This window comes from Velazquezella soli, assembly GCF_977018685.1.
This window is the reverse complement of record NZ_CDRNXF010000004.1, coordinates 3314245-3371612: the sequence shown is the minus strand read 5'-3', so window position 1 is coordinate 3371612 and position 57368 is coordinate 3314245. Positions and strand designations below refer to the sequence as shown.

55 protein-coding genes (2 of these 55 only partly in view) are annotated in these 57368 nt (G+C 60.1%); 46 read left to right on the top strand and 9 right to left on the bottom strand.

The window, feature by feature from the left end; all coding sequences use genetic code 11:
* From flgC to fliP, 9 genes are all read left to right on the top strand, one after another.
* On the top strand, positions 1–390 hold the 3' portion of the coding sequence (gene flgC, locus AC0JZ8_RS19975; protein ID WP_062453811.1) for a flagellar basal body rod protein FlgC. 24 nt of this gene lie to the left of the window's left edge; the window shows 390 of its 414 coding nt (coding positions 25–414); its start codon lies beyond the left edge, outside the window; it ends in the stop codon at positions 388–390.
* 2 nt (positions 391–392) lie between these two features.
* Positions 393–731, top strand: coding sequence for a flagellar hook-basal body complex protein FliE (fliE, locus tag AC0JZ8_RS19970; protein WP_062453810.1), 339 nt, complete (start codon positions 393–395; stop codon positions 729–731).
* A 17-nt stretch (positions 732–748) separates the two neighbouring features.
* Entirely contained in the window at positions 749–1537 is a 789-nt protein-coding gene (flgG, locus tag AC0JZ8_RS19965) for a flagellar basal-body rod protein FlgG (RefSeq protein WP_062453809.1), read from the top strand.
* A gap of 84 nt (positions 1538–1621) precedes the next feature.
* Positions 1622–2074 (top strand): flagellar basal body P-ring formation chaperone FlgA, encoded by a 453-nt coding sequence (gene flgA / locus AC0JZ8_RS19960; protein ID WP_244473995.1) that lies wholly within the window; start codon positions 1622–1624, stop codon positions 2072–2074.
* A 17-nt stretch (positions 2075–2091) separates the two neighbouring features.
* On the top strand, positions 2092–3189 hold the full coding sequence (locus AC0JZ8_RS19955) for a flagellar basal body P-ring protein FlgI (protein WP_371816134.1): 1098 nt from the start codon (positions 2092–2094) through the stop codon (positions 3187–3189).
* On the top strand, positions 3186–3743 hold the full coding sequence (locus AC0JZ8_RS19950) for a MotE family protein (RefSeq protein ID WP_471893274.1): 558 nt from the start codon (positions 3186–3188) through the stop codon (positions 3741–3743). The genes AC0JZ8_RS19955 and AC0JZ8_RS19950 overlap by 4 nt, the downstream gene beginning before the upstream one ends.
* Positions 3740–4462 carry a flagellar basal body L-ring protein FlgH gene (gene flgH, locus AC0JZ8_RS19945; RefSeq protein WP_062453806.1) on the top strand — a complete coding sequence of 241 codons (723 nt, stop codon included), beginning with the start codon at positions 3740–3742 and terminating at the stop codon, positions 4460–4462. The genes AC0JZ8_RS19950 and flgH overlap by 4 nt, the downstream gene beginning before the upstream one ends.
* 46 nt (positions 4463–4508) lie before the next feature.
* A complete protein-coding gene (locus tag AC0JZ8_RS19940; RefSeq protein WP_062453805.1) occupies positions 4509–5015 on the top strand; it encodes a flagellar basal body-associated FliL family protein in 507 nt (168 codons plus the stop codon).
* Positions 5012–5749, top strand: a complete 738-nt coding sequence (gene fliP, locus AC0JZ8_RS19935) for a flagellar type III secretion system pore protein FliP (RefSeq protein ID WP_062453804.1) — start codon at positions 5012–5014, stop codon at positions 5747–5749. The genes AC0JZ8_RS19940 and fliP overlap by 4 nt, the downstream gene beginning before the upstream one ends.
* 105 nt (positions 5750–5854) lie before the next feature.
* Here fliP and AC0JZ8_RS19930 read toward each other — a convergent pair whose 3' ends face one another.
* A complete protein-coding gene (locus tag AC0JZ8_RS19930) occupies positions 5855–6733 on the bottom strand; it encodes a flagellin N-terminal helical domain-containing protein (protein WP_471893273.1) in 879 nt (292 codons plus the stop codon).
* A gap of 279 nt (positions 6734–7012) precedes the next feature.
* Positions 7013–7891, bottom strand: a complete 879-nt coding sequence (locus AC0JZ8_RS19925) for a flagellin N-terminal helical domain-containing protein (protein ID WP_113109495.1) — start codon at positions 7889–7891, stop codon at positions 7013–7015.
* A 585-nt stretch (positions 7892–8476) separates the two neighbouring features.
* Between AC0JZ8_RS19925 and AC0JZ8_RS19920 the strand changes: the two genes are divergently transcribed.
* From AC0JZ8_RS19920 to AC0JZ8_RS19780, 29 genes are all read left to right on the top strand, one after another.
* Positions 8477–9361, top strand: coding sequence for a flagellin N-terminal helical domain-containing protein (locus AC0JZ8_RS19920; protein WP_092661188.1), 885 nt, complete (start codon positions 8477–8479; stop codon positions 9359–9361).
* Between the two features lie 304 nt (positions 9362–9665).
* Positions 9666–10313 carry a hypothetical protein gene (locus AC0JZ8_RS19915; protein ID WP_062579103.1) on the top strand — a complete coding sequence of 216 codons (648 nt, stop codon included), beginning with the start codon at positions 9666–9668 and terminating at the stop codon, positions 10311–10313.
* Entirely contained in the window at positions 10310–11518 is a 1209-nt protein-coding gene (locus tag AC0JZ8_RS19910) for a MotB family protein (protein ID WP_430255972.1), read from the top strand. Before AC0JZ8_RS19915 ends, AC0JZ8_RS19910 begins: the two co-directional genes overlap by 4 nt.
* A gap of 6 nt (positions 11519–11524) precedes the next feature.
* Complete coding sequence (locus AC0JZ8_RS19905; RefSeq protein ID WP_062453798.1) at positions 11525–12802, top strand: chemotaxis protein; 1278 nt, start codon at positions 11525–11527, stop codon at positions 12800–12802.
* Entirely contained in the window at positions 12799–14406 is a 1608-nt protein-coding gene (gene fliK / locus AC0JZ8_RS19900; protein ID WP_471893272.1) for a flagellar hook-length control protein FliK, read from the top strand. Before AC0JZ8_RS19905 ends, fliK begins: the two co-directional genes overlap by 4 nt.
* A 169-nt stretch (positions 14407–14575) precedes the next feature.
* Entirely contained in the window at positions 14576–15091 is a 516-nt protein-coding gene (locus tag AC0JZ8_RS19895) for a transglycosylase SLT domain-containing protein (RefSeq protein ID WP_062454870.1), read from the top strand.
* A gap of 271 nt (positions 15092–15362) precedes the next feature.
* Positions 15363–16034 (top strand): response regulator transcription factor, encoded by a 672-nt coding sequence (locus tag AC0JZ8_RS19890; RefSeq protein WP_062579110.1) that lies wholly within the window; start codon positions 15363–15365, stop codon positions 16032–16034.
* A gap of 179 nt (positions 16035–16213) precedes the next feature.
* On the top strand, positions 16214–17482 hold the full coding sequence (locus AC0JZ8_RS19885; RefSeq protein WP_062579112.1) for a flagellar hook protein FlgE: 1269 nt from the start codon (positions 16214–16216) through the stop codon (positions 17480–17482).
* 16 nt (positions 17483–17498) lie between these two features.
* Positions 17499–18938 carry a flagellar hook-associated protein FlgK gene (gene flgK / locus AC0JZ8_RS19880; protein WP_471893271.1) on the top strand — a complete coding sequence of 480 codons (1440 nt, stop codon included), beginning with the start codon at positions 17499–17501 and terminating at the stop codon, positions 18936–18938.
* A gap of 3 nt (positions 18939–18941) precedes the next feature.
* Complete coding sequence (locus AC0JZ8_RS19875) at positions 18942–19970, top strand: flagellar hook-associated family protein (protein ID WP_471893270.1); 1029 nt, start codon at positions 18942–18944, stop codon at positions 19968–19970.
* Between the two features lie 48 nt (positions 19971–20018).
* Positions 20019–20366: a flagellar biosynthesis regulator FlaF gene (gene flaF, locus AC0JZ8_RS19870; RefSeq protein WP_062453792.1), complete on the top strand. Its 348-nt coding sequence runs from the start codon at positions 20019–20021 to the stop codon at positions 20364–20366.
* Positions 20363–20812, top strand: coding sequence for a flagellar biosynthesis repressor FlbT (gene flbT, locus AC0JZ8_RS19865; protein WP_062453791.1), 450 nt, complete (start codon positions 20363–20365; stop codon positions 20810–20812). The genes flaF and flbT overlap by 4 nt, the downstream gene beginning before the upstream one ends.
* Complete coding sequence (gene flgD, locus AC0JZ8_RS19860) at positions 20803–21234, top strand: flagellar hook assembly protein FlgD (protein WP_092661202.1); 432 nt, start codon at positions 20803–20805, stop codon at positions 21232–21234. The genes flbT and flgD overlap by 10 nt, the downstream gene beginning before the upstream one ends.
* Before the next feature lie 156 nt (positions 21235–21390).
* Entirely contained in the window at positions 21391–21657 is a 267-nt protein-coding gene (gene fliQ, locus AC0JZ8_RS19855; RefSeq protein WP_062454868.1) for a flagellar biosynthesis protein FliQ, read from the top strand.
* Between the two features lie 193 nt (positions 21658–21850).
* Positions 21851–23935 carry a flagellar biosynthesis protein FlhA gene (flhA, locus tag AC0JZ8_RS19850; RefSeq protein ID WP_062454866.1) on the top strand — a complete coding sequence of 695 codons (2085 nt, stop codon included), beginning with the start codon at positions 21851–21853 and terminating at the stop codon, positions 23933–23935.
* Positions 23932–24684 carry a flagellar biosynthetic protein FliR gene (gene fliR, locus AC0JZ8_RS19845; RefSeq protein WP_062453789.1) on the top strand — a complete coding sequence of 251 codons (753 nt, stop codon included), beginning with the start codon at positions 23932–23934 and terminating at the stop codon, positions 24682–24684. The genes flhA and fliR overlap by 4 nt, the downstream gene beginning before the upstream one ends.
* 24 nt (positions 24685–24708) lie before the next feature.
* On the top strand, positions 24709–25128 hold the full coding sequence (locus AC0JZ8_RS19840) for a hypothetical protein (protein WP_062453788.1): 420 nt from the start codon (positions 24709–24711) through the stop codon (positions 25126–25128).
* Between the two features lie 30 nt (positions 25129–25158).
* Positions 25159–25731 (top strand): rod-binding protein, encoded by a 573-nt coding sequence (locus tag AC0JZ8_RS19835; protein ID WP_062579116.1) that lies wholly within the window; start codon positions 25159–25161, stop codon positions 25729–25731.
* Positions 25732–25750: 19 nt separating this feature from the next.
* Positions 25751–26116 (top strand): hypothetical protein, encoded by a 366-nt coding sequence (locus AC0JZ8_RS19830; protein ID WP_062453786.1) that lies wholly within the window; start codon positions 25751–25753, stop codon positions 26114–26116.
* Positions 26116–26652 carry a hypothetical protein gene (locus AC0JZ8_RS19825; protein WP_471893269.1) on the top strand — a complete coding sequence of 179 codons (537 nt, stop codon included), beginning with the start codon at positions 26116–26118 and terminating at the stop codon, positions 26650–26652. The genes AC0JZ8_RS19830 and AC0JZ8_RS19825 overlap by 1 nt, the downstream gene beginning before the upstream one ends.
* A gap of 145 nt (positions 26653–26797) precedes the next feature.
* Positions 26798–27391 (top strand): hypothetical protein, encoded by a 594-nt coding sequence (locus tag AC0JZ8_RS19820; protein WP_471893268.1) that lies wholly within the window; start codon positions 26798–26800, stop codon positions 27389–27391.
* An 83-nt stretch (positions 27392–27474) separates the two neighbouring features.
* On the top strand, positions 27475–29307 hold the full coding sequence (locus AC0JZ8_RS19815; RefSeq protein WP_471893267.1) for a GumC domain-containing protein: 1833 nt from the start codon (positions 27475–27477) through the stop codon (positions 29305–29307).
* A 129-nt stretch (positions 29308–29436) separates the two neighbouring features.
* Positions 29437–30336: a bifunctional methylenetetrahydrofolate dehydrogenase/methenyltetrahydrofolate cyclohydrolase FolD gene (gene folD, locus AC0JZ8_RS19810; protein WP_174195632.1), complete on the top strand. Its 900-nt coding sequence runs from the start codon at positions 29437–29439 to the stop codon at positions 30334–30336.
* A 112-nt stretch (positions 30337–30448) separates the two neighbouring features.
* Positions 30449–31810, top strand: coding sequence for an ABC transporter substrate-binding protein (locus tag AC0JZ8_RS19805; RefSeq protein ID WP_430255983.1), 1362 nt, complete (start codon positions 30449–30451; stop codon positions 31808–31810).
* A 153-nt stretch (positions 31811–31963) separates the two neighbouring features.
* Positions 31964–32977: a carbohydrate ABC transporter permease gene (locus tag AC0JZ8_RS19800; protein WP_062453780.1), complete on the top strand. Its 1014-nt coding sequence runs from the start codon at positions 31964–31966 to the stop codon at positions 32975–32977.
* A 1-nt stretch (position 32978) separates the two neighbouring features.
* On the top strand, positions 32979–34145 hold the full coding sequence (locus AC0JZ8_RS19795) for a carbohydrate ABC transporter permease (RefSeq protein ID WP_113469279.1): 1167 nt from the start codon (positions 32979–32981) through the stop codon (positions 34143–34145).
* A 26-nt stretch (positions 34146–34171) separates the two neighbouring features.
* Positions 34172–35839: a beta-galactosidase BglA gene (gene bglA / locus AC0JZ8_RS19790; RefSeq protein WP_471893266.1), complete on the top strand. Its 1668-nt coding sequence runs from the start codon at positions 34172–34174 to the stop codon at positions 35837–35839.
* Between the two features lie 33 nt (positions 35840–35872).
* Complete coding sequence (locus AC0JZ8_RS19785; protein ID WP_062579131.1) at positions 35873–36961, top strand: ABC transporter ATP-binding protein; 1089 nt, start codon at positions 35873–35875, stop codon at positions 36959–36961.
* Between the two features lie 183 nt (positions 36962–37144).
* A complete protein-coding gene (locus tag AC0JZ8_RS19780) occupies positions 37145–37501 on the top strand; it encodes a hypothetical protein (RefSeq protein WP_325261843.1) in 357 nt (118 codons plus the stop codon).
* Between the two features lie 71 nt (positions 37502–37572).
* Here AC0JZ8_RS19780 and edd read toward each other — a convergent pair whose 3' ends face one another.
* From edd to AC0JZ8_RS19755, 5 genes are all read right to left on the bottom strand, one after another.
* Entirely contained in the window at positions 37573–39390 is a 1818-nt protein-coding gene (gene edd, locus AC0JZ8_RS19775; RefSeq protein WP_471893265.1) for a phosphogluconate dehydratase, read from the bottom strand.
* A gap of 99 nt (positions 39391–39489) precedes the next feature.
* Positions 39490–40188 carry a 6-phosphogluconolactonase gene (gene pgl / locus AC0JZ8_RS19770; protein WP_471893264.1) on the bottom strand — a complete coding sequence of 233 codons (699 nt, stop codon included), beginning with the start codon at positions 40186–40188 and terminating at the stop codon, positions 39490–39492.
* Between the two features lie 7 nt (positions 40189–40195).
* Entirely contained in the window at positions 40196–41668 is a 1473-nt protein-coding gene (gene zwf / locus AC0JZ8_RS19765) for a glucose-6-phosphate dehydrogenase (RefSeq protein WP_062453773.1), read from the bottom strand.
* A 96-nt stretch (positions 41669–41764) separates the two neighbouring features.
* A complete protein-coding gene (locus AC0JZ8_RS19760; RefSeq protein ID WP_471893263.1) occupies positions 41765–43054 on the bottom strand; it encodes an NAD(P)/FAD-dependent oxidoreductase in 1290 nt (429 codons plus the stop codon).
* 13 nt (positions 43055–43067) lie between these two features.
* On the bottom strand, positions 43068–44507 hold the full coding sequence (locus AC0JZ8_RS19755; RefSeq protein WP_062453771.1) for a glutamine synthetase family protein: 1440 nt from the start codon (positions 44505–44507) through the stop codon (positions 43068–43070).
* Positions 44508–44691: 184 nt separating this feature from the next.
* Between AC0JZ8_RS19755 and AC0JZ8_RS19750 the strand changes: the two genes are divergently transcribed.
* The 7 genes from AC0JZ8_RS19750 (at position 44692) to AC0JZ8_RS19720 (ending at position 52502) form a co-directional block, all read left to right on the top strand.
* On the top strand, positions 44692–45873 hold the full coding sequence (locus tag AC0JZ8_RS19750; protein WP_471893262.1) for a BaiN/RdsA family NAD(P)/FAD-dependent oxidoreductase: 1182 nt from the start codon (positions 44692–44694) through the stop codon (positions 45871–45873).
* A gap of 144 nt (positions 45874–46017) precedes the next feature.
* The gene (locus tag AC0JZ8_RS19745) at positions 46018–46152 is read left to right on the top strand and encodes a hypothetical protein (protein WP_471893261.1); all 135 of its coding nucleotides are present in this window, start codon (positions 46018–46020) and stop codon (positions 46150–46152) included.
* A 296-nt stretch (positions 46153–46448) separates the two neighbouring features.
* A complete protein-coding gene (locus AC0JZ8_RS19740) occupies positions 46449–48170 on the top strand; it encodes a methyl-accepting chemotaxis protein (RefSeq protein ID WP_249407537.1) in 1722 nt (573 codons plus the stop codon).
* Positions 48171–48427: 257 nt separating this feature from the next.
* Positions 48428–49525: a polyamine ABC transporter substrate-binding protein gene (locus AC0JZ8_RS19735; protein ID WP_471893260.1), complete on the top strand. Its 1098-nt coding sequence runs from the start codon at positions 48428–48430 to the stop codon at positions 49523–49525.
* A gap of 76 nt (positions 49526–49601) precedes the next feature.
* Positions 49602–50759: an ABC transporter ATP-binding protein gene (locus tag AC0JZ8_RS19730; RefSeq protein ID WP_062579145.1), complete on the top strand. Its 1158-nt coding sequence runs from the start codon at positions 49602–49604 to the stop codon at positions 50757–50759.
* 11 nt (positions 50760–50770) lie between these two features.
* Positions 50771–51682 (top strand): ABC transporter permease subunit, encoded by a 912-nt coding sequence (locus tag AC0JZ8_RS19725; protein ID WP_471893259.1) that lies wholly within the window; start codon positions 50771–50773, stop codon positions 51680–51682.
* A gap of 1 nt (position 51683) precedes the next feature.
* Positions 51684–52502: an ABC transporter permease gene (locus AC0JZ8_RS19720; RefSeq protein ID WP_062453767.1), complete on the top strand. Its 819-nt coding sequence runs from the start codon at positions 51684–51686 to the stop codon at positions 52500–52502.
* Positions 52503–52518: 16 nt separating this feature from the next.
* Here AC0JZ8_RS19720 and AC0JZ8_RS19715 read toward each other — a convergent pair whose 3' ends face one another.
* Positions 52519–54402: an AsmA family protein gene (locus AC0JZ8_RS19715; protein ID WP_471893258.1), complete on the bottom strand. Its 1884-nt coding sequence runs from the start codon at positions 54400–54402 to the stop codon at positions 52519–52521.
* A gap of 134 nt (positions 54403–54536) precedes the next feature.
* Between AC0JZ8_RS19715 and AC0JZ8_RS19710 the strand changes: the two genes are divergently transcribed.
* Positions 54537–56513: an acetoacetate--CoA ligase gene (locus tag AC0JZ8_RS19710; RefSeq protein WP_471893257.1), complete on the top strand. Its 1977-nt coding sequence runs from the start codon at positions 54537–54539 to the stop codon at positions 56511–56513.
* A 230-nt stretch (positions 56514–56743) separates the two neighbouring features.
* Here the strand turns inward: AC0JZ8_RS19710 and AC0JZ8_RS19705 are convergent, their stop codons facing one another.
* Positions 56744–57368, bottom strand: the 3' portion of a protein-coding gene (locus tag AC0JZ8_RS19705; RefSeq protein ID WP_471893256.1) for a PAS domain S-box protein. The gene runs 3428 nt beyond the window's last position; only the last 625 of its 4053 coding nucleotides appear in the window; the start codon falls outside the window, past its right edge; the stop codon is at positions 56744–56746.

Below are 57368 nucleotides of genomic sequence, written 5' to 3'. Positions count from 1 at the left end.
AAGATTTCTGGCAGCGGCATGGAAGCGGAAGCGACCAGGCTCCGCATCGTGTCGGAAAACATCGCCAACGCCCGCACCACCGGCGATACGCCGGGTGCCGATCCCTATCGCCGCAAGACGGTGACGTTCGGCGCCGAACTCGACCGGGCAACAGGGGTCAGGACCGTCGGCGTCCAGAAGATCGGTGTCGACAAGGGTGACTTCGTTGAAGAACTCGACCCCAGCAATCCGGCAGCGGACGCAAACGGCGTCGTCAAGATGCCGAACGTCAACATGCTGATCGAAATGGCAGACCTGCGTGAAGCAAACCGCAGCTACGAGGCAAATCTCCAGAGCATTCGCCAGTCCCGCGATCTGATCTCGGCGACCATCGATCTCTTGAAAGGTTAAAGATGATCAATCCTATTGAGGGCCTCGGCCTGTTCACAAAGCAGACCGACGGCGTCTCCGGCGACAATACGGCAGCAAATGTTCTCGGCACCGCGGTCAACGCGGCAACGACGGCCGTTGCAGGACCGGGCTTCGGTGATGTCCTGGGCAGCATGGCAACAGACGCGATCAACGCCGTCAAGGGCGGTGAAACTGCATCGTTTGCCGGCATCCAGGGCAAGGCGAACACGCGTGAAGTGGTCGATGCCGTTCTCCAGGCCGAACAGGCGCTGAAGACGGCAACGGCGTTCCGCGACAAGATCGTGTCCGCCTACCTCGACATCACCAAGATGCAGATCTAGAGACTGGAGCAGAGACCATGAGAGCACTAGCAATTGCCGCCACCGGCATGGATGCGCAGCAGACCAATCTCGAAGTCATCGCAAACAACATCGCCAACATCAACACGACCGGCTTCAAGCGGTCGCGTGCCGAGTTTACCGACCTTCTCTATCAGACCGAGCGCGCTTCGGGCGTCGCCAACCGCGCCGATCAGTCCGCTGTGCCGGAAGGTGCCAATATCGGTCTCGGTGTTCAGACTCAGTCCGTCCGCAAGCTCCACATCCAGGGCGAAATCACCCAGACGAGCAACGATCTCGACATGGCGATCGTCGGGCGTGGTTGGTTCATGGTCGAAGGCACCAACGGTGAGACCCTCTACACCCGCGCCGGGTCCTTCAACAAGGATGCCAACGGAAGACTGGTGACTGCCGACGGTTACGGTGTCATCCCGCAAATCACCATTCCGACTGACGCGACGTCGGTCAGCGTCAGCGAAGACGGGATCGTCAATGCAACGATCGGGACATCGACGACCCCGACGGAACTCGGCCAGATCACTCTGACCAACTTTGTCAACGATGCCGGTCTGAAGCCTTTGGGCGACAACCTGTTTTCTGAAACGGCGGCATCCGGGCAGCCGGTCGTCGCCAACCCGCAGGAGACTGGCTTCGGCTACCTCAAGCAGGGCTATCTCGAGAACTCCAACGTCGATTCAGTCAAGGAGATCACCGATCTGATCTCCGCTCAGCGTGCGTATGAAATGAACTCGAAGGTGATCACCACCGCCGACGAGATGGCGCAGATCGTCAGCCAGAACCTCAAGTAGCGGAAGATAGAAGGCGGACCGAGCATGATGCTTTGGCAAGAGAACGTCCGGAAAACCGGTCGGGCAAGCAGCTGGAAAACCGGAATGAAGACCTGGCTGGCCGGGGCGCTTTTGAGCGCGCTCATCCTGCCGGGGGCGGCATTCGCGGAGCCGCGCAATGCCGTCGTGCCCAGCACCACGATCTATCCGGGCGATACGATCGGCGAAGCGTTCGTCAGCGAGGTAGCCGTCACCAATCCGAATATCGCGCCGGGCTATGCCAGTTCGCTGGATCAGGTAGTCGGCAAGGTCACGCGCAAGACGCTGCTTGCCGGCCGCACCATTCCTTTGAACGTTCTCCGCGATCCTTTCACGGTCAAGCGCGGCACAAGTGTTAGGCTTACCTTCTCGTCGCAGCGCATGGTCATCGCCGCCCGCGGCGCGCCCATGGACGATGCGATGACAGGCGAGGTCATCAAGGTCAGGAACCTCGATACGGGCGTCATGGTCAACGGCACGGTGATGGCGGACGGCAGCGTCGAGGTGGTTCAGAAATGAGTATGGTCCGGAAACTGATGATTGCGGCGATCGCGGTCATCACGATGCTGCCCGTCACCGATGCCACGGCCACGTCGTCCCGCATCAAGGATATCGCTTCGCTGCAGTCCGGTCGCGAGAACCAGTTGATCGGCTATGGCCTGGTCGTGGGTCTGCAGGGAACCGGCGACAGCCTGCGTTCGTCTCCGTTCACCGATCAGTCGCTGCGCGCCATGCTGCAGAACCTCGGCATCTCGACGCAGGGCGGTCAGTCCAGCGCCAAGAACATCGCCGCAGTCATGGTCACCGCCAACCTTCCCTCGTTTGCAAGCCCCGGCAGCCGCATCGACGTCAATGTCAGCTCGCTCGGCGACGCCACCTCGTTGCGCGGCGGCACGCTGATCATGACATCGCTCACCGGCGCCGACGGACAGATCTATGCCGTCGCGCAAGGGTCGGTGATCGTCTCCGGCTTCAATGCACAGGGTGCTGCTGCGACACTGACCGAAGGCGTCACCACAGCCGGTCGTGTGCCGTCGGGAGCGATCATCGAGCGCGAGCTTCCGTCCAAGTTCAAGGATTCTGTCAATCTGGTGCTGCAGCTTCGCAACCCGGATTTCTCGACATCGGTTCGTATCGCCGATGTCGTCAACGCCTATGCCCGCCGCACCTTTGGCGATCCGATCGCCGAAGCCCGCGACAGCCAGGAAGTGGTTGTCCAGAAACCGCGCTCAGCCGACCTGACCCGCCTGATGGGCGACATCGAAAATCTCGTGGTCCAGACCGACGCCCCCGCACGCGTGGTGATCAACGAGCGCACCGGTACGATCGTCATCGGCGCCGATGTCCGGGTCGCCCGGGTTGCGGTCAGCTACGGCACGTTGACTGTTCAGGTCACCGAGACGCCGCAGGTCATCCAGCCCGAACCGTTCTCTAGGGGAGAAACGGCGGTGCAGCCGCAGACCGATATCATGGCCGAAAAGACCGGCGGACCGATTGCCGTCATCGACGGACCTGATCTGAAGACGCTGGTCGCCGGCCTGAACAATATCGGCGTCAAGCCGGACGGCATCATCTCGATCCTCCAGGCGATAAAGTCTGCCGGAGCCCTGCAAGCGGAGCTCGTTCTGCAATGACCAACACAGTTTCAGGCAGGTTCCCGGTTCTCGGCACTCGCAGCTCGGTCTATCTGATCGCCGCCGCTCTCTCGCTCTGCCTCCTACCGGGCGCCCGCGCGCAGCAGCAGCCGCAGCTTCTCGGCGCCGCACAGGAAGCCGGTGGCAGCCAGCAGGAAGTCCAGCAGTTCTGCGGCAACATCGTCGATTCGGCCCGCGACCAGCGTTATCTCCTGCAGAAGCAGGAACTGGAAAAGCTGCAGGGCGACATCAACACGCGCATCACCGAGCTCGAAAATCGGCGCGATGAATATCAGGACTGGCTGAAGAAACGCAACGCGTTCCTGGCCAGCGCCAAGGCCAGTCTGGTCGAAATCTACAAGACGGCAAAGGCTGACGAAGTCGCGCCGCAGTTCGACCAGATGAACATCAACATTGCAGCCGCCATCATCATGCAGCTGCCACCGCGGCAATCGGGCCTGATCCTTGCCGAAATGGACGCCCAGAAGGCTGCCATGGTCGCAATGATCATGGCGAGCGCCGCAGACCCCAATACTTCCAAGGACCCGTCATGAAAAAGCAACTCACGGCTCTTCTTGCGATGACATCGCTGATCGCCGGATGTCAGAACGGGCAGATGACGACCATCAAGGAAATCGGCAATGCGCCGGCCATGAGCCCGATCGGCAGCGGCCTGCAATATGGCCAGACGCAGCAGATGTCGATGTATCCGAAGCAGCCGCGCCACATGGCGAGCGGCTTCTCGCTGTGGAGCGACAGCCAGGGCGCCCTGTTCAAGGATGCCCGCGCGCTGAACGTCGGCGACATCCTGACGGTCAATATCTCGATGAACGACAAGGCGAGCTTTGACAACGAGACGGATCGCAGCCGCAAGAATTCCAAGACCACCAACTGGCAGGCCGCCGCGGAAATTCTTGGCTGGAAGCCGGAGGCAGATTCGACGGCGGGCTTTGATTCCGACAGCCAGTCGAACGGCAAGGGCTCCATCAGCCGCGCCGAGAAGCTCACACTTCTCGTGGCCGCGGTCGTCACCGGCGTTCTCGAAAACGGAAATCTCATCATCAGCGGCTCGCAGGAAGTGCGCGTCAACCATGAGATCCGCATCCTCAACGTTGCCGGCATCGTGCGCCCTCAGGACGTGAATGCCGAGAACACGATATCCTATGAGAAGATCGCCGAAGCCCGCATTTCCTACGGTGGCCGCGGTCGCCTGATGGAAGTCCAGCAGCCGCCGGTCGGCCAGCAGATCAGCGACATCTTCTCGCCGATCTGACCGGGCGCAATTTGATGTCCCTCACTACTAGCGGAGTTTAGCCACCATGACCGACGCCAGCCTCACGGCGGATCAACCAGCGAAGAAAAAGTCTTCCCTGGTGATGACTGCGGCGGCCGTACTGGGACTGACGGTCGTCGGCGTGGGCGGAGGCTGGGTTGTCGGCAAGATGATCGTCCCGTCGCCGGTCGTGGAGGAGGCACCTGCCGCCGGTCATGGCGCAGCCGCGGCTCCTGCCGGGGGAGGGGAACACGGCGCCGCTGCCGGTGTGAGCCACGTCCGGCCGCTGGAGCCGATCATTGCCAACCTCGCCTATCCTTCGGACAGCATGGTCCGCCTCGAGGTTTCGTTAATATTCGGTGAAAACATCGATGAAGCGGTGGCGGCTTCCATTCAGGAAGATATACTCGCCTATATGCGGACCTTGTCGCTGCAGCAAATTCAGGGGCCACGCGGCTTCGGTTATCTCCGAGATGACCTGAAGGAACGCGCCAAGCTGAGGTCTCAGGGCAAGGTTGCTGATCTGGTGTTCAGGACTTTCATCATCGAATGATTCGTTTTTTAGCCGTTCTTGCTCTCTTCGCTGCGTTACCCGACGCGGCGAATGCGCAACAGTCTGCCCTGGACATGCTGAACCTGCCGGTCGACGGCTCGGTCTCCGCCTGGATCATCCGCACCTTCGGCCTGCTGACGGTTCTATCCATCGCGCCCGGCATCCTGATCATGGTGACGAGCTTCCCGCGCTTCATTATCGCGTTCTCGATCCTGCGGTCGGGCATGGGCCTTTCGACCACACCGTCCAACATGATCCTGACCAGCATGGCGTTGTTCATGACCTTCTACGTCATGGCGCCGACAATGGACCGTGCCTGGCAGGATGGCGCACAGCCGCTTTTGCAGAACCAGATCAACGAGGCCGAAGCGATACAGCGCATCGCGCAGCCGTTCCGCGAATTCATGATTGCCAACGTCCGCGACAAGGATGTGGCGCTGTTCGTCGACATCGCCCGGGAACGCGGCCAGACGGTCACGCTCGGCGCGCAGACGGACTACCGCGTGCTGATCCCGGCATTCATGCTGTCGGAAATCCGCCGCGGCTTCGAAATCGGCTTTCTCATCGTCCTGCCATTCCTCGTCATCGACATGATCGTTGCCAGCATCACGATGGCGATGGGCATGATGATGCTGCCGCCAACCTCGATCTCGCTGCCGTTCAAGATCCTTTTCTTCGTCCTTATCGACGGCTGGAACCTTCTCGTCGGCTCGCTGGTGAGATCGTTCTCGTAAGGCACGGCGCCTTCTCCAAGGCGAAGTTTTATTCCCGGACAACGAGACGAAAAAAGGCCGCGCATTGAGCGCGGCCTTTCTTTCGTATGTTGAACCAAACGCGTCTTACTGGAAGAGCGTGAGGATGTTTTCCGAGCTGGAATTCGCGATCGACAGCGACTGGACAGCGAGCTGCTGCTGCGTCTGCAGGGCAGACAGCTTGGCAGACTCTTCTTCCATGTCAGCGTCTACGAGACGGCTGATGCCCTCATCGATGGCGTCCGAAAGCTGGTTGGAATAGTCCGTCTGGAGATCGATACGGGTAGTCAGTGCACCGAGAGCGGCGCCGCCGATGGTCATGCTCGCAAGAGCAGTTTCCACAGTGTCGAGCATCGCGGCGATGTCGGTTTCGTCAGTGATCGTGGCGAGATCGATGTCCATGGTGTCGTTGAGGACGCCGCCGGTGCCGACGCCGCCGGACACGTCATCGAACAGAGCATAGGTCGGGATGTCGTAGGAGGCGGACGTGACCTTGACTGTACCGTCATCGCTGCGGATGAAGCCGTCTACGACCGTACCGCCGTCTGCCTGGTCGCCAGTGACCATCCAGTTCTCGCCGCTGAAGGAAGCGCCCTGCGCGATCGACGACAGCTGTTCCTGCAGCTTGTCGATTTCGAGCTGGATCTGTTCCTTGTCGGTCGAGGTTTCCGTTGCCGTAACCAGCTTGGCCTTGATCTCGTTGACGACGTCGATGGCGCTTTCCATCGCGGCATAGGCCGTGTCGACCTTCGCAGCGCCAACGCCAAGCGCGTCGGTAGCGGAGTTGAGGGCCTTCTGGTCGGAATTCATTGTGGTGGAGATCGACCAGTAAGCAACGTTGTCCGATGCTTTGCTGACCTTGTAGCCGGAAGAAACGCGGTCCTGAGTGTCTTCCAGGCCCTTGTTGATGTTGCTGAGCGTCTGAAGTGCAGAATTCGCTGCAGTGTTGGTAAGGATACTCGTCATGTTACTAAACCCCTAGGCAAAACAAAAAGGAGGGGACATTCCGGAAGCACCGGAAAGCGGCCTGAGTGCATCATGCCAGTCGGAAAATACTCACTCATTCCGGCCCGCCGCTTAGATGAGCTTAGATAACAGCATTAACGTTAATGAAGTCCGAAGGCTGACGATCTTTGACGAGAAAAAATATCTTTCTTTACCATGACCCGATCGAAGGTACGAAAAAAGCCCCGGGGATGACCCGGGGCTTTTCTTGAACAAACCAGAAGGTAAAGGCTGGTTTTCTTACTGGAACAGCGAGAGCACGTTCTGCGAAGAGGAGTTCGCAATCGACAGCGACTGGATGGCGAGCTGCTGCTGGGTCTGCAGGGCAGACAGCTTGGCAGATTCTTCTTCCATGTCGGCGTCGACCAAGCGGCTTACGCCTTCTTCGATCGCGTCAGACAGCTGGCCGGAATAGTCCGACTGCAGGTCGATACGGGTGGTCAGAGCACCAAGTGCGCCGCCAGCGATCGTCATGCTGGAAAGAGCCGTTTCAACAGTTGAGAGGTAGGTTGCGATGTCCGTGTCGCTCGTCGAGTCCGTGAGATCGGCAGTCGCCATCAGATCGCCGAGGATACCGCCGCTGCCGACGCCGGCTGTGACCGAGTCAAACAGTGCGTTGGTTTCGATGTCGTAGGTTGCCGTCGTGACCTTGACAGCGCCGTCTGCGTCGCGAACGAAGCCGTCGACAACGCTGGCAGAGTCCTGGTCGCCCTTGACGATCCAGTTTTCACCGCTGAACGAAGCGCCTTCGGCGATCGAGGACAGCTGTTCTTTCAGCTTGCCGACTTCGAGCTGGATCTGAGCCTTGTCGGTCGAGCTTTCCGAAGCGGTAACAAGCTTCGCCTTGATTTCGTTGACGACGTCGATGGCGCTTTCCATGGCGGCATAGGCGGTATCAACCTTGGCAGCGCCAACGCCCAGAGCGTCGGAAGCAGCGTTGAGGGCGCCCTTGTCGGAATTCATCGTGGTCGAGATCGACCAGTAGGCAACGTTGTCCGAAGCCTTGCTCACCTTGTAGCCGGTCGAAACGCTGTTCTGCGTCTGCTCCAGGCTCTTGTTGATGGTGCTCAGTGTCTGAAGAGCGGACGAAGCAGAAGAATTGAAGTTGATGCTAGTCATGGATTGTCCCCTTGGACTCTATACAAAAAAGGAGGACATACCGGGTTCGGTAGTGTCACCGGCAAATGACGGTCCGGCTTCATGCCTCTTGTTCCTTACCGGATCCAAGCCCGTCATCTAGGCTGCAATTTCGCAGCCATTCCTTGCCAAGGTCTTAAATCTGGCGGCATTGCTAAAACAGCTTCCAGCGTGGTTAATGACTTCAAAACAACAGCAAAATCACGCCGTTGCAGGTATGTTCGCCAAGCTGTCCGGAGGTGTAACGCGCAGCGGCGTTGGAGCCGCGTTTCAGCTGCGGTGGAACGATGGGATCCTTTCCACCTCTATCCTGCGAGCAGACCGTGGAGGCATTCGTTCACGCTCCCGCAAAACCTACCGCCCATTAATCTTCGTTCGCGAAAGCTGAAAATGTTCCAGCCCGCGTTAACTTTTGTTCCCGCTTTAACCCTCCATTAACCATAAGATGATTTTCTGTATCCATCGCAACGGCGAGCCGAATGCAAGGGCGCGGCAGGCATGAAGCTGATCGTCGTTACCGGAACACCCGGGATGCCCTCCCATCCAATGCCATAAGGGGCAGTTTTAATGACCAGCATCTTGACCAACAACGCCGCAAACTCTGCACTTCAGACGTTGAGGGGTATCAACGATAGCCTGGAGCAGGCGCAGAGCCGTGTATCCTCGGGCTATCGCGTATCCGAGGCCTCCGACAACGTTGCCTACTGGTCGATCTCGACCACGATGGGTTCCGACAAGGACGCTTTGGTGGCTGCGACCGACGCTCTGGGAGTTGGTGCTGCAAAGGTCGATACGGCCTACGCCGCCATGGAAAGCGCTATCGACGTCGTCAACGAAATCAAGTCGAAGATCGTCACCGCGAACGAAAACTCGACCGACAAGGCACAGATCCAGCTTGAAATCACCAAGCTGCAGGAACAGCTGTCCTCGATCGCCCAAGGCGCTTCGTTCAGCGGTGAAAACTGGATGGTCGCCGCTACCGGCGCCGACCCGGAATCGGTCGTCGACGGCTTCATCCGCAACGACGACGGTACAGTCGAAGTCACGACGGCATCCTATGACGTTGCAACCAACGCCATGTTCGGCTCCATCGATGCCGACGGCGTCGGTTCGGGCGGTCTCCTTGGCGATGTCATGGACATCACCCTGACGGCCGCCACCACGGACACAGAACTCGCAGAATATCTCGACAATGTCGAACTGGCTCTCTCCAGCCTCACGGATGCTGGTGCTGCCCTCGGCGCGCTGACCACCCGTATCGACCTTCAGACCAGCTATGCCGGAACTCTGACGGATGCGATCGAGGAAGGCATCAGCCGCCTCGTCGACGCCGACATGGAAGAAGAGTCTGCCAGACTGTCTGCTCTGCAGACGCAGCAGCAGCTGGCCGTCCAGTCGCTGTCGATTGCAAACTCCAGCTCCGAAAACATTCTTACGCTCTTCCAGCAGTAAGATTGAACATACCAGCGAAATTATGCCGGCCGCGCTTTCGAGCGCGGCCGATTGCATTTGCTGTACGGCTCTTGCGGCGTAGGTGTCAGGTATCTTGGTGTCGTCGCACCTTGTCGTTCAGGTTCACGAGGACTGCATCATCCTCGCACAAGTTTAACTTCCTAATTTCTGATCTATTCCCATGGCGAACTCCGCCGCCCCGGCGATCGGGCGCGGGCCGGAGGCCGGTGTGGAGCATCACAGAACGGGCGATGCGTGAGACGTTGCGGCCTTATTCCGCAAACGACGTTGATGGAGTGCGTTGATGAATTCCCCACTTGCGCGGTATCTCAGAGATTTCGGCGCCGAGGCTGCGCTGCTTGCGGCCCCGATAGAAACGCCCTCTCACTTTGCGTCGCCCGCCGAGATGCCGGCGCTGGAAAGCTTTGCGCAGACGGTAGAAGTCGATCTCGAGGCCGAGCGTCGCGAAGCCTATGATGAAGGTCATCTTGCGGCGACCGAATCCTTGGAGGCGAAGCATGCCGAAGAGCTCGAGGCGCTGAAGGAACAGCATGCGCAGGAGATCGAACAGCAGCGTCTCCAGTTCGAGGACGGGTTGGCCGATTATCTCTCGAAGGCTCTTCCGGATCTCGCGTCGCGGGTCTCTGCCGAACTGTCCGAGGCGACGGCACGCGTTCTGTCTCCCTTGCTCAAAGAACAGGTGATGCGCGGCGCTATCAACGAGCTTGTCGAGGAGCTGAAACCGACGCTCGCCAAGGAAATTTTGGAGCAGATTACGGTCTTCGGACCGGTGCATCTCTGCGATCTTCTCAAAGCCCAGCTTGAGGAGAAAGGCGATGCGGTGTCGTTCGTCCACACAGATGACACCGACATCCGCGTCGAGATCGGTGATTCGCTTCTCGTGACGCGCCTTTCTGCCTTTGCCGCCGACCTTGAGAGGGTGCTGGCATGAGCGAAGCTGAGAACCATCATCACGGCAAAAACGAAATCATCATCATCAAGCGTCACCGCGGCGATCACGACAGCCATCACGGCGGTGCGTGGAAGATTGCGTTCGCCGACTTCATGACCGCCATGATGGCCTTCTTTCTCGTCATGTGGCTGGTCAACGCCGCCAATGAGGAAACGAAGGCATCGCTCGCGAGCTATTTCAATCCCGTGCCGCTGTCTGACGACACGCCCGCATCCAAGGGCATTAAGAAGCCGTCGGATCAGGCCAAGGGCGAAGATTCCGACAAGAAGTCCACCGTTGAGAACGACAAGACGGGCGGCGGCAAGGCGGGCATGGATGGCGAGTCCATTTCCGCCTCTGGCGACGACATGACCTTTTCCGAAGCAGCTCTGTTCCAGAATCCCTATTCCGTGCTTGCCAGCATCGCTCAGGAAGTAGGCCAACAGGCCAATGTCAGCACGAAGGGCGAGGGTGGCGCGAGCGATTCCGGTCCGTCCACCGGTGCGGATGGCGGAGAAGCCTATCGCGATCCTTTCGATCCGGATTTCTGGAGCAAGCAGCTCGACACACCGGCGCAAGCCAAGCTTGCTTCGGACACGAGTCTGCCGGGCGAGCAGGCGAGCGCCTTTTCCCAGCCGCCCGCGGTGGAAACTGTCCCAGTATCGGTAAAGCCGGATGCCGTCTCAGCGCCCGATGCTTCCGATGCATCGGACAAGAAGGCAAAAGCTGAACTCGACGCCGCCGGGCAGGACAAGGCCGAAGAGCTTCAGAAGGAAATTCAGGCGCAGGTCGCCGGGATTGCCGGCAAGCTGGCCGAGGGCATCGTGGTGCAGCCTGCCGAAGGCGGCACGCTGATCACGATCTCGGACGAAGCAAATACCGCGATGTTCAATGTCGGATCCGCATTGCCAGGCAAGGAGCTCGTGCTCGCCATGGAAAAGATCGGCAAACTCCTGGCCGCGCGTCCAGGGTCGGTGATCATTCGTGGCCACACGGACGGACGGCCCTTCAAGGGACGCACCGGAGACAATTGGAGCCTGTCAATGTCCCGCGCGCATGCGGCCTATTACATGCTCGTGCGGGGCGGCTTGAACGAGGAAAGGGTAAAGCAGGTCTCTGGATTTGCCGACCGGCGACTTCAAAACGTCGAAGATCCGATGAGCGGCGCCAATCGCCGTATCGAAATCCTGCTGGGCAACGGATAAATCGAGATGATGCGTTCGCGCGATCGCCATAACTTGCTGCGCTCACTGGTCGCCGGGGTTTTTCTCGCCGCTGCGGGCAACGCCGTGGCCAGTGAGGATCTTGAGCCATACAAGATGATCCGCTCCCTGCAATATCTGCAGGACGCGATCGTCGCGGGCGATCATTCCGCCAACGAAATGCAGCGCTTCCTTCTCAAGACACTCGACCAGCGGCTACGCACGGCATCACCTGATGTGTTCAAGGATCCCCGCAACGTCGATGCGGTTTTCGTATTCGCCATGAGTGGCGGCAATCCGCAGACGCTGGATTTTCTTGCGGCACGCGATGTCGACGGTGAATTCGATGGCCGGTTGGCGCGCGTTCTCCGTCGCTATTTCCAGGGGCAGGGCCTGACGGCGGTCGCTGCATTCGAGGGGTTGGTCAAGGAGTATGGCACAAGCCCGGTTGGCCCCTATCTGGCGCTCGTCGCCGGCAACATCACGGCGAATGCCGACCCCGCCAAGGCGATCGGCTATTTCGATCAGGTTCGGCTGCTCGCACCCGGGACCAATCTGGAAGAGGCAGCGCTCAGACGGTCGCTCGCCGTGATCCTACAGACGGAGCCGGGCAGGGGCTTCGATCTGGCGGCGAAATACGTCCGTCGTTTTCTCTATTCTCCCTATGCCAGCCAGTTTATCGACATGTTCGTGCAACTTGCCACTGACGATGACGGCAAGGGTGACCGGAGCCGCTGGACCGACGTCGTCTCAATGATGGACGATCCGCGCGCGCACGAATTCTACCTCCGGGTATCCAGGCGCGCCTTGCTCGCGGGCAACAAGGATCTGGCTCGCTTTGCGGCATTGAACGCGGAACGTCTCTCCCCCAGTCCCGGTTCAGAGAACAATGCGATCGGGCAGCTGTATGGCGATCTTGCCAGCATTTCGTCCAGTAACGTTGTGGAAGCGGCAAAGAGTCTGTCGCAGATCCCCGATGGCGCGCTTTCCGAACGCGACAGGAACCTGCGTGCAGCGGCGCAAAAGGTCGTCGAACAGATCCTGATGGCACCCGAAACCTCGAGCGTATCGGCAGAGCCGGTGGTGATGCCCGCGGGCGAAGCGGGTCAGGCTGCGACGGCGTCCGCCACCATCCCTTCGGCGCCGGCACCGACCACCTCTGTGGCCAAGCCCGCAGCAAAGACCGAGAATCCGGAAATGGAGGCAAGCCTCCAGACCTATGTAGAGCAGAACAGAATGAAGCTGAAGCAGATCGACGACCTGCTCAGCGATGAGGCATATGAATGACGAACGTAGCAGGCGCTTCGGTTAAGGCAGTATCAGACGGGCAGGTCGGGACTCTTTTCGGAAAGGCATCGCCGCAGAACGGCGAAGCCGGCGAATTTGCCCAGGTGCTGACAGACGCGGACGCCGATGCCGGGAAATCGACAGAGAACGGCACGGCGGTTGCCGAGGACGGATCCGGGACGGGAAAGATTTCGCTCGGCAGTTCCCGCTTCAAGACGCTTACCGACCTGACATCGCTTGCCGCAAACTTCAAGCCGACGGAACCTGCGGATACCGCTGCTCCATCCGCTGCAACGCTTGTCCAGGCTGCAGCCGAGCTTCCGGTCGCAGCCCCGCAGGTGGACGTGCCGCACCCGGTCGCCCAGCCGGTTCCGGCGCCGTCTGTAGACGAAGCGGTCAATGAAGAGCTTGTCGGACAAACCTTGCCGGAAGAGATTCCGGGTCAGCACCAGAGTGACAGCCTCAACCAAACAGGCAACATCAAACAGACCGGTAGCCCGGATAAGGCCGGCGGCCAGATCGACGTTACCCAGTTGGTTGCTACTGCAACCAAGCGCGTCACGACTGTTGCTGGCGACGATGGAAAGGCGAAGATCGCCGATGTGCTTTCGAAGGACGTGCCGGACGATGAAAGCCAAGGAGCAGCCCTCGCGACCGCTGTGCCAGATTCAACGGCTGCGCTCTCAACAGCGGCACTGCTCAATCTGACGGCCAGCGTCGAGACCGGTAACCCGGCCCAGTCCGCGGATATAGCCGCACTGTCGGCCATGATCTCCGTGACCGAGACGGGGATCCCGAACGATAAGACGGACGCCAGCATGCCGTCCGACGACACGGATGCTGCCACGTCCTTCGATTTCCTCTATACGGGCGAGGCAGAACCCCAGACAGACGTTAAATCCTACCGCTTCCAGAAAGCCGGAGATGCGATTGCGGCTGTCAGCCTGTCGATCGTCACAGGCGCGGACGGTGGATCCGACCTGCAGGACAGCCTTCCAGGCACAGCCAACACCGAAACCGTCACGGTTCTCGACTCGCGACGCTATCTCGGCTTTGGCGTCGGCGAAAATGCCAGCAATCTTTTGAGTGCCGCCTCCAGCAACAGGGAATGGACCGCGGCCATGCAGCCGTCTTCCGCTCTGACCGATCCGACCCGCACATCCGGCACCGGCAGCGTGGTCAATACGCTGAAGCTCCAGCTCACGCCCGACAATCTCGGCACCGTGACCGCGCATATGCGGCTGGTGGGAGATCAGCTGAGCATCCATCTTACGGTCCACAGCAGCATGGCTTATCGCGAGCTCAGCGATGACAGCAAGCCGATGCTCGATGCCTTGCGGGCCCAAGGCTTCAACGTCGACCAGGTGACCGTCAGCATGGCACCATCGACCGACAGCTCGAACTCGTCTGCAGACCAGCAGCAGGGCGGCAGCGGCGCGCAGACACAGCAGCAGCTCGCCCGCGACGGCGAGGCAGCTCGCCAGCAGGGACAGGCTCAGGGTGGCCGCTCCAACGACGGCAATCGCAACGACATGGAGAAGCGCAATGAGACTGTCGTTGAAACTGACATCGGCAGCGCTGGCACTGGCGACATTTACCTGTAGCGCGGTCGAAACCCGCGCCTGGCAGCTCTACGCCACCCAGCAGCCTCCTCAGCAGGCAGACGTGCCCAACGCCGCGCAGCCGGGGACGCAGAAGCGCGCCGGCGCGCCGCAGCGGCGCGATCAGGCCCGAACCGCCCAGCCAGGGACTGGCCAGGCTGGAAACGGCAAGATCACCTCGGAACAGGTCAGCATCTGCGAGGCCCAGATCCAGGCCGCAGCGCGCAAATACGGCGTCCCTGAAGGCATCCTCTACTCGGTGGGACTGACAGAGACCGGACGCAAGGGATCGCTGAGTCCCTATGCGCTGAATATCGAAGGCAAGGCCTATTTCGCGTCGTCTGTGCAGGAGGCAATGCAGCTCTTTACCCAGGCGAAGAGCACGGGCGCCAAGCTGATCGATCTCGGCTGCATGCAGATCAATCACCACTTCCATGGCGAGGAGTTTGCCTCGGTTCCGGACATGCTCGACCCGAGAAAGAACGTCGAATATGCGGCGCTATTTCTGAAACGGCTGCACGACAAGCACGAGACATGGACGATGGCAGTCGCCAGATATCATGCCGGTCCCAACAACAATCCGGCGCAGCAGCGCTATGTGTGCCGGGTGATCGCCAATCTTGTTGCCACCGACTTCGGAAAATGGACGCGGAACGCGACGAATTTTTGTGGTCCGAGCGCAACCTGAAATAGAAATTAGTGAAATCTAATATCTGTTTACGGCTGCCGATGAGAGAATGCGTTCAAACTGCGTTTTCAAGTGAGCATTTTCTCAAAAATTAATTTTCCACCGCGCATTATGCGGAGGCCACACTTTATCCACTAGATCTAGTACCAAATCGGCGCAACATGGTTAATCAATTATTAGCAAGCCCCTGTTACTTCCTCTAGTTGCCCAGATTCCTGACGATTCGTATCACTCTCTCACAGAGATGCGATATTGATTCGGAGGCGGACGAATGATCGTAGTGGTTGATGAACGAGAAATAGTGAAAGACGGTTACACGTCTTTGTTTGGGCGCGAAGGCGTTCCTTCTACCGGGTTTGATCCGGAAGAATTTACAGATTGGGTGAATTCGGCAGCGGAAGCCGATATTGCTGCAATCGAGGCGTTTTTGATTGGTCAGGGCGACCTGATCCATGATTTGCCACGGGCAATCCGTGGACGCAGCAGTGCACCGGTAATCGCTGTCAGCGATCAGCCGTCCCTAGAATCCACGCTTGCGCTTTTCGACTGCGGTGTCGACGATGTTGTGCGCAAGCCGGTTCATCCGAGGGAAATTCTGGCACGGGCAGCGGCTATCCGCCGCCGCCTGAACGCGGTTGCCAATCACACCGACATCGGCGCGATCCGGGTTTTCTCCGATGGCCGCGATCCCGAAGTCGAAGGCGAAGCGTTTGCACTTCCACGGCGCGAACGCCGCATCCTGGAATACTTGATTGCCAATCGCGGCCGTCGTGTTTCCAAGTCGCAGATCTTCAACGCCATCTACGGCGTGTTCGACGAGGACGTCGAAGAGAACGTGGTCGAAAGCCACATCAGCAAGCTTCGCAAGAAGCTTCGCAAGAAACTGGGCTTCGATCCCATCGATTCGAAGCGGTTCCTAGGATACTGCATCGACTGGAACTAACACTGAAAATGGCACCCAAATATGAGGTGCCATTTTTTTTGCGTGCTCGATTTGTCATTTTTGTCAGACAGATAGGGCCCTCGACTTCGACGCAGATCAGCGCTCGATGCCAGCACGCAGACAGCTTCACGCAAGGCCCATCCCCTAAAGTCATAAGCCTAAGTGCAACGAGGATTGCTATGAGCCTTTTCGGAACTATGAAAACCGCCGTATCGGGCATGAATGCGCAGGCAAACCGTTTGGGCACCGTTGGCGATAACATTGCTAACTCGTCGACGACTGCCTACAAAAAGTCGTCCACGCAGTTTGCGTCGCTAGTGCTGCCATCGACGGCCGGCTCATACAATTCCGGTGGTGTCGAAACCAGCGTGAAGTATTCTATTTCTGAGCAGGGTGCTCTCGAATACACCACGTCAGGATCCGATCTTGCCATCCAGGGCGACGGATTTTTCGTCGTACAGAATTCAGCGGGCGAGACCTTTCTGACCCGTTCTGGCGATTTTACGCCGAACGAGCAGGGCAACCTGGTCAACTCTGCAGGCTATACGCTCCTCGGTTACTCCTACGATTCCGGAACCCCGACGACCGTCGTCAACAGCTATGACGGCCTGGTCCCGATCAATGTCGGCGGCTCGGAACTGAGTGCGGTCGCGTCGACCTCCGGGTCGCTCTCCGGCAACCTCAACAGCGCGTCCGATGTCGTCGCCGCCGACCTGCCGGCCGACAACACCGAAGATGTCGACGTCGACATGGACAGCACGCTGAAGACGTCGCTGACCAGCTACGACAGCCTCGGCAACCCGATCGTCTACGACTTCTATTTCTCGAAGACGGCTGCAGGCGAATGGCAGCTCAGCGTCTATAACGCAGCTGACGCAAGCACGACCGGCACCGGCAGCTTCCCTTATGGCGGTGATGGCGAACTCGCCAACCTGTCGCTCGCGTTCAATTCGTCCGGCAAGCTTGAAACAGTTGACGGTGCCGAGGAGCTTTCTGTCACGGTCAACGGGATCAAGTTCGATCTCGCCGGCATGACGCAGCTGTCGGCCAAGTCGAACATCTCGAGCGGCAGCGTCAACGGCAGCGCGCCGAGCTCCATCTCCAGCGTCAAGATCGAATCTGACGGCACGATCAACGCGGTCTATGCGGACGGTTCGTCGAAGTCGCTGTACCAGATCGCCATGGCGACGGTCGAAAGCCCCGACAACCTCGAAGTCTCCTCCGGCAACGTCTACCGCACGACGAGTAGCTCCGGCGTGGTCACCCTCGGCTTTGCCGGCTCCAGTGGATTTGGCGAGATCGTTTCGGGCGCGCTCGAAACCTCCAACGTCGATCTGGCCAACGAACTGACCGAGATGATCGAAGCGCAGCGCAGCTATAGCGCCAATTCCAAAGTGTTCCAGACCGGTTCCGATCTGATGGACGTACTGATTAATCTGGTCCGGTAGTTTCAGGAGTTAAGCGATGTCACTCGCATCGGCACTGAGTACGACAAAGAATATCTTGAACAACACCGCCACGCAGACGGGGGTGTTGTCGACAAACGTTCAAAACGTCGGGAACAGCGATTACAACCGCCGTTCCGCCGCGACTGTCACGAACGCCTATACCGGTGCCACGACCGTTCAGACAGCGCGGACGGAAGACGCCGCGCTGCTGAAGCAGACACTCTCGTCTACGGCCGACGATGCGGGACAGCAGACATTGCTGGCCGGACTGGAATCCGTCTACACAATCATGGGCGGGGACGGGTATTCGCTTGCTCCGTCCACGGCACTGTCCGAACTGCGGGACGCGCTGCAGACCTACGCGGCGACCCCCGGAGACGTGACGCTCGCTTCGGCTGCGGTCAACTCGGCGGTCGATGTTGCGACGGCTCTCAATACCAGCACCACCGAAGTGCAGCAGCTTCGGGCTGGCACCGACGCCCAGATTTCCGGCCAGGTTGACAAGCTCAATAAGCTGCTTGCGCAGTTCGAGCAGGCCAACAAGGCGGTTGTGACGGCGGCTGCGGCCGGCACCGACGGCAACAACGCTCTCGATACCCGCGAAAGCCTGCTCAAGCAGATTTCCGGCATCGTCGGCATCAGCACCGCGACGCGCGACAACAACGACATGTCGATCTATACGAATGGCGGCATCACGCTGTTCGAAAGCACGGCACGGCCTGTAACGTTCGATTCGACTGCGGGTTACGATGCAACGACGGTCGGCGGCGCAGTCTATATCGACGGCGTGGAGCTGAAGGCCGGCCAGAGCAGCGACACGACGGCGCAAGGGTCGCTTCAGGCACTCGTCCAGCTGCGTGACGAGGTCTATCCAACGTACCAGGACCAGCTCGACGAAATCGCCCGCGGCCTGATTTCCCTGTTTTCCGAAACAGATGGCGCAAGCCAGATCGCCGGTCTTTTCACGACGACCACAGGCGACGAAGTCGATTTCGAAACGGCTGAGATCATCACCGGCCTGGCTGGGATCATCACGGTCAATGCCGATGCGGTCGCCGACCCCACCAAGCTCAGGGACGGCTCGATTTCGGGCGCCAGTGTCAACACCGAGAGCGCGAGCGGCTTTTCCACGTTGCTCAGCGAATATGTCTCGGGCTTCGAGACTTCCATGGAATTTGATCCTGCCGCCAAGATCGGCGACAAGGCCACATTGCTGGATTACTCAACGGATTCAGTCGGCTGGGTCGAGGAATACCGGAGCGGAGCCACAAATGCTGCGGAAACCACGACGGCCATGCTGTCGCGTTCAACCGAGGCCTATTCCAACGCAACGGGCGTCAATCTCGATGAGGAACTGATCCTCCTCCTCGATGTCGAACAATCCTACAAGGCGGCCTCAAAGCTCTTGTCGACCATCGACGAGATGCTGGCGGCGCTGATGGAGGCTGCGAACTAAGTCATGAAGACGACATCCATCTCAACCCTGTCCGTCAGCCAGACAATGCAGCTGACCGTACAGAACTCGCAGACCGAGATCGCCAAGCTGCAGAAGGAATCGGTCAACGGTACCTATGCGGATACGGGTCTGGAACTCGGTACGCGGACGTCTGCAAGCCTCGATTACGGCCGCGAGTCATCACGGCTGCAGGCAATCATCGATTCCAATTCGCTGACCAATCAGCGAATGGATTCCTCGCAGCTTGCGATGGAGCAGATGTCCGACTCCGGCCAGACGCTGCTGGATTCGCTGGTCGCGCTCTCCGGCAGCAGCGACAAGACGAGCTTGCAGGTTTCTGCCGATACGGCGACGTCCGTGCTCGAGAATTTCGTCAGCTACGCAAACGTCTCGGTCAATGGCGAGTATCTGTTTTCCGGCATCAACACCGATGCCGCGCCTCTGTACGACAGCTTCATCACCGACCTGAAGGACGACTTCAACACGCAGTTTTCGAGCTTCATGTCGGCCAACGGTATCTCCAGCGCATCGGATATATCGTCCAGCCAGATGGCGACCTTCCTCGAGGACTATACGTCGTCCTTCGACTGGTCCGGCTGGACAAACGCGTCCGACACCAAAATGACCGGTCGTGTCAGCACGTCTGAGACCGTCACCACTTCGACGAGCCTGAATGCCGATGGCTTCAAGAACCTCGTTCTCGGCAGCCTGATCACGTCCCAGTTGGCGACGGCCGGCCTGTCCGCCGGTGCACTGAACAAGGTCAACGCGACCGTTACCAATCTTGCCGGCCTATCGGTGTCCGGCATCGATGCTGAGCGCTCTTCCATGGGTCTTTCCCAGGAGCGCGTCGAAAAGGCCAATACCGCCATGTCGGCGCAAATGGATATCATCAACACCCAACTGACAGATCTCGTCGGCGTGGATACTTATGATGCTTCGGTGCGTCTCAACACGTTGTTGACGCAAGTAGAGACCTCATACACCATCACCTCCAAGATCCAGGGACTGAGCCTCGTCAACTATCTATAATGGGTAGTTGCCCCGCGGCATTTGGTTTGCAACATGAAGGAAGCAAGCATGTTCCAGTTTGCGTATGCCGAGGTAATCAAGGATGACCTCGCAAGCGCTAGAGAGAGAGAACGCCAGGTTCTGGCCCGCTCCATTGAGCTCCTCTCTGCAGTCCCGAACAAATCGCATTATGGACGCGAGGCCGTCGAGGCCATCCATTATACGCGCAGGGTCTGGACCCGGTTTATCGAAGACCTCAACCAGCCCGACAACGAGCTCGGCATCGAGCTGCGCGCAAAGCTGATCTCCATCGCCCTTTGGATACTGAAGGAATGCGAACGCATTCGTAAAAAGCAGTCCGACAATTACCAGGGCATTATCGACGTGACTACCATCATCAGGGATGGCCTAAGATGAAAAGCACACTGCGTATCTCGCTGAAGTCCGGCGAAAAGATCTTCATCAACGGCGCAGTCCTGCGTGTTGATCGCAAGGTTTCTCTCGAATTCCTCAACAACGTTACGTTCCTGCTGGAAAACCACGTTCTCCAGCCCGAGGATACGACGACCCCGCTTCGTCAGCTGTACTTCATCGCACAGATGATGCTGATCAATCCGGAAGGCAAGGACCAGGCCGTGACCATGTTCCGCCGGTCGGTCATGATGCTGCTCGCATGCTTCCGCAATCCGGAAATCATCGACGAGCTCAAGCAGATCGATGCGCTTGTCGCCTCCGATCGCGCTTTTGAAGCACTGAAGGCAATCCGCGCGCTCTATCCTGTCGAAGAGCGCATCCTGAACAGCAAGGAAGTCGCGCCGGCTGCTATCGCCGGTCTGCGCAAGGAGATGGGGCTATGGCAGTAGATACGGTATCGTCCGCAACCTCGACGACTGCAACCAGTTCGTCGAAGGCTTCATCCGCTGCGGCAAGCGCTTCGCTCGATTACGACGCTTTCCTGCAGCTTCTGATCGCCCAGATGCAGAACCAGGATCCGACCGATCCGCTGGATGCCAGCGAACAGATCTCGCAGCTGGCAACCTTCTCGCAGGTCGAACAGTCGATCCAGACGAACACCAACCTGGAAAGCCTGATCGCACAGTCGTCGCTGTCGAACGCCTCGTCCTATATCGGCAAGACGATCACCAGCAGTGATGGCAAGACCAGCGGTGTGGTCGAATCGATCGAAGTCACGTCCGACGGTCTGGTTGCAACGACCGAGGCTGGCAAGGAGATCACGATCGGCGACGGCATCACGATATCTGCGACGAAGTCCTCGGAGTCCTGATCCGACTGAATTCCTGAAATTGCAGGCGAGCCTGCGGTTTTGCCGGGGGCAGTACCGGTCGCTCAATTGCATTGGCGGTCGGTGGCTGTCATCATCCGCATGCGATTCGCGCCAGATGATGATGGCCACGACACCAATGCCCCGGATGATCCTGCAATGAATGAAGCCGATGCTCTCGACATGATGCACTCGGCGATATGGACGATTCTCATCGCCTCAAGCCCGGCAGTGCTGACCGCGATGATTGTCGGCATGGTCGTGGCGCTCATTCAGGCGCTGACTCAGATCCAGGAAATGACACTGACATTCGTGCCCAAGATCGTCGCCGTCATGCTGGCGCTCGGGATTGCCGCTCCCTTCATCGGCGGCCAGATCTCGCTTTTCACCGATCTCGTCTTTTCGCGCGTCCAGTCCGGTTTCTAGCGCACGGCTGCCAAGGCTGCGAGGCTTGCTCGCACGCTTCGCCTGCGATGATGGCGGACACCCTCACACAAGCTTCGCTGCCTAGAAGGGATCTGTCGCAACAGGTCCGGGCATTATCATGTCTTGCTTTTTGCGCGATCCATGGGCGCAGCATGCGCCTTTCTAATCTCATGAAGAGATACCGCATATGGCAATGACGAAGACGTCCATTACCCCCGTGAAGGCCGCGCCGAATGGCCGCGATATCGGCTTTGCCGTCGGTATCATGGCCATCCTGTGCATCCTGTTCCTGCCGGTGCCGGTCTTCATGATCGATATCGGGTTGGCGTTTTCGATCGCCTTTTCCGTTCTGATCCTGATGGTGGCGCTGTGGATCCAGCGGCCGCTGGACTTCTCGTCCTTCCCGACGATCCTTCTGATCGCGACGATGATCCGGCTGGCGCTCAATATCGCCACCACCCGCGTCATTCTTTCGCACGGCCACGAAGGCCATACCGCCGCCGGCGGCGTGATCGCGGGTTTCGCGAACCTCGTCATGTCCGGCGATTTCGTGATCGGTCTGATCGTCTTCCTGATCCTGATCGTCGTCAACTTCATCGTCATCACCAAGGGTGCGACGCGTATCGCCGAAGTCGGCGCGCGCTTCACCCTCGACGCCATTCCCGGCAAGCAGATGTCGATCGATGCCGATCTGTCCGCCGGCATCATTGACGAGAAGGAGGCGCAGCTGCGCCGCCGCGAGCTGGAAGAAGAAAGCTCGTTCTTCGGCGCCATGGACGGTGCCTCCAAATTCGTTCGCGGTGACGCTGTCGCCGGCCTGCTGATCACCACGATCAACGTGTTCGGCGGCATCATCATCGGGTACTTCCGTCACGGCATGGAAATCGGCGAAGCCGCCGACGTCTTCGTCAAGCTGTCGGTCGGCGATGGTATCGTTTCCCAGGTTCCGGCGCTGATCGTTTCGCTCGCAGCCGGCCTGATCGTCACCCGCGGCGGTACCCAGGGTTCTACCGACGTAGCTGTTATCGGCCAGCTGAGCGGCTATCCTCGCGCTCTGTGGGTCGCAGCCGGCATGATGGCGACCTTGGCACTGGTGCCCGGCCTGCCGTTCATGCCGTTCATGACGCTTGCATTCCTTCTCGCCGGTGCCGGCTGGGTCATTCCGCGGCAGATCGAAGCCGAGAACCAGAGGGTGCGCGAGAGCGAGGAAAAGAAGGTCGTCGAGAACCGCGAATCGGAAAAGGATTCGGTCAAGAACGTCCTCAAGACGGCAGAAATCGAACTGGCGCTCGGCAAGCAGGTCTCGCCGCGTCTTCTCGGCGCACACCAGGAACTCGGGTTCCGCGTCGGCAAGATGCGCAAGCGGTTTGCCACGCAATACGGGTTCGTCGTGCCGGAAATCAAGGTCGTCGACGATATCCAGATCCCGGAAAAGTCCTACCAGATCCGCATCCACGGAACGACGGTCGCCAGCAGCACGCTGCGACTGGGCGAAGTCCTCGTCATCGTCGGCAAGGATCGCAAGCCGTCGGTTCCCGGCGACGAGGTTCGCGAACCCACGTTCGGCATGCCGGCCGTCTCGGTGCTGGAGCATTTCGTCGAGGATCTAAAGCGCGAGGGTTTCCACCCGATCGACAACGTCTCGGTGCTTCTGACCCATGTCAGCGAAGTCATCCGCAACAACCTGCCGCAGCTTCTGTCCTACAAGGACGTCAAGATCCTCATCGAACGTCTCGATCCGGAGTACAAGAAGCTCGCGGACGAGATGTGCTCGTCGCACATGTCCTATTCCGGCCTTCAGGCGGTTCTCAAGCTTCTGCTTGCCGAACGCGTCTCGATCCGGAACCTGCACCTCATTCTCGAAGCCCTGGCCGAACTCGCGCCGCATGTCCGCAAGACCGAGCAGCTCGTCGAGCACGTGCGCGTCCGCATGGCCCAGCAGATCTGCGGCGATCTTGCCGACAACGGCATCCTGCGCGTCCTGCGTCTCGGCTCGAAATGGGATCTGCTGTTTCACCAGGCAATCAAGCGCGATCCGAAGGGCGACATCATCGATTTCGACATCGATCCGCGCTCGCTCGAGGAATTCAGCGAACAGGCGGGCAAAGTCATCCGTGAATACATGGACAAGGGCATGCCCTTCGTACTTGTCACGTCGCCGGAGACACGCTCTTATGTGCGCATGATCATCGAGCGGCTGTTCGCAACCCTTCCCGTCCTGTCGCATGTCGAGCTGGCAAAGGGCACCGAGATCAAGGTACTTGGATCGATCTCATGATAACGGACCCGCAGGGCACGGTCATCGCTCTCTTTCTTGCATTCTGTCGAATCGGCGGCTGCATCATGATCATGCCCGGGTTCTCGTCTGCCAGATTGCCCATGGAAGTCCGGCTGTTTCTATCGGTGGCGCTGTCCATGGCGGTGCTGCCGATGGTCTGGGATACGATCTACCCCAGGGTTTCCGGTGACGCTGCGGGTCTTGGCCTGCTGATTGCGTCTGAAACCCTCGTCGGGGCCGTGTTCGGCCTGATCGCCCGCCTTTATGCGTCGGGTCTGCAGTTTGCCGGCGCCGCCATCGCCATGTCGATCTCCTTCAGCGGTCCGCCCGGATCCGACGTGCTGGAAGATTCGTCGGAAAGCCAGCTGACCAGTCTTCTGACTCTGTCCGGCCTGCTTGTCCTGTTTATGCTGAACTTCCATCACATCGTCATCAGGTCGCTGGTCGATTCCTACACGACAATCCCGCTCGCCGAAGGTCTCAATCCGCGGCGCATCCTGATCACCCTGACGGATACGTTGTCGGCCACGTTCATGATCGTCCTGAGGCTGATGAGCCCCTTCCTCGTCTACGGCATCATGTTCAACGTCGCTGTCGGAATGATCAACAAGATGGCGCCGCAGATCCCGGTCTACTTCATCTCGACGCCGTATGCGTTGATGGGCGGTATCTTCCTTCTCTATCTCGGCATCGCCTCCATGATCGAGGAATTCGTGCGCGGGTTTCCGCTCGTTTTCACCGGGCTGTAGGCAAGGCTTCCAAGGAGGACGCGCGTGGCAGGCAACAAGAAATCCGACAAGCTGCGGCGTCTGGTCGATGTCCAGCGCCAGCTAGAAAAGCTCGCCGAGTTCGAGCTCAGCACCACGGTGCAGCGCAAGGCGGAAATCGATCAATCCATCGACACGACTGTCGATGCGCTGTCCTCGACCGATCCCGTACACCAGCAGTTCTCCAAGAATTACGCCGACCGGCTGACACGCCTGTTTTCGCGAAGCCAGCAGATCGTTGCCCAGCAGAAGGCGCAGGAACAGCGGGTCCTGCGCGAAAAGACCAAGGGCGATAGGCTCGAGGAGCGCATGGGCGACGCAAAGGAGCTGGAAGGCCGGCTTGCCGAGGACGAGCGCATGTACGATCTCGTTGATCTCGGCCTGATGGTCTCCACACCAGCTTCCAGCAAGCTTGATAAGGGATGATCCAGTTCGCTAAATAATGAGGAACTGGAATTGGCTATTTCCCCCCCGAGCGATCTTGTCCTGGATGTTGTCCAGGCCGCAGATCCGGGCCTGCTTCAGGCCGCACGTGAAAAGCTGAAGGCAAACGAAGCAACGGCGCAATCGGTCATGCTGGCCTCCAACGGTGTGGGTTTCGCCCAGGCCGTAAGCCAGACTGCCAAGTCCGCAGAGTCCGCCGGGTCCGACGCCACGGTCGAAAACGTCCGTGTTTCGCGCCACAAGGATATTCCGGAGACCTACCGGAAGTTCGAGGCAAGCGTTGCCTCCACGTTTATCCAGAACATGCTTCCATCCGAGAGCGAAGAAGTCTTCGGCAAAGGTTCAGCCGGCGATTTCTGGAAGGGCATGATGGCGGAACAGATTGCTGATGCCGTCTCCAAGCAGGGCGGTTTCGGTATTGCCGAAAAACTATTCTCGCAGTCGGTTCAGCATGCACGTGGCACGGCACCGAATGCCAAGACCGATGAAGGCGATCGCCAGATGGCGGTGGGCATGATCACTGATTTCCAGCGGCAGATCCTGTCTCCGTCGGAAAACGCCGGCGCAGCCAAGAAATCAAATTAATTAACATTAGAAGGTTGATATGGACGTCGTTTCCACTGACTACCGCATCAAGACCGTGCTCTCCCGTCTTGAGATGATCATCGATAACGAGAATGATCGGATCGGCCGCGACTCCGGCTTCGACCTCAAAGTGTCGAACGCCCACAAGAGCCGCTGCCTCTATGAACTGACGACCCTGTTCCGCGGGCCGGACGTCAAGGAAACGTCGGCACCTTATCTTGGTCAGTTGCAGGGCCTGAAGAAGAAGCTGAAGCTCAACGCCCAGCGCGTCGAAGCGCATCTTGAGGCCGTCCGCGCCGTTGCCGACATCCTCAAGAACGCCGTCAAGGACATGGACGCCGACGGCACCTATTCGGAACATCAGTTCCGGTTCGGCACGTCCTGATGATCAAGGTTCTGCTGATCGGGCTCTGGGTCTGCATCGCCACGATCGGTGGCGTGTATGTCTCTGCGCAGATGTCGAAGGCGCCCGTGGCGACCGAGGCGGAAGCCGCGGTCGTGACCACGATCGTTCGAGGCAACCCGGTCAGCCTGCCGGTCATCAACAATGGTACGGTTCAGGGCTATTTCCTCGGCCGGATCTCGCTTTCGGTCGACAGCATGAAGTCCAAGCACGTTCAGCTTCCGATGGAAGTCGTTCTGACGGACCAACTGTTCTCGCTTCTGATGGGCGAAAAGATGATCGACCTGAAAAGCATCGGCACCTTCGATCCGGAAAGCTTCCGCACGAAGATCAAGGACGGCATCAACGCCAAGCTCGGCGATACGGTCGTCGCCAACGTGCTGATCGAACAGCTCGACTATATGTCGAAGGAGACGATCGACACGAACACGGCGAGACGCGGCAGCAACCCCATTCCGGCCCAAAAAATCGTCGAGGGCGTCAAGGTCGAGGCACCGGCGGCAGCTCCGTCGCACTAGGCAGCCGTCGCTCCGGATCAGGCATGCCGTTTCAACGGCCATGTCCTTTCGACACATCGCTCGCATTTTAACGGTTGGCTTCAAAGCCGGTTCAGCGCTTTCCGCTAGGGTCCAGGACGACTGGATTTTCGAGCGGAGAGCACACGTGAACGCCTCGGTACACATCAACGCCTTCAAGGCAGTCCCGCAGGGTCTGGGCAACGGCATCGAAGAGCTGAGCTGGACTGCCGCATTCGAGCGTGCGGAGGCCATGCTCAACGATCCACATCCATCGTCGACCATAACGTTTTCACGCGGTCTCGTCGAATATCGGACCCTTTCAGAAACGGGTGAGAGCGTTGCGCGCGCGCGGCTTCCCGTTCGCGGCAGCGTACGTCTGGCCGGCATATCGGCACGCCTGTTCGGCCCCGGCCTGCGTGACCGCTTCACCGCCTCGGCCTTCGTCCCGGCGTTCCTGACATTTTCCGAGAAGAACCGCCGCATTGGCCTGGTTGGCAACGACGTGGCGGTTCTCAAGCCCCTCCGCACCGCGTTCTCCCGCCATGCGCCCTGGCACCGTTTCGAGACTGTAGATCCGTCGTCGGCTCTCGAAGGCGGCTTTGATCTCGTGATCGCCGATCTTCGCCGTCCGCAGGATCTCGATCGCCTCGTCCATCTGCCGGCCATTGCCTCCGCAGCTCTGACGATTGCCGCAAACGATGATCTCTTCCGTCTGCCGGGTCAGGTTTCGCGTCGTTAACGCTTTCTTTGCCATGGAAATTTAGACTGTCTTAAGAAAATCGGAGCGCTTCGGTGCTGCCCGCGAAACAAGACGGTCTTTCCATGGATAATTCTGAGATCGAAAAGCCCGACAGCCTGCTCGAGGATAGCGCCCGGGACAACCTCCCGGCGCGGCGTGCACTCCCGTCCGCGCTGCTCGGGATCGGTCTGATGACGGCTCTCGGAGGCGTGGCGCCGCTCGTCCTCCTCGGCAGCAGCGATGCGACGTTTACCGCCCAGACGCAGCTGAAGGTCGGGGCAGTCAGTGAGCAGACCGTATCTGCTGCGACGGGGCAGCTTCTCGCCAGAACCACGATCGACAATCTCATCCATGCCCTGAACCTTGGCAAGGACAGCAGTTTTGCGACCGAACCCCAGAGCGTGACCGGCCTTCTCTACGAAATCCTGTCCGGCACCGGGACGACGACCCTGCAGGACGAAGCGGGTCTGCGCGACCGCCTGACCCGCGCAATCACCATTTCATACGACCAAAGCAGCACGGATCTGCGCATTGCGGCGACGGCCGGAAAGCCTGAAGAGGCTCGCCAGATCGTCGGCATGCTGGGCAATGCCGTGCCGACAGCGTTGTCTGTCGGCGCGTTCGATGGCCGCGACCCGGCCGTCGAAGCCCTTCGCGACACGCTTGGCCGCGCAGAAGCGGCGCTTTCAGGGTTTGTCAGCCGAACCGGCAAGGACAAGGTTGCCGAACTGAAAAGCCGGGCCTCCGAAATGCGCGACCTGAGCCGCGATGTCGAGCAGGCCGAGAGCGATCTCGTCGCTCTGAAAGACAGGCTGAGCCAGGCCTCCGCCATGAAGGTCGCCGACGTTCTGAACAAGCCTTTGCCGGACAGTCTGGACTATACCGGCCTCGAATATCAGCGCCAGCGGCATGTGGAAGCACAGCTTGCCGTCGATCAGCTTTCCAGCGATCTCGGCCCGCTTCATCCGCGTTTCCAGGCAGCCGAAGCAGTGCTTGCACAGGCGCGCCTCTCGATCCAGGACGCGTTGAAGCAACTGGTGAAGTCGCTGAACAGCCAGCAGGTGCATACCGCCGCGCAGCTCGCGGAACTCAGCGTCAAGCTGGAACAGCTTTCCGCAGACAAGACGGTGTCTGACGAGATCGCAGCGCTCTCAGGGCTGGAAACGGCCGTTGCGGAAGCGCGCGACAATTACTCAAGCGGCCGGTTCAACAGCCCCGGTTCTTCCAAGCTGGTCACCGCCCCACGGGTGCAGATATCAAAGCCTCTGACCGTCACCCCCAACGAAGCACCAGCGACCGTCTGGCTCGGCCTGCCCTGGTACGCGCTGAGCGGGCTCGGCGCCATGGCTGGCCTGCTTCTCGGCGCTGCCGGCGCAATGCTGATGGGACGCCGTTCGTCGCCGGAGCCCGCGATCGACCATCTCGAGGCAGAGCATGCGCCGATTGAAATGGACGGTGTCGAGGACATCGCCGCGCTGCCGATGGATGCGCGTTGGGCCGCCGATCTGGATCTTACCGATGAGTCCGAAGAGATCGCAGCAGCCTACGAATATGATCACGGTGCGGGCTCCGACGCCTGGGCGCAGGACGTCGAGACCGATGCCGTGTCCGAGGATTACAGACACGAAATGGAGGAGCGCGAGGCCGCCAATGGCCTGACGCTGTCCGCTCAGCTTCGCGAACTGCTGATGGCACACAGACAGCCTTACGATCAGGCCGCCGTTCCACCGCTTCTCGCGGTCGCAATTTCGGATCCGCACCGGCATGCGATGCGGGAGGAAGAGCTTGCCTATTCCGAACTCTCGCATGAGGATCGCCGGGCGATCGAGGAATTGCAGCTCCTGCGACAGGAAATGATAGAACTGCGCGACCGGGTGCAGACCTACTCCGAACTGCGCACCGCGTCGGGACGATAGGGCCGGCACGGGTCACCCGGATCAAGATTTGACCTTGCTTTTGTTTGCTCCCGACAGCATTAGGCGCAGGTGAGCCAGTTCGGGCAGTAGCCTCCGGCTTAGATCTGTTCGGTCAACGGGAGATGGCACGTGGTCACGGTAATCGACGGCAAGCAGGCGGCAGCATCGGTCATTTCGGCAGTCACGGAGGCAGCGCAAGGCCTCGAACGGGCCGGCGGCGCAAAGCCTGGCTTGGCAGTCGTCATCGTCGGCAACGATCCGGCCAGCCACGCTTACGTCAGCTCCAAAAGCCGGATGGCGAAGCAGTGCGGCTTCAATTCGATCCAGCACACGTTGCCGGAAGAGACGACGCAGGAGGCGCTTCAGTCTCTCGTCGATACGCTCAACGCCGATCCGGCGATCCATGGCATTCTCGTCCAGCTGCCGCTTCCGAGACATCTCGATCAGGAGCCGGTGATCCAGTCCATCCTGCCGGAAAAGGATGTCGACGGCCTCAACATCGCCAATGCCGGCAAGATCGCCACCGGTGACCTGACGACAGGCATGATCTCCTGCACGCCGGCCGGCTCCATGCTGCTGGTCAAGCGCATCCATGGCGAAGACCTGTCCGGGTTGAACGCCGTGGTCATCGGCCGGTCCAACCTGTTCGGCAAGCCGATGGGCCTGTTGCTTCTGGCCGCAAACGCCACCGTCACCATGGCGCATTCGAAGACGAAGGATCTCGCCGCCGTCTGCCGCAACGCCGATATCCTGGTTGCCGCCGTCGGTCGGCCCGAAATGGTCAAGGCGGATTGGGTCAAGCCCGGCGCGACCGTGATCGATGTCGGCATCAACCGGGTGCCGGCACCGGAAAAGGGCGAGGGCAAGACCCGTCTCGTCGGCGACGTCGCTTTTGACGAGGCCTCAGAGGTCGCCGCAGCCATCACACCGGTTCCAGGCGGCGTCGGTCCGATGACCATCGCCATGCTGATGGCCAACACCGTAATCGCCGCCCATCGCGCCGCCGGGCTGCCTGCGCCAAAGTTCTGATTTCGGACCATTCATCACATTCAAGGCGCTTTGCTTGCACTGGCGCCCTTGAAACCTCTGGCTCTGCCTTAAATCCCCCTGTAGATTACGCTTCAAAGGGGAGGATATTTTGATGAAGAAATCGTTTTGGATCGGCACGGCTTTCGTCGCACTGCTGGCTGGTGCCGCAGGTGCGCAGGAACTGAAGTTCGCGCCCGGCGAAGATGCCAAGTTCAACTGGAAAAGCTACGAGGATTTCAAATCCGCGCATGGTGACCTGAAGGGCCAGAGCCTGACCCTGTTCGGTCCCTGGCGTGGCGAGGACGAGGTGCTGTTCAACAGCGTGCTCGCCTATTTCAATGCCGCGACGGGTGCTAACGGTAAATACTCGTCGTCCGAGAACTACGAGCAGCAGATCGTCATCGATACCCAGGCCGGCTCGCCGCCCAACATTGCCATCATCCCGCAGCCGGGTCTTCTGGCCGATCTCGCGACCAAGGGCTTTCTGACGCCGCTCGGCCAGGAAAATGCCGACTGGATCAAGACCAATTACGGCTCCGGCGAGGACTGGATCCGTTACGGCACCTACAAGGGCAAGGACGGCAAAGAGGCCTATTTCGGCTTCCCGTTCAAGGCCGACCTGAAATCGCTCGTGTGGTTCGTGCCGGAGAATTTCGAGGAAGCCGGTTACGAAGTCCCAAAGACGATGGAAGACCTGATCAAGCTCTCCGACCAGATCGTCGAGGATGGCGGCGTGCCGTGGTGCATCGGTCTCGGATCGGGCGGTGCCACCGGCTGGCCTGCGACCGACTGGGTCGAGGATATGATGCTGCGGACGTCGTCGGCCGAAACCTATGACAAGTGGGTGTCCAACGAGATCAAGTTCGACGATCCGGCAGTGGTTGGCGCCATCGAGGAATTCGGCAAGTTCGCCCGCAATGATAAATACGTCGCGGGCGGCGTTGCAGCGGTTGCCTCGACCGACTTCCGCGACAGCCCGAAGGGCCTCTTCGACATCCCGCCGAAGTGCTACATGCATCACCAGGCCTCGTTCGTGCCGTCCTTCTTCCCTGCTGACAAGGAACTGGGCCTCGATGCGGACTTCTTCTACCTGCCGACCTATGCCTCCAAGCCTGAACTCGGCACCCCGGTCCTCGGTGCCGGCACGATGTTTGCCATCACCAAGGATTCTCCTGCGGCTAAGGCCTTCATCGAATTCCTGAAGACGCCGATCGCCCATGAAGTCTGGATGGCCCAGGCCTCCTTCCTCACGCCGTTCAAGGGCGCCAAGACGGAAGCCTATGCCAACGACACACTGCGCAAGCAGGGCGAACTGCTGACCACCGCCACCACCTTCCGCTTCGATGCATCCGACATGATGCCCGGCAAGATCGGCGCCGGCGCCTTCTGGACCGGCATGATCGATTATGTCGGCGGCAAGGATGCAAAGGCTGTGGGCGGCGATATCCAGAAGGCCTGGGACGGTCTGAAGTAGTCATTCGCGTCGAAGGCTGCGCTCGCGACTGCCCTTCTCCCTCGACCACGGGGAGAAGGGTGGATGCGGGGGCGAGGGGCATTTCCAGGGTTGGCATTTCCCGGATATGACGACGGAAGACCTGCTTAGCACTGCAGAAAAGGGGGAGGGCCTATGTTAGCTCAGATTGCATCTGCCATGGGTGTCGTCGTTGCCGGCGTTTTTGCCTGCGCGCTCTACTACTGGCTTTCCGACAAGCTGCTATCAGCGGCACTTCCGGTGCCGGAAGGCGATGCCCGCAAGGCCTCGGCCAATCTCAACCGTAGAGCCACGATCCGCCCCTGGCTGTTTCTCGGACCCGCACTCCTGCTGCTCGCGGTCTATCTGGTCTATCCCGTCATCGCGACCTTCATCCTGTCCTTCTACGATCGTTCCGGCGGCAATTTCGTCGGCTTTGCCAATTACCGCTGGGCCTTCTTCGACGCGCAGTTCCGCCAGTCGATCTTCAACAACATCCTCTGGCTCGCCGTCGTGCCGGCAGCCTGCACCTTCCTCGGCCTGGTCATCGCGGTGCTCACCGACCGTATCTGGTGGGGAAATCTCGCCAAGAGCCTGATCTTCATGCCGATGGCGATCTCGTTCGTCGGCGCTTCGGTGATCTGGAAATTCATCTACGAATTCCGCGGCGGCAACGAAACGCAGATCGGCCTTCTGAACGCCATCGTCCGGGCAATCGGCGGCGATCCGCAGGTATGGATCTCGCTGCCCTTCTGGAACAACTTCTTTCTGATGGCGATCCTGATCTGGATCCAGACCGGTTTTGCGATGGTCATCCTGTCGGCAGCGCTACGCGGGATTCCTGAGGAAACCGTCGAAGCGGCCGTCATCGATGGCGCCAATGGCTGGCAGATCTTCTGGAAAATCATGGTGCCGCAGATCTGGGGCACGATCGCTGTGGTCTGGACCACGATCACTATTCTCGTTCTCAAGGTGTTCGACATCGTTCTGACCATGACCAATGGCCAGTGGAACACGATGGTGCTGGCCAACCTGATGTTCGACTGGATGTTCCGCGGCGGCGGCGACAGCGGCCGAAGTGCCGTCATCGCGCTGGTCATCATGGCGGCGGTGACGCCGATCATGATCTGGAACATCCGTCAGGCGAACCGCGACATGGGAGACCATTGAGATGAGCGCTGTCGCAAGCCTTCGCCGCATCGGCGTTCCAAGACTGATCCTGCATGCCTCGGTTCTGGTGATCTGTATCATCTGGCTGATCCCGACGCTCGGCATTCTCGTCACCTCGTTCCGCGATGCCGGCCAGATCACCTCCTCGGGCTGGTGGACGGCGCTGACCGGTGCCGCCGAAACCAGCGCAGCACGCCTCGGCGATCCCGCAAGCGCCCGGCAGGACGGACCCAACTACATCATTTCAGGCTCCGTCTTCGATGGCGGCGACGTCAAGAGCGGCAGCGTCGTCGCCTTCGGCACCAGGGTCGCTGCACCGACAGAATTCGAGGCCGGCAAGGAAGCTGATCTGGGAGACGGTGAAAAGCTTACCGTCAACACGGATGGCAGCTATTCCTACGTGAAGAGCGGCCCATTCGACGACAAGCGCGGCAAGCGCATCTATCTCTCGATCACCCAGCCGCCGAACTTCACCCTCAACAATTACCGCACGGTACTGACGTCCGCCGGCATCGGCCAGTCCTTTATCAATTCGCTGACGGTCGCAATACCCGCTACCATCATCCCGATCCTGATTGCAGCCTTCGCAGCCTATGCCCTGTCCTGGATGCAGTTTCCCGGCCGGTCGCTGATCATCGCGCTCGTGGTCGGGCTGATCGTCGTGCCGCTGCAGATGACGTTGATCCCGTTGCTGACGCTCTATAACGACATTGGCAACCTGTTAGGCGTGTCGTCGCGCTCCTATGTCGGCATCTGGCTTGCGCATGCGGCCTTCGGCATGCCGCTCGCGATCTATCTCCTGCGAAACTACATCGCAGGTCTGCCCAAGGAGATCATCGAATCCGCCCGTGTCGATGGCGCCAGCGATTTCGAGATCTTCGTCAAGATCGTCCTTCCGCTTTCATTTCCGGCACTCGCCTCCTTCTCGATCTTCCAGTTCCTGTGGACGTGGAACGACCTTCTCGTCGCCATGGTATTTCTCGGTACCGGCAAGGATCAACTGGTCCTGACCGGCTCTCTCAACGCGCTGTTGGGGTCGATGGGCGGTAAATGGGAAATTCTCACCGCTTCGGCCTTCATAACCATCATCGTCCCGATTATCGTCTTTTTTGCACTGCAGCGATACCTCGTCCGCGGCCTGCTCGCCGGGTCGGTCAAGGGCGGATGATGTCTGTGAACCAACAGGGATAGTGGATGACAAGTTCGGCGGAAGTCTCCGGAGCAACGGACGCAGCAAAGGATCGGGACTGGTGGCGTGGCGCCGTCATATACCAGATCTATCCCCGCTCGTTCCAGGACAGCAACGGCGACGGCATCGGTGACCTGAAGGGCATTTCCGCGCGCCTGCCGCATATCGCAGCGCTTGGTGCCGACGCCATCTGGATCTCGCCGTTCTTTCCGTCGCCGATGAAGGACTTCGGCTATGACGTCGCCAATTATTCCGATGTCGATCCGATGTTCGGCACGCTTTCGGATTTCGATGGCCTGATCGCGGAAGCCCATCGCCTTGGCCTCAACGTGATGATCGATCTCGTCATGTCGCATTCGTCGGATCAGCATTCGTGGTTCATCGAAAACCGTTCCTCGCGCTACAATCCCAAGGCCGACTGGTATGTCTGGGCAGACGCGAAGCCCGACGGCACGCCGCCCTGCAACTGGTTGTCGATCTTTGGCGGTTCGGCCTGGCACTGGGATCCGACCCGCATGCAATATTACATGCACAACTTCCTCACCTCGCAGCCGGATCTCAACCTGCACAATGCCGAGGTTCAGGATGCGCTGCTGGACATGACGCGCTTCTGGTTGAACCGCGGCGTCGATGGCTTCCGCCTCGATACGATCAACTTCTACTTCCACGACAAGCAATTGCGCGACAATCCGGCGCTCGATCCCTCGCGTCGCAACGCGTCGACGGCGCCCGCCGTGAACCCCTACAATTTCCAGGAACACATCTACGACAAGAACCGGCCGGAAAATATCGCGTTTCTGAAGCGCTTCCGCGCCGTTCTCGAAGAATTCCCGGCAATCGCTGCCGTCGGCGAAGTGGGCGACAGCCAGCGAGGCCTTGAGATCGTCGGCGAATACACGTCCGGCGATGACAAGATGCAGATGTGCTACGCCTTCGAATTCCTGGCGCCCGACGCTCTGACACCCGCCCGCGTGGCCGAAGTGCAGACCGCCTTTTCCGAGGCCGCGCCTGAGGGCTGGGCATGCTGGGCCTTTTCCAACCACGACGTCGTGCGCCATGTCAGCCGCTGGGGCATGGACGTGCTCGACCGTGAAGCCTACGCAAAAATGCTCTCGGCCATTCTTTTGACCCAGCGCGGCTCGGTCTGCATCTATCAGGGCGAGGAGCTGGGCCTGACCGAGGCCGATATCGCCTATGCCGACCTGCGCGATCCCTACGGCATTCAGTTCTGGCCGGAATTCAAGGGCCGCGACGGCTGCCGCACGCCGATGGTCTGGGATGCCCAAGCGCTTCAGGCCGGCTTTTCGACGGCCGAAAAGACATGGTTGCCGATCCCGGTCGAACACCAGCTGAAAGCCGTCGGCGCCCAGTATGGCGATCCGGCTTCGGTGCTGGAGCAATACCGCCGCTTTCTCGCCTTCCGCAAACTGCATCCGGCCCTGAGCAAGGGGCAGTTCATGTCTCTTCCGGTCGATGACACGGTGCTGGGCTACAAACGCCAATACGGCAATGAGACGCTGGTCTGCCTGTTCAACATGAGTGCGGGCAAGGTCGCGACCGACCTGCCGATCGGTCAGTGGGACATGCTCGTTGGCCACGGTTTTGACAGCCGTGTCGAAGGCAATCGTGTCGAGCTGCCACCTTGGGGGGCGTATTTCGCTCGCCACACGTAAGAGACAACAAAGGGTAACGGGGAGGACCACGTCATGACCGGTGTCGTACTGAAGGATATCCGCAAGTCCTATGGCCAGGTGAAGGTGCTGCACGGCATCGACCTGGACATTGCGCAGGGCGAGTTTGTGGTGTTTGTCGGCCCGTCCGGCTGCGGCAAGTCCACGCTGCTGCGGATGATCTCCGGGCTCGAGACGATCACCGGCGGCGAGATGCTGATCGATGGTCAGGTGGTGAATGACGTTCCGCCATCGCGCCGTGGCATCGCCATGGTGTTCCAGTCCTATGCGCTCTATCCGCATATGACCGTCTACGACAACATGGCCTTCGGCATGCGGATCGCCAAGGAAAGCAAGGAGGAGATTGACCGACGGGTTCGTGCGGCCGCCGATATCCTTCAACTGACGCCCTATCTCGACCGCCTGCCGAAAGCGCTCTCGGGCGGCCAGCGCCAGCGCGTGGCGATTGGCCGGGCGATCTGCCGTGACCCGAAAGTCTTTCTGTTCGATGAGCCGCTGTCCAACCTCGACGCAGCTCTCCGCGTCGCGACCCGCATCGAGATTGCCCGCCTCAAGGAGCAGATGCCGGACACCACGATGATCTACGTCACCCACGATCAGGTGGAGGCGATGACGCTCGCCGACCGGATCGTGGTCCTCTCGGCCGGCCGCATTGAACAGGTCGGGCCACCGCTCGAACTCTATGAGCGCCCCAAAAACCTCTTTGTCGCGCGCTTCATCGGCTCGCCGGCGATGAACATCATGCCCGTCACCGTCAAGGAAACCGGCGCCGTGACCACCGTTTCGCTTGTCGACGGAAAGTCGGTCATCGTACCGATCTCGACCGAAACCGGGGCGAACGGCAAGAGCGCAAGCTTCGGCGTCCGGCCGGAAGATCTGACCATCGCGACCGGCGAGGATTATCTCTTCGAAGGCAAGGTCTCCATCGTCGAGGCGCTCGGGGAGGTGACGCTCCTCTACATCGAAGGCTTGTCGGCCAAGGAGCCGATCATCGCCAAACTGCCTGGGATCATCGACGTGAAAAGAGGCGACACGATGCGTTTTTCAGCCGATCCGCAGAAGCTGCATCTCTTCGACGCGGACGGCCAGACCTATCGCCGCTGACGGATCGGGATAACTTTACATTTACCGGAATTTTGTGACTAATGCTCCGATTCGGGCCGCGTTTGAAATTCCAACGCTCTGTTAAACTTCAGGCCCTACTCTTTTGACATTGGAATAGGAGACACTGTCGTGACCGCGGCCCCCATTGGAAAAAGCCATTTTCTGAATAAGGAAGAGTCGTTCATGTACGACCGCGAAGCGCGGTTCAAGATGCATGACACGATGAACGCAGCCCGCATCGAGTATACCGAAAACGGCGTGATGAACATGGCGCAGCGCCGCTGCGACGTTCTGCAGATCTCCGAAACCGAAGCGGTTCTCGGCATCATCACCCAGTACCACCTGCCCAAGCAATTTTATCTCGACATCCCGGACGCCCGCATCTCCAAGGTCGGCTGCATCCTGATGCGGGTCAACACCAACAACACCATTCAGGTTCGCTTTCTAAAGATGCTGACGAAGAAGGAAATGAACCGTATCTTCGTCTTCTCGACACATCCGAACCACCGCGACATGACGATCGATATCCGGGCCTGGTAAGCCACCTGCCCAAGGACCGTGGGCACTGTCGGAGTTATTGAAGGGGCGGCTCAAGGCCGCCCTTTGTTATTTCAGGAAAACACGCTGGCGCCGTGCTCGGCGCGGCCGACGTTGCGGCGGAAGGCGGCGAAGAGTTCGCGGCCCATGCCGAATTCGTTTTCGGAAAGATCCGCCTTGGCAGGCAGGCGCGCGTCGAATTCCACGGCATCCACCAGAACCTCCAGCGTCCCGGCAACAGCGTCGAGACGGATCATGTCGCCGTTTTGGATCTTGGCGATCGCCCCGCCATCGCAGGCTTCAGGCGTCATGTGGATGGCGGCCGGTACCTTGCCCGATGCGCCGGACATGCGCCCGTCGGTGAGAAGCGCCACCTTGAAGCCGCGGTCCTGCAGCACGCCGAGCGGCGGCGTCAGACGGTGCAACTCCGGCATGCCGTTCGCCTGCGGTCCCTGGAAGCGCACGACGGCAATGAAGTCACGGTTCAGGTCGCCGCGCTTGAATGCGTCCTGCAATTCCTGCTGGTCGTGGAACACGATGGCTGGCGCCTCGATGATATGGCGCTCAGGCTTCACGGCCGAAATCTTGATGACGCCCTTGCCGATATTGCCGGTCAGCATCTTCAGGCCGCCGGTCGGCTGGAACGGGGTCTCGATCTGCGCCAGAACCTTCGGGTCGCCACTCATCTGCGGAACCGTATGGCGCTCCACGAGGCCCTTTTCGTCGAGCTTGGCTTCCACCGTGTACGCCTCGAGCCCGTGGCCGAACACGGTGCGCACGTCGTCATGCACCATGCCGGTCTTCAAAAGCTCGCGGATCAGGAAACCCATGCCGCCGGCTGCGTGAAAATGGTTCACGTCGGCAAGACCGTTCGGATAGACGCGGGCCAGCAGCGGAACGATGTCGGACAGTTCCGAAATGTCTTCCCAGGTCAGGTGGATGCCGGCGGCACGTGCCATCGCGACGATATGCATCGTGTGGTTCGTTGAGCCGCCGGTCGCATGCAGGCCGACGACGCCGTTGACGATCGAGCGTTCGTCGATCATCTCGCCTGCCGGCGTGAACTCGTTGCCGAGTGCGGTGATGGCGAGCGCCCGCTTGACTGCCTCGCGTGTCAGCGCTTCGCGAAGCGGCGTGCACGGATTGACGAAGGAGGCGCCGGGCATATGGAAGCCCATGATCTCCATCAGCATCTGGTTCGAGTTGGCCGTGCCGTAGAAGGTGCAGGTGCCCGGGCCGTGATAGGACTTGGATTCCGCTTCCAGCAGTTCGGCGCGGCCGACCTTGCCTTCCGCGTAGAGCTGGCGAATGCGCGACTTCTCGTCGTTGGGCAGGCCCGTCGTCATCGGTCCGGCCGGAATGAACACCGCCGGCAGATGTCCGAAGGATAGGGCAGCGATCACCAGGCCCGGTACGATCTTGTCGCAGATGCCGAGATAGACGGCCGCGTCGAACATGTTGTGCGACAGGCCGATACCGGCCGACATGGCGATCGCATCGCGCGAAAACAGCGAAAGCTCCATGCCGGGCTGCCCCTGTGTGACGCCGTCGCACATGGCTGGAACGCCACCAGCCACCTGGGCGATGCCGCCGGCTGCGCGTGCCGCCTCGCGGATGATCGCGGGGAAGGTCTCGTAGGGCTGGTGAGCCGAGAGCATGTCGTTATAGGAGGTGATGATGCCGAGGTTCGGAACGACGTCGCCAGCGAGCGCGTCCTTCTCGGCGGGGGAACAGACCGCAAAGCCGTGCGCAAGGTTACCGCAGGACAGGGTGGTGCGATGTGGCCCGCGCGATGCGGCGCGGCGCACCCGGTCGATATAGGCCTCACGATGCGGTTTCGATCGTTCGACGATGCGGGCGGTGATCGCCTCGATGCCGGAATGGGCGCCCATGGTTCATCCTCCTTGGGTCGATCCCGGTCTGGGAGAGTGCCGGGATCGCTGGTGTTACTGCTTCGACCCCTCTAAAGGAGCCGCCAGGTAAGACGCGTGTTACGGCGCCCAGTAGATGTCGAGTGGCGAGGCGGCACGGTTCAAGACCGCACGGACCGGCATTTCGGTCTCGTCGGATCCGGCGCTCGCCTTTTCCAGCACGTCCTTCTTGCCCTGTCCCTCGATATGCAGCGCCAGAAAGCGGGCATCCGAAAGGCTGGAGAAGGAGAAGGTCAACCGCTCTTCGCCGGCCCCTTCCGCTTTCATCGTCATGACGCGGCAAAGACCGGTAAGGTCGAGCGCCTGTTCCAGATTGTCGCCATGCGGGAAGAACGAGGCCGTGTGCCCGTCTCCACCCATGCCAAGGATCACGACGTCGAACGGCTTGTCGAGCGCAGCCGTCGCCTTCGTGGCAATCACGGCCGCCTCCTCGATCGAGGGCGCATCGTAATAGAGCGGCACAAAGGTTGCCGCCGCCGCATTGTTGGTCAGCAGATGCTTGGCAACCAGAAGATGGTTGGAGCGCTCACTGTCGGCGGGCACGAAGCGCTCATCGACCAGCGTCACCTTCACCTTGTCCCAGGCAAGCTCACGGGTGGAAAGCTCCTCGAAGAACTTCTTCGGCGTGGAGCCGCCCGAAACCGCAATGCAGGCGGAATCGCGTGCGTAGATCGCTGCGGCGAGGCGGCTTGCCACCTCGTCGGCAAGCGCGGCTGCCAGAGCCGCGCCGTCAGAATAGTCGTGGGTCGTATAGGTCATGGCTACCTCAGGTCTCGTGCCACGTGCGACCGTCGCGCTCGATCAGGGCAATCGCCTGGCTCGGTCCCCAGGTTCCGGCCGTATAGCCCTGAACCTGCTGGCCGGCGGCTTCCCAACCCTTGAGGATCGGGTCGACCCAGCGCCATGCGGCTTCCACTTCGTCGCGACGCATGAACAGCGTCTGGTTGGAACGGATCGTGTCCATCAGAAGACGCTCGTAGGCATCCGGGTTGCGCACGTTGAAGGCAGCAGCAAAGCTCATGTCCAGCGACACTTCGCGCAGGCGCATGCCGCCCGGACCCGGGTCCTTAATCATCAGGGACTGCTTGACGCCTTCGTCCGGCTGCAGGCGGATGATCAGCTGGTTGGCTGCAATCCGGCCAGCGCTCGCATCGAAGATATTGTGCGGGATCGGCTTGAAGGTGATGACGATTTCCGACATGCGGCTGGCAAGGCGCTTGCCGGTGCGGATGTAGAAGGGAACGCCGGCCCAGCGCCAGTTGCCGATTTCGGCCTTGATGGCAACGAAGGTCTCGGTGTTGGAAACTCCGCCTTCCAGCTCTTCCAGATAGCCTTTGACGGCGCCGCCTGCCGAAGCGCCGGCGCGGTACTGGCCCCGCACCGTCATCTGCTGAACGTTGGATTCGTTGATCGGCTTCAGCGCACGCAGCACTTTCAGCTTTTCGTCGCGAACGGCTTCCTGGTCCATCGACGATGGGACTTCCATCGCCACAAGGCACACGAGCTGCATGATGTGGTTCTGCACCATGTCGCGCAGAGCACCCGCCGTATCGTAGTAACCCGCGCGACCTTCGAGGCCCACCGCTTCGGCAACGGTGATTTGCACGTGGTCGATATGGTTGGCGTTCCACAGCGGCTCATAGAGCGCGTTGGCAAACCGCAGCGCCATCAGGTTCTGCACGGTTTCCTTGCCGAGGTAGTGGTCGATGCGGAAGATCTGTTCTTCCGGGAAGACCTTGCCGATCTGGTCGTTGAGCGCCAGCGCTGACGCAAGGTCGCGGCCGATCGGCTTTTCGACGACGATACGGGTCTGCTTGGTGATCATCTTGTGATCGCGGATTTTTTCGGAAATGGCACCGAAAATTCCAGGCGCGACGGCGAGATAGAACACGCGGACGCGGTCCTTGCCCTCGTCGAGCAGCTTCTTCAGCTCGGCCCATCCGCCTTCCGATTTCGCATCGACGGACACGTAATAGAGACGCTTGCAGAACTTCTCGACTTCCGCCTCGTCGTATTCACCCTTCTTGAGATGCTCCTTGAGGGCGTCCTGGGCGAACTTGCGGTAGTCGTCGTGCGAAAGCGCGCTGCGCGATGCGCCGATGATTCGGGTTGGTTCGGTGAAATGGCCTTCGATCTGACGATGGTAGAGGGCCGGCAGAAGCTTGCGCTCCGCAAGGTCGCCGGTGCCGCCGAAAACGACGCAATCAAACGGCTCGACTGGGATGATCTGGCTGCTCATCGCTATTCTTTCATCTCGCATGGTTGGTGGAACACATATTCTAATCGATTTAAAAACGCTAGCCCGAAATCGCAACTGGGCGGTAGGGGAGGCGTCTCACATCCTGTCTCTGAGCGCAAACCAAGTCAGCGCGAGGAACAGAAGAGGGCTTCGCATGCGCCGCCCGCCGGGGAAGGACGGTATGTCGAGGTCCCGCAGATAATCGAGCTCGGTGCGATTTCCCAGGACCATGTCGGCGTAGAGTTTGCCGCAATAATTCGACAGCATCACGCCATGACCGGAATAGCCACCGATCGATGTGACGCCCGGCATCACCTCGCGAACGAACGGATGCCGCGGCAGGGTAATCCCGACATTGCCGCCCCAGGCATGGGTGATCTGGACATCCTTCAGCGCCGGATAGGTATCGACGATCTGGCGGCGGATGGCCTCGGCCGTGTCCTTCGGATTGCTCGACGTGTAGACCTCGCGGCCACCGAACAACAGCCGGTTGTCCAGCGACTTGCGGAAGTAGCGCACCACGAAACGGCTGTCGCAGACGGCCTCGCCGCCGGGAATGACCTGCGGAAACTCATCGAGCGGTTCGGTTGCGGCGATAAAGGATCCGATCGGCATGATATGCGCGCCGGTCACCGGTTCGAGATTGCCGATATAGGCGTTGGTGGCAAGCAGCACCCGAGCGGCCGAAATCGTGCCGCGCGGCGTCTCGATCAGCGTCTTGCCGCCCGACTGCGTGATCCTGGTTGCCGGCGTTTCCTCATGGATCGCAGCGCCTGCGTCATGCGCCACCCGTGCCAGTCCGATCAGGAGCTTCAGCGGATGGATATGGCCGGTTCCCATGTCGCGCACGCCGCAGTGGTAATCGGTCGTGCCGACCCGCTCGGCGGTTTCCTTCGCGCCCATGAACGTGACATGCGGATAGCCGTAGCGCTCGGCCGCGATTGCGGCATTGACCTGGTAATATCGCTCGTATCCCCGCTTGTGGGCGACGTTCAGCTGACCCGGCACGTATTCCATGTCGATGCCGTGGGCGGACGCGAAATCCATCAGATAGCGCTTGGCGCCCTCGGCCATGTCGAACAGCGCTTTCGAGCGCTCGAAACCCAGCTTCTCCTCGATCTCCTCCGGCCATGAGCGCTGGCCTGTGCCCAACTGCCCGCCATTGCGTCCCGATGCGCCGTCGCCAAAATGCGCGGCCTCGATCAGCACCACCGACGTGCCGGCTTTCGCCAGCGTGTAGGCGGCCTGGAGCCCGGTATAGCCGCCGCCGATGATGGCAACGTCAACGCTCTTCGAGCCGTCGAGGGGAGGGTAGGTCGCCCGGTCGCCAACGCTTGCCTGATACCAAGAAATGCCCGAGGCGATGGGGCTCTGCCAATTGTCCAAAATACCTTTTCCCTCACACGTTGAGGAGCAGGAATTCCCGTTCCCAAGGGCTGATCACCTGCATGAACGTCTCGAACTCCCCACGCTTCACGCCGGCATAAAGGCCGATGAATTCCTTGCTGAACACTTCCGCAAGCGCCGGCTCGTCCTCGAGCAGCGAGACTGCCTTTAGGAGATCGCGCGGCAGGTCGATCTCGCCTTCATTGGCGGAATCTTCCGTCGGCGGTGTCGGGTCGAGCCTGTTTTTGATGCCGAGCAGGCCGCAGCCGAGAGAGGCCGCAAGCGCCAGATACGGATTTGCATCGGAGCTCGGCAACCGGTTCTCGACACGCCGCGAGTTCGCGTCCGAAACCGGTACGCGAAAGGCCGTGGTGCGGTTGTCGTAACCCCAGGCGGAGTTGACGGGTGCCGCCATATCCGGCGTCAGACGCCGGTAGGAATTCACATAAGGCGCCATCATCACCAGCGCCTTCGGAATGAAGGCCTGCATACCGCCGATGAAGTGGAAGAATTCCTCCGATGCCGAACCGTCGGCGTTGGAAAAGACGTTCTTGCCGGTCTCGATTTCCACCACCGACTGGTGGATATGCATCGCAGATCCCGCTTGGCCCTGCATCGGCTTTGCCATGAAGGTTGCATAGATGCCGTGTTTCAGCGCCGCCTCGCGAATGGTGCGCTTGAACATGAAGACCTGGTCGGCTAGTTCCACCGGATCGCCATGGCGAAGATTGATTTCCAGCTGCGCCGGGCCTTCCTCGTGGATCAGCGTATCGATCTCGAGGCCCTGCTTTTCGGAGAAATGGTAGATGTCGTCGATCAGTTCGTCGAACTCGTTGATGCCGGCAATCGAATAGCTCTGTCCACCGAGGATCGACCGACCGGAGCGGCCCTTCGGCGGATGCAGTGGATAATCCGGGTCGTCGTTTTTGGCGACCAGATAGAACTCGATCTCCGGCGCCACGACGGGCTTCCACCCGCGGTCGTTATAGAGCTTGACGATATTCTTCAAAACGTTGCGCGGCGTATAGGACACCGCCTGACCATCGGTGTCGACGATGTCGCAGATCACCTGCGCCGTCGGGTCGCTCTCCCAGGGCACGACGGCAAGCGTCGAGAGATCAGGCATCAGCTTGAGATCGCTGTCGCGCGGCTCATAGCGGAAGTTTGCCGTCTCGTCGGGATACTCACCGGAGATGGTATGGCGATAGAGCGCGGAAGGCAGCGCCAGCGAGGTGTTGGAGGTAAACTTCGACGAGGGCATCATCTTGCCGCGCGGCACGCCGGCTAGATCGGGCGTGATGCATTCGATGTCTTCGATCCCGCGTGCCCGAAGCCAAGCGGCTGCCTCGCGCCAGTCTGCAACGCCGCGAAGCGAAGTCAGTGTCGGCTGGGCTGTCGCGGCTTTCGCCACGGTTCCGGTTGCCAGGACAGGGGATGATTTCTTGCGCGGCATAACACACCGGGGTCATGTTGATCGGAGCCCCATCATAGCCATGGAATGATGTTTGGGAACACTCTTTGGCTGAGAGCGCGCTGACTTCTTGGCGAGGAGCAGGCTGAATCCGCTATTGTGTCCCCGCCATCTTGACTTGGAGGCTCCAATCGAAAACAGCAAGTCGATGACGAGAGGATGACCATTGGCACAGAAATTCGATGTGATCGTGTTGGGCGCCGGTGCCGCCGGCATGATGTGCGCCATCCGCGCCGGCCAGCGTGGTCGCTCGGTGCTGGTGCTTGATCACGCCAAGGCGCCCGGCGAAAAGATCCGCATCTCGGGAGGCGGCCGCTGCAACTTTACCAATATCGGTGCGGCCCCCCAGCATTACCTCTCCGGCAACGCGCATTTCGTCAAATCGGCACTTGCCCGCTACACGGCCCGCGATTTCCTCGACTTGGTGGAACGGCATCGAATTCCCTGGCACGAAAAGACGCTCGGTCAACTGTTCTGCGACAACAGCGCCAAGGACATCATCGCGATGCTGCTGGCGGAAATGTCGGCCGCGAAAGTGTCCCTGAAGCTTCAGACGGCGATCGACGTCATCGAAAAATCGCCCGACGGGTATCGGCTGGCCACCTCTGCCGGCCAGTTCGAAGCCGGGTCGCTGGTGGTGGCGACGGGCGGCAAGTCCATCCCGAAAATGGGCGCTACGGGCTTCGCCTACGAGATTGCTGCGCAGTTCGGGCTCAAGCTGGTCGAGACGCGCCCCGGCCTCGTGCCGCTGACCTTCGACCAGAACACACTCGAAAAACTGTCGCCGCTGTCTGGGATCGCGGTTCCTGCAGAAGTGCGCCATGGCCGGACGGGATTTCGCGAGGCTATGCTGTTTACCCATCGCGGCCTCAGTGGCCCGTCGATCCTGCAGATTTCCTCCTATTGGCGGGAAGGTGACGACATCACGCTGTCGATAGAACCGGATGCCTCAATCAGCGATGCACTGAAGGCGGCCCGCAAGACGAACGGCAGACAGGCGGCGCAGACGGCGCTTGGCGAAATACTGCCCAAGCGTCTTGCTCAGTATTTCGTGGAAAACCGCGGCGTCACTGGCAATCTTGCTGATCTCTCCGACAAGATGCTGACAGGGCTTGCAGCATCGATCCAGGACTGGAAGATCCGCCCCGCCGGTTCGGAAGGGTATCGCACGGCCGAGGTCACGCTGGGTGGTATCGATACTTCCGCACTGGATTCCAAAACGATGCAGGCCAAGGCCGTGCCAGGCTTGTATTTCATCGGCGAGTGCGTTGACGTTACAGGCTGGCTTGGCGGCTATAACTTCCAGTGGGCCTGGTCTTCCGGCTATGCTTGCGGAGACAGCCTCTAGGTAGAAATGCCAGTTGTGCTCGATTCAGGTGTTGTTAATATGCCTGGAGGATGCTGCCTTAATGCCAGCCCATTTGTTTGGTCTATAGGCTGCGTACCCGCCGGCTTCCGGCGGCCATCACCAAGATCGTGGAGTCGGATACCTATGCAGAAGACCCGCAGCACCCGTGCAATTGCTATTGCCAAGACCCAGGATAACGCAAAGTTGATCCGCGTAAGATTTCTGGCGATGGCGGTTGGAGCAACTGTTGCTCTTCTTTCGGTTCCTTTCTACTTCTGACGTAGTCTCCCCGCAGCCTTGCTGCGGCAAGGAATGTGTGGACGAGTAACGGCGTCGGTGTAGCTCTGGATCTACGTCGGTAGCTTGAGTTACGTCAATTTCCTATTTATCTAATCTTCAGATATCTCCGTCAAAAACAACAGTGTCTCTCACATTTTGGAAAGAGCCCTGTTTTGACCAAGAAGCTTCTCCCCTCATCCGTTGTATCCCGGATTGTTCTCCTCTGCCTTTTTCTCGTTTCCGTGGCAGCGGCTACTCTTTCCGGGCTTGCCTATGTCAATCTTCGGAACGACGTCATGTCGAGTGCACGTGCCGATGCCTATAAGGCGATGCGCACGCTGGGGCTTCTTTATGAGCTGGAACTGCCCGGTGCGAAGACAGAGATCCGCGACGAAGTCGTCAACAAGGTTCTCCAGGGCGAAGGCGCTCTGAAAGGCCATGACGTGGTCGACCGTGCCGCTGCTGCCATCGGCGGCGTTGCAACGATCTTTGAAAAGCAGGGCGCAGACTACGTCCGCATCTCCACCAACGTGAAGACGGAAAAGGGTGAGCGCGCCATCGGCACGAAGCTTGCTCCCGAACATCCGGCGCAGCCGAAGCTCGGCAAGAGCGAATCCTATTTCGGAAACGCGGTTCTGTTCGGCAAGGACTACATGACCGGGTATTTCCCGATCACCAATGCCGCAGGTGCAGTCACCGGCGTCCTCTTCATCGGTGTTCCGATGGAAGTCTATTTCGCCCATATCGCGTCGTCTGCTTATATCCTCATTGGCACGTCGGCGATCGCGCTTCTGGTGCTCGGCTTCTTCAGCTTTTTCGCCATCCGGGCCCTCGTGCGCCCGCTCGGCGTGCTGACCGGCAGCGTCCGCGCCATTGCGCAGGGCGATAACAAGAGTGCGATCCCCTATCTCCAGCTGCCGAACGAATTCGGCAACATTGCCAGAGCCCTTGAGGTTTTCCGCGATAAGGACCGCGAAAAGCAGCTGATCGAAAGCCGCAGCGCCGCAGAGCGTGCCGAAGCGGAAGCGGATCGCCATCGCAACGATACCGAAAAGCAGCATGTCGACGCCCAGATCGAGCACGCCGTCACGCAGCTTGGATCGGCCTTGTCGCGTCTGTCCCAGGGCGATCTATCCGCATCGATCGACACGCCGTTCTCCGGTCGTCTTGAAGGCCTGCGGACCGATTTCAACAATTCGATCCTGCGGCTGCGTGAAACGATGACGCATATCCGGGCCAGCACGCTCTCGATCCAGAAGAGCAGCTCCGATCTCAGCCACTCGTCGACGGACCTGTCACGCCGCACCGAAAGCCAGGCCGCTTCGCTCGAAGAGACGGCAGCCGCCGTGGACGAGATCACCGTTACCGTACGCTCCTCCGCCGAACGCGCTCGCGAAGCCAATGACGCCGTGACGCAGACCAAGAAGAGCGCCGACAGTTCCGGCACCGTGGTCCGCAATGCCGTCGAAGCGATGGGCAAGATCGAGGAAGCGTCCAAGAAGATCGAGCTGATCATCGATGTCATCGACGACATTGCCTTCCAGACCAACCTCCTCGCCTTGAACGCCGGCATCGAAGCCGCGCGGGCAGGGGATGCCGGCAAGGGCTTTGCGGTCGTTGCCCAGGAAGTGCGTGAACTGGCCCAGCGCTCCGCCGATGCGGCCAAGGAAATCAAGGGCCTGATCGACCAGTCCAGCCACGAGGTCCATTCCGGATCGACGCTGGTGCAGGAAGCCGGCGAAGTGCTGGCCACGATCAGCAGCGACATCACCATCATCAGCAAGCATGTCGATACGATCGCCACTGCCAGCCGCGACCAGGCCGCAGCGCTTCAGGACATCAACAGCTCCGTCAACAAGATGGATCAGATGACCCAGCAGAACGGTGCCATGGTGGGCGAAACCAGCGAGGCGAGCCGTCGCCTTGCTGAAGAGGCGGATATGCTGCTCGGCCTCGTCCAGCAGTTCAAGATCGACAGCCAGAGATCAATGGCCCGTCAGGATAGCCGGGCAGCCTGAGCGCGGGAAGATGAAATGACAAGGGGCGGCTTTCGGGCCGCCCTTTTTTGTGAACGATGAGCCGGTTGCGATTTCGGCTTGGCACAAGGGCATGGGTTCGGGCGGCGTCGATTTCCGGTAACCGCTGCTGCATTGCACATTCCCCCTTGTGGCCTGGGGAATTCCTTTCTACTCTCCTCAAAATTATAGGGAAATTCGCGCGAACCGTCCTGCCGCGCAGGGGCGGTGGCTGCAGGTGCTGCAACAGGAGAGAATTGATGAAAGCCCATTTGCTCAGCATAGCCGCCGCTTTGGCTGCGACCGCTTTCACAGTGTCTGGTGTTTCCGCCCAGGAACGCACTGTGCATGTCTACAACTGGTCCGACTACATCGATGAATCGATCCTGCAGGACTTCACCAAGGAAACCGGCATCAAGGTTGTCTACGACGTCTTTGACAGCAACGATATCCTGGAAACCAAGCTGCTTGCCGGCGGCTCCGGTTACGACGTCGTGGTGCCGACCGCCCCGTTCCTCGCCCGCCAGATCCAGGCCGGCGTCTTCCAGAAGCTCGACAAGTCCAAGATCCCCAACCTTTCCAACCTGTGGCCGGAAATCTCGGCGCGTCTTGCCAAATACGATCCCGGCAACGAATACGCCGTCAACTACATGTGGGGCACGACCGGCATCGGCTACAATGTCGATAAGGTCAAGAAGGCACTCGGCGATACGCCCCTCGACAGCTGGGACGTGCTGTTCAAGCCTGAAAATGCTGCAAAGCTCAAGTCCTGCGGCGTCAACATCCTCGATGCATCCGACGAGACCTTCGCGATCGGCATGAACTATGTCGGCAAGGATCCCGACAGCAAGGAAACGAAGGATCTCGAAGCGGGCGGCAAGGTCTATTCCGACATCCGCTCCTCGGCAAAGACGTTCAACTCCTCGTCCTATATCGATGATCTCGCCAACGGCGACATCTGCATCACCATCGGCTGGTCGGGCGACATTCTGCAGGCAAAGACCCGCGCCGAGGAAGCCAAGAACGGCGTCAACATCGAGTTCTCGATCCCCAAGGAAGGAACCTATATGTGGTTCGACAACCTTGCGATCCCGGCCGATGCAAAGAACGTGGCCGAAGCGCATGAATTCATCAATTACTTGATGAAGCCCGAAGTGATCGCCAAGGCATCGAACTACGTTCAGTATGCCAACGGCAACCTGGCCTCGCAGAAGTTCATCGACAAGGAAGTCCTGGAAAACCCGGCGGTCTACCCGACCGAAGAGGTCACCAAGAAGCTCTTCACGATCTCGCCTTACGGGCCCAAGGAACAGCGCGTGCTGAACCGGCTCTGGACCCAGATCAAGACCGGCAAGTAACCATCGGCTTCGGGGCAGGCAAAACCTGCCCCGATCTGTTTCTGGCAATATTTCTTTAGGGCAGGCGGGGCAGGCGATGGCAAAGACACTCGGACCGGTAAAACGAAAATTCTCTCCGTGGACCGATCCGGCTTCGGTGCCCTTCATCCGCTTTGAAAACATCACCAAGCGCTTCGGCAATTTCACCGCCGTCGATAATCTGACGCTCGATATCTACGAGAGGGAATTCTTCTCGCTGCTCGGGCCGTCCGGCTGCGGAAAGACGACGCTGATGCGGATGCTGGCAGGCTTCGAGGAGCCGACGGAAGGCCGCATCCTTTTGCAGGGCAAGGACATTTCCGGTGTTCCGCCCTACAAGCGCCCGACCAACATGATGTTTCAGTCCTACGCGCTCTTCCCGCATATGTCGGTTGAAAAGAACATCGCCTTCGGTCTCAAGCAGGACAATTTGCCAAAGGGCGAGATCGATACCCGCGTCGAGGAAATGCTGAAGCTCGTCAAGCTGGAGCAGTTCGCCAAGCGCAAGCCGGCACAGCTTTCCGGCGGCCAGCGCCAGCGCGTGGCGCTGGCAAGGTCGCTCGCAAAGCGCCCGAAGGTCCTGCTGCTCGACGAACCGCTCGGCGCGCTGGACAAGAAGCTGCGCGAGGAAACCCAGTTCGAACTGATGGATATCCAGCAGACGCTGGGACTCACCTTCCTCATCGTCACCCACGACCAGGAAGAGGCGATGACCGTGTCCGACCGTATCGCGGTCATGGACAAGGGCATCATCATGCAGGTGGCAACGCCGGCCGAAATCTACGAGGCCCCGAACAGCCGCTACGTGGCAGACTTCATCGGCGATATCAACATCCTCGAAGGCACGGTGACGCAAACCGATAGCGCGCTCGGCGCCCCCGGCCTGGTGCGGATCGACAGCGACGGTCTGAGCGTTGCCGCAGAACAGGAATGCCAGGCCGTCAAGGGAGATCACGTCGCCTACGCGGTCCGCCCGGAAAAGGTGCGCATCTCGCAGGAACAGCCCGCCGATACGTCCCTCAATGCGGCCTATGGCGAAGTCTGGGACATCGGCTATCTCGGCGACTTCTCGGTATTTCTCGTGAAGATGGAGGACGGCCGTATCGTCCGCGCCGCGCAGGCCAACGTCTCGCGCCTGGTCGATCGGCCGATCACCTTCGGCGACATGGTGTGGCTGACCTGGTCACGCGATGCCGGCCTTGTGCTGACACGATAGGGAGCGCGATCATGGCCGATACGACAGCAGACAATCCGCATGCCAACCCGGCCCGCTGGCTGGTCGTCGCAGTGCCCTATCTCTGGCTGCTGCTGTTCTTCGTCGCGCCCTTCCTGATCATCTTCAAGATCTCGCTGTCGGACACGGCGATTGCCATGCCGCCTTATACGCCGGTGTTCGGCGGCTGGGGCACCATCAGCGATTTCGTCTCCGAGCTGGACATCGAGAACTACCTGTTTCTCACCGAGGACCCGCTTTACTTCCAGGCCTATATGTCGTCGCTGCGGATTGCCGCGATCTCGACGTTCTTGCTTCTCCTCATCGGCTATCCGATGGCGCTTGCCATGGCGCGCGCACCCAATTCCATCCGGCCGATCCTTCTGATGCTGGTCATCCTGCCGTTCTGGACCTCGTTCCTCATCCGCGTCTATGCCTGGATCGGCATCCTGAAGCCGGACGGGTTGCTGACGCTCGCCTTGCAGACGATCGGGCTGATGGGACCGGATCAACAGGTGGAGATCTTCAGAACCGACACGGCCGTCTTTATCGGCATCGTCTATTCCTATCTGCCCTTCATGGTCCTGCCGCTCTATGCGGCGCTCGAAAAGATGGACAATACCCTGCTCGAAGCCGCCAACGATCTCGGCTGCCCGCCGTGGAAGGCGTTCTGGAAGATTACCTTTCCACTGTCGCTGCCGGGCGTCATCGCAGGCTCGATGATCTGCTTCATCCCGATCACAGGCGAATTCGTCATCCCGGATCTGCTCGGCGGCGCCGATACGCTGATGATCGGCAAGACGCTGTGGACGGAGTTCTTCAGCAACCGCGACTGGCCGCTTGCGTCGGCCGTAGCAGTGGTCTTGCTGCTGATGCTGGTCGTGCCGATCGCCATATTCCAGAACCAGCAGAAGAAGGTGGCGTGAGATGACAAAGAACCGCCTTGATGCCACCGTCCTGACGCTTGGCTTCGCCTTCCTCTACATCCCCATCATCATTCTGGTCGTCTACTCGTTCAACGCCTCGCGGCTCGTCACGGTCTGGGGCGGCTTCTCGCTCAACTGGTACGTCTCGATGTGGTCGAACCAGGGTCTTATGGATGCCGCCTGGGTCACGGCCCGCGTCGGTCTGTTGAGCGCCACGTTCGGTACCATCCTCGGCACGCTGGCCGCGCTGACGCTGGTCCGCTACCAGAAGTTTCCGGGAAAGATGCTGTTCTCAGGCATGATCTATGCGCCGCTGGTCATGCCGGAGGTCATCACCGGCCTGTCGCTGCTGCTTCTTTTCGTGGCGATCGGCGTCGATCGCGGGTTCTGGACCGTCATCATCGCCCACACAACCTTCACCATGTGCTACGTGGCGATCGTCGTTCAGTCGCGGCTTCTCACCTTCGACCGCAGTCTGGAAGAGGCAGCGCTCGATCTCGGCTGCCCGCCGGTCAAGACGTTCTTCCAGATCACCCTGCCGCTGATCCTGCCCGCCGTCATCTCCGGCTGGATGCTCGCCTTCACCCTGTCGTTGGACGACCTTGTGATCGCAAGCTTCAACACCGGGCCAGGTGCCACCACGCTGCCAATCAAGATCTATTCGCAGGTGAGGCTCGGTGTGACGCCGGAAATCAACGCAATCTGCACGATCCTGATCGCGCTGGTGACACTCGGCGTCATCGCCACCTCGATCGGCACCAAGCGCGCCGAGGTCCGGCGTATCCGCGACGAGCATATGGCGCTGCGGACCGGGAGCTGAACCGTCAGGGCGTGTGTTATTCGGTGATCTTCGGCGTGGGCTTTGCGACCGGCCAGATTACCGGGTTCTGCCAGGATCCCCCAATAAAAAAGTGGGTGGCATCCGGGCGGCCAGCGGCAGCGTCCCCGCTGGTTGTCCCGCTGGAATCTGTGAGCACACCGGCAGAAAGCGCGAGGCTGTTATTGGCATAGGGCACGATGCCGTTGAGCGTAATACGCTCGTTGGTTCCAACGATCAGCCCGTTGCGGATATCGGCTAAACCATCAGCGACGGTGACGTTAATATCGACACTCTGGAATTCGTAAGCTCCGGTCCCTGCTTCGCTCAGCGTGAAATAGGGTTTTTGGGTCGCCAGCCGTCTTATGCCTGCCATGTCCACACCGGGCAGAGTTCCGCTGCCGGCACGAAAGCGCAGCGATCCTTTCGCATTGCGCAGCGTTTCCGCCGTCACCGGTCGCGCCACGTCCAGCGCCAGTTCGAGCGAGCCCGAGGCGCCGGGTAGCGGGGCCGTCAGGCCAAGCCGGCTGATCACGCTGGCGAAGTCGGCGTCCTGCACGGAGAGCCTTATGGCAACGCCGCCGGTCTCGCCGTCCTTGATCGTCGCGATGCGGCCGGTCAGTCGTCCGTTTTCGAAATCGCTGTCGAGAATATCGATCCGTGACTGGTCACCGATATTCATGATGCCGACGGCAACTTCGCTGAGCTGGAAGGGGCCGATTTCGACGCTTTGTGCGGAAAGCCTCAAATCCAGCTCGAGCCGGTCGCGCAGTCTTGCGGCGGGATCGCTTTTGTCGAGAAGTCGCGGCGCGATCTCGGCCAGCATCGGCAACACGTCGCGGGTGTTGAGGGCGAGCGTCCCGGTCAGCCGCGGGGGCGCATCCGCCGGCATGGTCAGGTCCAGAATGCCGCTTGCCGTGATGTCGTCGATACCGAGCGACAGGCTTTCGAACCGCATCGCCGTATCGTTGGTGATCAGCCGGGCCTTCACGGAGAGCTGCTTCAGCTTTTCCGTGCCTGGCAGGTCGAACCCCATCCACTGCATGGCTTTGGCGCCATCCGCCGTTGCAAATTCGGCATCTCCGGACAAAAAGCCGTGGCTCGCGAGGTTGACGACGCCGCTGAACTTGGCGTTGAACAGGTCCGACTGGATCGAGCCCGAAGTGCTACTGCTGCGGCCCGAAAACAGAAGCAGAGGCTGGCGCGAGGTGATATCGGCCGTGACCCTGCGGCCGGCAATCGTTGCCTGGCCCTTGAAGCTCGCGCTGCGTGAAAGATAGGACCAGTCGATCTCGCTGTCGATCCGGTCGACCCGGACGATGCGGCCATCCTCTTCGTTGGTAATCTGAAGCGTGCCGTTCTCGATCAGGACATCGCCGATCGGCGCATCATTCGAATTGTCCAGCAACTGACCGGTGCCATCGCTTTTGACAGCGCGAACGGCGCGGCTGAGCAATCCGTCATTGGTCCAGTCCAGTCGCCCATTCGGTTTGCGCAGCACGAAAAGCTGCGGGTCCTTGAGGTGGAAATCCTTGAATTCCGGCTGACCCACCAGCGCGCCCAGAAGATCGAACGACGCCGACAGTTCACGGACGCTGCCAAGCATGCCTTTCTTGCCATGATCGATGTTGCGAACCATTACATCGGAGAATGTGATGCGCGGCTCCGGCCAGAAGGCAAGCGACGGCTGTCCGCCGATCGACACGTCGTGGCCGATCCATTCCTCGACGGCGCGCTCCATTCGTTCCCGTACCAGCACGGTCGAAACAAGGAAGGGTGCCGCGAGCTGGAAGGCGACGAAGAGGCTCAGCAGCGAGACCAGAACGATCAAGGCGATGCGCGTCCGCTTCCCTAAGGGGCGTCCGAAGGTCCTACGCAGCTTTCCGTCTGTCTCGTTGGGCATGGCTCACGCGAATATAGGAAATGCCGGCGTCGCGCAAATGCAGCAAGCGCGCGCTCCAGTGCTTTATCCCCCTCGATCGCATGATATACAGACGGTCAGGGACGCGCCTGTGAACGGCATAGGAGGAGAATTGCATGAGTGAGCAGCAGCCGCTTTGGTCGCCATCGGAGGAGACGTTGCGGACAGCACCGCTTGCCCGCTTCATCGTCTGGTGCAGCGAGCGGTATTCAATCGGTTTTGAGGATTACGACGCATTCCACAGCTGGTCGATCGAACAGCGCGGCGATTTCTGGTCCGCAGTCTGGGATTTCTGCGGCGTCAAGGGCGACAAAGGCGACGTCTACCTGGACGACGATGGCGAGATGCTCGCCGCCCGCTTCTTTCCCCATGCACGCCTGAACTTCGCCGAAAACCTGCTTGCCGGCAGCGGAGCCGACGCGAAGACCTCGGACGCTCTGGTCTTCTGGGGCGAGGACAAGGTCAAGGACCGTTGGTCCTGGGAAAGGTTGCAGGGCGAGGTGTCAAGGCTTCAGCAGGCATACCGCGCACTCGGCATCGGCAGGGGAGATCGCATCGCCACGATGATGCCGAATATGCCTGAAACGATCGCCTGCATGCTGGCAGCAGCCTCTATCGGGGCAATCTGGTCTTCCTGCTCGCCGGATTTCGGTGAACAGGGCGTGCTGGACCGGTTCGGACAGATCGGCCCAAAGCTGTTCATCACCTGCGATGGCTACTGGTACAACGGCAAACTGCAGGATGTGTCGGCAAAGGTCGACGCGGTTTCAAAGACGCTCGGGGTACCGGTTCTGGTCGTGCCCTATGCAGGGTCGCAGGACAAGAATGCCGCGCCGCTCGCAAAGACCCTCTCCGACGGCCGCGCGCTTGCCGATTTCCTGGCGCCGTTTGCGGCACTGACCGTCGAATTCGAGCCGCTGCCGTTCTCGCATCCGCTCTACATCCTGTTTTCGTCAGGCACGACCGGCATCCCGAAATGCATCGTCCACTCGGCCGGCGGCACGCTTCTCCAGCATGTGAAGGAACATCGGCTGCATTGCGGCATCGAGCCGGGTGAAAACCTGTTCTATTTCACTACGTGTGGCTGGATGATGTGGAACTGGCTGGTCTCCGGTCTCGCAGTTGGCGCCACACTCTGCCTCTATGACGGTTCGCCCTTTGCTCCGGATGGCAACATCCTGTTTGACTATGCGGAACAGGAGCGGTTCGCCGTTTTCGGCACGTCCGCGAAATATATCGACGCCGTGCGCAAAAGCGGCATCGTGCCTGCGCAGAGCCACGATCTGTCCACCCTTCGCCTCGTGACCTCGACGGGCTCGCCGCTGTCACCGGAAGGCTTTTCCTTCGTCTATCAGGGCATCAAGAACGACGTCCATCTCGCCTCCATCTCCGGTGGCACGGACATCGTCTCCTGCTTCGTGCTGGGCAATCCGCTGAAACCGGTCTGGCGCGGCGAGATCCAGGGGCCGGGCCTCGGCCTTGCCGTCGATGTCTGGAACGACGAGGGCCAGCCGGTGCGTGGCGAAAAGGGCGAACTCGTCTGCACCAAGGCATTCCCATCCATGCCGCTGATGTTCTGGAACGATCCCGACGGCCAGAAATACCGTGCCGCCTATTTCGAGCGGTTCGACAACATCTGGTGCCACGGCGATTTTGCCGAATGGACGACCCATGGCGGCATCGTCATCCATGGCCGTTCCGATGCGACGCTTAATCCCGGCGGGGTTCGGATCGGCACGGCTGAGATCTACAATCAGGTCGAGCAGATGGACGAGATCGCCGAAGCGATCTGTATCGGCCAGGACTGGGACGAGGATGTGCGCGTCGTGCTGTTCGTCCGGCTGGCGGACGGACTGACGCTGGACGACCGACTGACCAGGGAGATTAAGGCGCGTATTCGCGCAGGCGCCTCGCCACGGCACGTGCCGGCAAGGATCATCCAGGTCGCCGATATTCCCCGCACCAAATCCGGCAAGATCGTCGAACTTGCCGTGCGCGATATCGTTCACAATCGGCCGGTCAGAAATCGGGAGGCGCTTGCCAACCCGGACGCGCTGGAGCTGTTTGCCAATGTCGCGGAGTTGCGGAATTGACGGCCATCAGGTGCCCTGTGCCATTGCGGGTCGCCGTTCCTGCATTGCCGGAACTGGTATTGGTTTTTAACGGCGTGTTAAGCCTCGCCCGCCAAAACTGATCCGGCATGATACTTTTCGTGTAGGGAAGATGAGCAAGGCTCAGGCTTTGCTGATTAGGAAGTCTTCCGTCACTTTTCGAACAGCATCAATTCCAGGCAGCCTCAGGGCTGCCTTCTTTTTACGTGCGTTCAGTTGGCAAGCACCCGCTGCGGCGGAAAGGTGATTTCCACCAGCGTTCCCTCGTTCGGCGCCGAGCTGATCGAGAAGGCTGCCTTGTTTGCATCCACCATCGCCTTGGTAAGCGGCAGCCCGAGACCTGTTCCGTCGCCACGCTTGCGGGCAGCACCGGCAACCTGCCGGAAAGGCTTCATCGCAAGTTCCAGTTCCGCCCGGGTCATGCCGATCCCTGTATCGCGGATACGCAGCGCCACGCTGCCATTCGGCTCATAGGCGGTCGACACCACGATCTGCCCGCCCGATGGTGTAAACCGGATCGCATTCGACAGAATGTTGAGTGCGATCTGCTTGACCGAGCGCAGGTCGGCGACGACTTGCGGCACAGCCTGCGACAGCGCGGTGCGGATGATCACCCGTTGGCCGTTTGCCTGCGGCTGCACCAGCGACACGGCTTCCGATATCGTCTCGTTGAGGCCGACAGCGACGAAATCCAGCTCCATCTCGCCGGCTTCGATTTTCGAGATGTCGAGAAGGTCGTTGACGATGTCGAGTACGTGGCGACCGGACCGACCGATGTCGTTGGCATATTCGATATAGCGCGGATGGCCGATCGGGCCAAACCGCTCGCCGGCCATC

Excerpts from the sequence above, each read along its gene's own strand:
- fliE (WP_062453810.1), top strand. The coding sequence starts at position 393 with ATGATCAATCCTATTGAGGGCCTCGGCCTGTTCACAAAGCAGACCGAC.
- flgG (WP_062453809.1), top strand. The coding sequence starts at position 749 with ATGAGAGCACTAGCAATTGCCGCCACCGGCATGGATGCGCAGCAGACC.
- flgA (WP_244473995.1), top strand. The coding sequence starts at position 1,622 with ATGAAGACCTGGCTGGCCGGGGCGCTTTTGAGCGCGCTCATCCTGCCG.
- AC0JZ8_RS19955 (WP_371816134.1), top strand. The coding sequence starts at position 2,092 with ATGATTGCGGCGATCGCGGTCATCACGATGCTGCCCGTCACCGATGCC.
- AC0JZ8_RS19950 (WP_471893274.1), top strand. The coding sequence starts at position 3,186 with ATGACCAACACAGTTTCAGGCAGGTTCCCGGTTCTCGGCACTCGCAGC.
- flgH (WP_062453806.1), top strand. The coding sequence starts at position 3,740 with ATGAAAAAGCAACTCACGGCTCTTCTTGCGATGACATCGCTGATCGCC.
- AC0JZ8_RS19940 (WP_062453805.1), top strand. The coding sequence starts at position 4,509 with ATGACCGACGCCAGCCTCACGGCGGATCAACCAGCGAAGAAAAAGTCT.
- fliP (WP_062453804.1), top strand. The coding sequence starts at position 5,012 with ATGATTCGTTTTTTAGCCGTTCTTGCTCTCTTCGCTGCGTTACCCGAC.
- AC0JZ8_RS19930 (WP_471893273.1), bottom strand. The coding sequence starts at position 6,733 with ATGACGAGTATCCTTACCAACACTGCAGCGAATTCTGCACTTCAGACG.
- AC0JZ8_RS19925 (WP_113109495.1), bottom strand. The coding sequence starts at position 7,891 with ATGACTAGCATCAACTTCAATTCTTCTGCTTCGTCCGCTCTTCAGACA.
- AC0JZ8_RS19920 (WP_092661188.1), top strand. The coding sequence starts at position 8,477 with ATGACCAGCATCTTGACCAACAACGCCGCAAACTCTGCACTTCAGACG.
- AC0JZ8_RS19915 (WP_062579103.1), top strand. The coding sequence starts at position 9,666 with ATGAATTCCCCACTTGCGCGGTATCTCAGAGATTTCGGCGCCGAGGCT.
- AC0JZ8_RS19910 (WP_430255972.1), top strand. The coding sequence starts at position 10,310 with ATGAGCGAAGCTGAGAACCATCATCACGGCAAAAACGAAATCATCATC.
- AC0JZ8_RS19905 (WP_062453798.1), top strand. The coding sequence starts at position 11,525 with ATGATGCGTTCGCGCGATCGCCATAACTTGCTGCGCTCACTGGTCGCC.
- fliK (WP_471893272.1), top strand. The coding sequence starts at position 12,799 with ATGACGAACGTAGCAGGCGCTTCGGTTAAGGCAGTATCAGACGGGCAG.
- AC0JZ8_RS19890 (WP_062579110.1), top strand. The coding sequence starts at position 15,363 with ATGATCGTAGTGGTTGATGAACGAGAAATAGTGAAAGACGGTTACACG.
- AC0JZ8_RS19885 (WP_062579112.1), top strand. The coding sequence starts at position 16,214 with ATGAGCCTTTTCGGAACTATGAAAACCGCCGTATCGGGCATGAATGCG.
- flgK (WP_471893271.1), top strand. The coding sequence starts at position 17,499 with ATGTCACTCGCATCGGCACTGAGTACGACAAAGAATATCTTGAACAAC.
- AC0JZ8_RS19875 (WP_471893270.1), top strand. The coding sequence starts at position 18,942 with ATGAAGACGACATCCATCTCAACCCTGTCCGTCAGCCAGACAATGCAG.
- flaF (WP_062453792.1), top strand. The coding sequence starts at position 20,019 with ATGTTCCAGTTTGCGTATGCCGAGGTAATCAAGGATGACCTCGCAAGC.
- flbT (WP_062453791.1), top strand. The coding sequence starts at position 20,363 with ATGAAAAGCACACTGCGTATCTCGCTGAAGTCCGGCGAAAAGATCTTC.
- flgD (WP_092661202.1), top strand. The coding sequence starts at position 20,803 with ATGGCAGTAGATACGGTATCGTCCGCAACCTCGACGACTGCAACCAGT.
- fliQ (WP_062454868.1), top strand. The coding sequence starts at position 21,391 with ATGAATGAAGCCGATGCTCTCGACATGATGCACTCGGCGATATGGACG.
- flhA (WP_062454866.1), top strand. The coding sequence starts at position 21,851 with ATGACGAAGACGTCCATTACCCCCGTGAAGGCCGCGCCGAATGGCCGC.
- fliR (WP_062453789.1), top strand. The coding sequence starts at position 23,932 with ATGATAACGGACCCGCAGGGCACGGTCATCGCTCTCTTTCTTGCATTC.
- AC0JZ8_RS19830 (WP_062453786.1), top strand. The coding sequence starts at position 25,751 with ATGGACGTCGTTTCCACTGACTACCGCATCAAGACCGTGCTCTCCCGT.
- AC0JZ8_RS19825 (WP_471893269.1), top strand. The coding sequence starts at position 26,116 with ATGATCAAGGTTCTGCTGATCGGGCTCTGGGTCTGCATCGCCACGATC.
- AC0JZ8_RS19815 (WP_471893267.1), top strand. The coding sequence starts at position 27,475 with ATGGATAATTCTGAGATCGAAAAGCCCGACAGCCTGCTCGAGGATAGC.
- AC0JZ8_RS19805 (WP_430255983.1), top strand. The coding sequence starts at position 30,449 with ATGAAGAAATCGTTTTGGATCGGCACGGCTTTCGTCGCACTGCTGGCT.
- AC0JZ8_RS19800 (WP_062453780.1), top strand. The coding sequence starts at position 31,964 with ATGTTAGCTCAGATTGCATCTGCCATGGGTGTCGTCGTTGCCGGCGTT.
- AC0JZ8_RS19795 (WP_113469279.1), top strand. The coding sequence starts at position 32,979 with ATGAGCGCTGTCGCAAGCCTTCGCCGCATCGGCGTTCCAAGACTGATC.
- bglA (WP_471893266.1), top strand. The coding sequence starts at position 34,172 with ATGACAAGTTCGGCGGAAGTCTCCGGAGCAACGGACGCAGCAAAGGAT.
- AC0JZ8_RS19785 (WP_062579131.1), top strand. The coding sequence starts at position 35,873 with ATGACCGGTGTCGTACTGAAGGATATCCGCAAGTCCTATGGCCAGGTG.
- AC0JZ8_RS19780 (WP_325261843.1), top strand. The coding sequence starts at position 37,145 with ATGTACGACCGCGAAGCGCGGTTCAAGATGCATGACACGATGAACGCA.
- edd (WP_471893265.1), bottom strand. The coding sequence starts at position 39,390 with ATGGGCGCCCATTCCGGCATCGAGGCGATCACCGCCCGCATCGTCGAA.
- pgl (WP_471893264.1), bottom strand. The coding sequence starts at position 40,188 with ATGACCTATACGACCCACGACTATTCTGACGGCGCGGCTCTGGCAGCC.
- zwf (WP_062453773.1), bottom strand. The coding sequence starts at position 41,668 with ATGAGCAGCCAGATCATCCCAGTCGAGCCGTTTGATTGCGTCGTTTTC.
- AC0JZ8_RS19755 (WP_062453771.1), bottom strand. The coding sequence starts at position 44,507 with ATGCCGCGCAAGAAATCATCCCCTGTCCTGGCAACCGGAACCGTGGCG.
- AC0JZ8_RS19745 (WP_471893261.1), top strand. The coding sequence starts at position 46,018 with ATGCAGAAGACCCGCAGCACCCGTGCAATTGCTATTGCCAAGACCCAG.
- AC0JZ8_RS19740 (WP_249407537.1), top strand. The coding sequence starts at position 46,449 with ATGTCGAGTGCACGTGCCGATGCCTATAAGGCGATGCGCACGCTGGGG.
- AC0JZ8_RS19735 (WP_471893260.1), top strand. The coding sequence starts at position 48,428 with ATGAAAGCCCATTTGCTCAGCATAGCCGCCGCTTTGGCTGCGACCGCT.
- AC0JZ8_RS19730 (WP_062579145.1), top strand. The coding sequence starts at position 49,602 with ATGGCAAAGACACTCGGACCGGTAAAACGAAAATTCTCTCCGTGGACC.
- AC0JZ8_RS19725 (WP_471893259.1), top strand. The coding sequence starts at position 50,771 with ATGGCCGATACGACAGCAGACAATCCGCATGCCAACCCGGCCCGCTGG.
- AC0JZ8_RS19720 (WP_062453767.1), top strand. The coding sequence starts at position 51,684 with ATGACAAAGAACCGCCTTGATGCCACCGTCCTGACGCTTGGCTTCGCC.
- AC0JZ8_RS19715 (WP_471893258.1), bottom strand. The coding sequence starts at position 54,402 with ATGCCCAACGAGACAGACGGAAAGCTGCGTAGGACCTTCGGACGCCCC.
- AC0JZ8_RS19710 (WP_471893257.1), top strand. The coding sequence starts at position 54,537 with ATGAGTGAGCAGCAGCCGCTTTGGTCGCCATCGGAGGAGACGTTGCGG.